Below are 57,671 nucleotides of genomic sequence, written 5' to 3'. Positions count from 1 at the left end.
GGTCCGAAGTATCGAGCTCTTGTCCTGAGGGATCAAGAGACGCTGTCGAGATGGCGGCCGCCCCTGTCATACCTCGACGTCCCCGAGCGCTCCCCCATGACGACCCAGCCCGGAGCAACAACCGTTCCTGTTGTTGACCCCGAATCGACCGGCGGCCCTGTCGCCGAGCCCGGGGTGTCGACGCCTGGCGATGACCTTGCAATCACGGGGAGCTCTGTCGCATGGGGCGCGACTCTGGCAGCACTGCTCGCCGTCGCCACCGGCGTGATTCTGTACCAGGCCGGCAAGCGGAGAAGAACGAGCTGACGCACAACACCAAGGCGGGGCGTACTCACGTTGTGAGCCCGCCCCGCCTTTTGGTTCGTGCGATCAGATGAGGACCTGCTGAGGTCGATGAGCAGCGGCGAGTGCTGCGGCCCCCGTCACTCCAGCTTGGTTGTGCAGAGTCGCTGCAACGATGGGCGTGCGGATGCTGAGGAGCGGAAGGAACTGCTCTGAGGCCGCCGATATGCCGCCTCCGACGATGAAGAGATCAGGGTTGATCAACGACTCCAAGGTCGAGTAGTACTTCTGGAGATTCCCAGCCCACTCCTGCCAGGTCAACCCCTCGCGTTCCTTGGCGGAGACGGAGGCTCGCGTCTCCCAATCGATTCCATCGATCTGGATGTGGCCGAGTTCCGAGTTAGGCACCAGGACCCCGTCGTTGATCATCGCGACGCCGATACCCGTGCCGAGGGTGGTCATGAGCACAAGTCCCGGCGCGTTCTTGGCAGCGCCGTACCGCGCCTCGGCGTAGCCCGCCGCATCCGCGTCGTTCATAACGCTGACGTGCTGGCCGAGAAAGTCAGCGAAGAGGGCCCGCGCGTCAAGTCCGATCCAGTCGCGCGAGATGTTGGCCGCGGAGAAGGTCCTCCCTGCTCGGACGACCGCCGGAACGCAGACTCCAACAGGAGTTTCACGCCCATCCGCCGGCCTCAGCTGCTCCACGAGTCGCGCAACGGCGGAGGCGATGCCCTCGGGATAAGCGCCTTCCGGCGTCGGCGTCACGCACGCTTCACCGACGTCGAGACCAGTCTCGAGGTCAACGAGTCCAGCCTTGATCCCGGTCCCGCCGACGTCGACGCCCAGGGCGAGTGACGTCACCGACCCCTCCCTGCAGGCACCGCTTCTGCAGGCTCGGCGCTGCGCGGAGCGGAACTACCCGCCAGTTCGATCTGGGCCAGGAACGCGTTCTTCTCGGATTGCGCCGCGTATCCGGCAACGTCCCGAATGCACTCAGGGCACCAGTGCCCGGCCGTCAGGATCAGACGCGGGCTACCCGTGAACCCGTGTCCGACCGCGCAGACCCACTCGAGCGGCGTTGCGACGTCGCCCACGGTGGGTCGCTCCGAGAGGAGGCTGCCACCGCGGAACTCCGCGACGCCCTGCAGAAGCGCCGCATCCCACTCGTCAACGGGGACGCTCTCGTCGTAGCCGTGATCGAGCTGCGATGGCGCCCGGTCCGGGCGTGGTGGCCAGAACGACTCCCACGTGCCAATGGCATTCCATTCAGCACGAGAGCCGAAGTAGGCGTTGATTGCTTCGGTGTTGCCATCCCGGAGGTACCCCATGGTCCCTCGCGGCTTCCGCGTGAGCGGCTTCATGACCAGGTTCTTCACGATCCAGGACGGGATCTTCCCTGCTGCGCGAAGCCCGGGGTTTGCCGCGATCGCACGTGCGAGAGCAGCGTCCACCGTGTCTTCGCGGAACGGAACAAGCTCCTGCAGGCGGTCGGAGTCGGTGTACCAGTGGCCATGGAAGTTGCGCGTCGCGAACCAGTTGCGGTCGTACCAGGTGCGCACGTCCTTGACGCCGAGTGCACCCGTCATCCGGGTCTGAAGCTGCCAGTTCGTGAGGCGCCACTCCTCACCGCCGCCGATGTTGTAGATGCCGCCCCAAAGCTCTTCAGAAACATCCGCTTCCGAGACGTTTGCCATGAGTCTGGCGGCGTCCTCGACCGACACCCACTCCATGACACCGCCGAGGGTGGAGTGCGTCATGATCGGGTCGCGGATCTCGAGCATGCCCGGGTGGAAGATGCCCGTCTGGCGAAGCCACACCCAGCGGGGCAGGCCCGAATCGACGAGTTCCTTCTCGGCGATGACCTTGCTCTGCCCGTACTCGTCGTACTGGGAGACGCGCAACGGGTCGCCTACCCGACCCCAGTGGTGAGGAGGGTTCCGGTCGCCGGTTTCGGCGACCGTGCCCACCCCAACGACCGCAATCCGTGAAGGATCAGGCTGCGCCTTGACCGCACGAACGATGTTGCGAATGCTGCCAGTGTTCACCTGGTGGGCGAGCTCGGGATGCTCGTCTGCGAAGGGCGACACGACCGCACCGATGTGCAGCACGATGTCGGCTCCGCGGACGCAGCGTTCGACAGCCTCGTAGTCGGTGAGGTCGCCAAACACGACCTCGAGGTTCTCCATGTCCTCGTACCGGCGGATGACGGCGAGGTCCTTGGGTGAAGACAAGACGAGTGCAACGACATCGAAGCGGTCCGCACGGCCCCGGAATTCGTCGAGGACCTTGTGTCCCCAGTTCCCGGCAGCTCCAGTCAGGAAGACCCGCCGTTTCGAGGGACGTTGCGAGGGGGTGGTTGTGATGGTCATGTGTTCTCCGAGTTTGAGTCGTCGGGCCGTCGGGCCAAGTACGTGAGCGCATCCGAGATCACCCCGGTTGCCATGCGCGAGTTCGAGCGAGTGTGGCCGGTCGAGGAAGCCCTGTCGTTGCTACGGATGACGAGGTAGTCGACATCAACAGCGGAACCTCGAAGCTCCTGCCCACCGCGATCAGGCGCCGCGCGTGGCAAGCTCCAGATCAGGCGATCGCTCCGACGCTGGATCCAGTCGGCTCAGCGCCATGAGCTGCACGAGGGTCTCCTGGGGGAACGCTCCCCCAGTGAAGGCGAGGAACTGCTGCATCGGCATGGACTCGACCATCTTGAGGTCGTTGGGGTTCTCCTCGGCGTGCTTCAGCTGCTCCTCGGTCATGCCAGCGCTCAACCCCTCTTGGAGGGCTGGCCCAACGATCGGGTGGCCGAACCAGTCGCCGACCGTCGAATCGAGCGTGAGCGGCCGCACAATGACATCGCCGGCCAAGGCGATCGCCTCCTCCGCCACGATCGTGGAAACATCCACTCCCACCTGTATCGAGTAGTCACCGGCAGCGACCACCCACTGGTGGAGCTCGATGTCCCAGTAGGTGAACGACCGACGATCAAGCGTCAGCTCCACCGTGCGCTCCTCTCCTGGCTCCAACGAGACCTTCGCGAATGCTCGGAGCTCCCGGAGTGGTCGACGCACTGGTCCGGCGTCGGTCGCCACGTAGACCTGCACGACGTGCTTGCCGGCGCTGTCTCCGGTGTTGCCCACAGTCACCTTCACGAGCGCCGTGTCCTTGCCCGTCATCTCAACGCGAAGATCCTTCGTTACGAACGTGGTGTAGCTGAGACCGTGTCCGAAGGGGTAGCGAACCGGTGCCTCTGCGCTCACGTAGTGGCGGTAGCCGACCATGACTCCCTCGCCGTAGCGCACGTGTCCTTGCTCGCCGGGGAAGTTGTTCCAGCTGGGGGTGTCCTGCAGTCGGAGTGGGATGGTCTCGGCCAGGTGTCCAGATGGGTTCACGACGCCGAAGAGCACGTCCGCCAAGGCCGATCCACCCGCCTGTCCGAGCAGCCACCCTTCGAGGATGGCGTCGACGTCGTCGTGCCATCCCTCGAGAGAGACGACACCCCCGTTCGAGAGCACGACAACCGTTCGGCGCGCTGCCGCGGCTACCTCCCGGATGACGGCGATCTGGGCGGCAGGCAGGTCGAGGCTGTCGCGGTCGAAGCCCTCGGATTCCTCCTGGTCTCCGAGCCCGGCGAAGATGATCGCGACATCGGACCTGCCAGCTACGGCGACCGCCTGCGCCCGGAGCGCGTTCGCGTCGTCGTCCCGGAGAGCGAAGCCGTCCGCGTGCTCGACCGTGGCGCCTCGCTCGAGTGCGAGGTCGCGAATGGTCTCGAGCGCCGCATCCGTCCGCGTCGGGTTGATGTGGGAGCTGCCGCCGCCCTGGAACCTGGGTTCAGCGGCGAACGTGCCGATGACGGCAAGACGCGAGACCCGCGCGAGCGGCAGCACAGCGTTGTCGTTCTTGAGCAGGACCACGGAGTCGGCGGCCAGCGTGCGAGCGAGCGCGTGGTGCGCGTCGGCATCGAAGTCGTTGGTCGCTATGTGCGGGAGGTCAGTGAGCGCGAGAACGCGACGCACCGCGGCGTCAACCACGATTTCGGGGAGCGCGCCACTGCGAACCGCGTCGACGATCTGCTGATCAGTCGTGCCTCCGCTCCCCGGCATCTCGAGATCCATGCCCGCGGCTACCCCTGCGACTCGGTCGCTGACGGCGCCCCAATCGGAGACCACAGCCCCCTCGAAGCCCCAGTCCGTGCGGAGCACGTCGGTGAGCAACCACGGGTTGTGGGAGGCATAGACGCCGTTGACTTTGTTGTACGAGCACATGACCGTAGCCGGAGCAGATTCCTTGACGACTCGCTCGAAGGCTGGCAGGTAGATCTCTCGCAGGGTGCGCTCGTCGATGTCTGCGCTGATGCGCATCCGTTCATGCTCCTGATTGTTCGCGGCAAAATGCTTGACCGATGCGCCTGGACCGACCTCCTGCATTGCCGTGACGTGTGCCGCCCCGAGCACCCCCGAGAGCAGCGGGTCCTCTGAGTAGTACTCGAAGTTCCGGCCGCAGAGCGGTGACCGTTTGATGTTGATGCCAGGCCCCAGCACAACCGAGACCCCGAACGCGAGGGCTTCTCTGCCGACCGCGGCACCCAGCTGTGCCGCCACTTCGGGATCCCAGCTGGAACCCACGGCTACGGCGGGCGGGAAGCACGTGGACGGCTCCGCGTCATTGATGCCGAGGTGGTCCGCATCGCCAGCCTGACGACGGATGCCGTGCGGGCCGTCGGTCAGGACTATCGACGGGATGCCGACTTCAGCGATGCTCTTCGTGGTCCAGAAGTCGTGCCCTGACAGCAGCGAAGCTTTCTGCTCGAGGGTCAGGGTCGTGATGTCGATGCTCATGCGGATGCTCCTGTTGATGCTGCCGAGAGAGATTCGGCGATGTCCGCCCGGAATTCTGGGGAGGCGCCTGGGACGAAATCGAGCATGGTTCGGATGCTCATGGCTGCTGCTTCTGGCGCCGTGCCGTCGAGTGGGACTCCGGGGTAGTGCTTCGCGAACGCGTCAGTGAACAGACGCCACGCTTGGGCGTTGTTCGCCACGTCCCGCATATTCGAGTCCAGGTCGAAGGATGTCGGCTTGCTCCCGAAAGCGACCTCGTAGCTCCAACGGTGCTTCCCCGCCTCGACGTGGACGGCGAGCGCGTCCGGATGCAAAGGCAGCACCACTTCTGCGCTGGTGCCTTCCGGCAGCGTCAGCTCGACTTCGGCCTGTCCGCCTTCGGCGCTCCATTTCACGTGCACATCCCCGAACTTCGTCGTGTGCCTGAGTGCTGCGGAAGTGAGACCCCCGCCGGGTAGGGGTGCGATACGCATGGTCCGGTAGCCGGGTTCGATGGCCGTGAGTCCGCCGATCGTGCGGTGCATCCAGTCCACGACCGCTCCGAGGGCGTAGTGGTTCAGCGAGGTCATGCCGGAAGGATTGATGGTGCCGTCTGGGCGGACCGAGTCCCACCGCTCCCAGATGGTGGTGGCTCCCATCGTGACCGGGTAGAGGAACGAAGGACACCCGGTCTCGAGCAGCAGCAGATAGGCCTCGTCCAGGTGGCCGGTCGAGGAGAGGGCATCCGTGACAAGCGGTGTGCCCGCGAACCCCGTCGAGATACGGAAGCCAGCTTGCGCGACGATCGTGGCGAGGCGGTCGCCAGCGTGCTGCTTCTGCTGATCGTCGAGGATGTCAAACGTGATCGCGAGTGCATAGGCGGTCGCGGATTCGCCCACGACGCGCCCGTTCTTGGACACGTACTCGTCAAGAAACGCCGTGCGGACTCGCGCGGCGAGCGCGGAGAACTCGGCTGCGTCCTCCGCACGGTCGAGGACGCGGGCCGTGTCCGCCATCTCACGAGTCGTCCGGCAGAGGTAGGCGGCAGCGACGAGGTGGCGGTCGGTCTTGCCACCCGCCGGGTTGTCGTCGGGGGCGTCCGGGTCGAGCCAATCGCCGTACTGGAAGCCGCTGCTCCACAGACCGTTCTCGTCGAGGAGGCCGGCGACCTGGCGGATGAATGTGGTCATCGAGACGTAGGCGTCTTCGAGGATCTGCGTCTCGCCGTATTCACGGTAGAGGGCCCACGGGAGACTGACGGCGACATCGCTCCAGAGGGCGGTCGGCGAGGAGGGAGTCGACAGCACGTCGGGGACGACCCACGGCACGAAGCCCTTTTCCTGCTGCTCCACAGCGAGGTCGCGCAGCCAGGAGCCGAGCACACCCCGGACGTCGTAGAGGAACGCCGCCGTCGGAGCGAAGGCGTTGATGTCTCCCGTCCAGCCGAGCCGTTCGTCGCGCTGCGGGCAGTCCGTCGGAACGCCGACGAAGTTGTCGCGCATCGACCAGACGGCGTTGGAGTGCAGCTGGTTGAGCAACGGGTTCGAAGTCTCGAGCCAGCCTGTGCGGGTCATGTCGGAGTGCACGACGACCGCTGTGATCGCATCCGCGGTCAGTTCCCCCGGCCATCCCTCGACCTCGACGTAGCGGAAGCCATGGAAGGTGAAGCGGGGCTCCCAGGTCTCCGGTTCGCCCCCGCGCAGGACGTAGCGGTCGGTGCCGGCGGCGGTGCGAAGCGTTTCGAGGTCGATCTCACCGCAGGTCATGACTTCCGCATGGCGAAGCGTGACCGCTGTGCCCGGCGCCCCCTGAACCGTGAGACGGACCCACCCCGAGATGTTCTGGCCGAAGTCCACGACGGTCTTTCCTGCGGGGGTTGTCAGGATCTCGACGGGCGTGAGCTCCTGCGTGCGGCGGATGGGCTCGGCGATTGGCGCGGTCAGCGAGTCGAGGGGCCAATCGAACCGCTCAACCGGCTCCCACCCCTCGGTGTCGAAGCCCGGGCGGTCCCATCCGGTGGGCTCGAGTCTCGCGTCGAAGTGCTCGCCGTCGTAAATGCTGTTCTCGCGCACGCCGCCGGTGCTTGTCAGGAAGCGCTCGTCGCTGCGGATCACCTCGGTCGACCCGTCGGCGTACTCGAGCTCGAGCTGCAGCCAGGCGGCTGGCCGGTCGGCATAGTGGTTGCGCTTGTCCTCCCAGCCCAGGCGACCGAGCGCCCACCCCTCGCCAAGGACTGCCCCCAGCACATTCATGCCGACCGCGATTCGCTCGGTCACGTCGTTGCTGCTGACCACGAGACGGTGCCGGTACGACGTCCAGCCCGGCGCGAGCACCTCATCTCCGACGACGCTCCCGTTGAGGTGCGGTTCGATGAGCCCGACAGCGGTCGTGTGCAGCGTCGCTCTCACGGGTCGACTCGGCGCATCGAACTCACGGCGGAGATAGGCGGCGTGCTCGCCGGTTCCTCCCGTCGACGACTTGGGAGTGATGAAGGCAGCGGACCAGTCGGTGCTCATTGAGAGTGTCTCCTGTATCGGTGAACGTGGATGAAGGAAGTCAGCGGACAGATTTCACGCGGAGCGCAGCGAAGCCGCCGAGCATCGTGAATCCCGCCGCGATCAGGTAGAGAAGCGTGTAGTTCTTGTCGCCGCTGGCGGCCGCGCCAATCGCGAGGAAGGCGGGGGCAATGAGGGGGGCCACGGCCTGCGGGATCGATATGGCGAACCCGAAGATGCCCATGAAGCGGCCCGCGCTCGTGTCGCGTTCCGGCAGAACGTCGAGGAGGAGTGCCTGGTCGACGGCCGAGAACATCCCGATGCCAACGGAGGTGATGAGCGAGCCCGTGTAGAGCATCGGGATATCGCTCGCGAGTGCCATGAGGACGGCGCCGATCGCGAAGAGCGTGGCACCGCCGAGAACGAAGACCCGGCGTCGGCGCAGCCTGTCGGAGAGGAAGCCGCCGCCGATCGCGCCGAGGGTGGTCGCCATGATGCCGAACAGACCCAGCGTCGCGATGATCGGTGCCACTTCGGCGACCTCAACCCCGAGGCGCGAGGCGAAGAAGAACGCGGTGAAGGTCGTGTTGAGCGTCAGGCCGAAGTAGAAGAGGGAGCGCCCGAGCCAGACCCAGGAGAAGTCGGGGTACTTCCGGGGGTTGTAGATGTACTTGCTGAAGAGGACTGGGACAGAGAGGCGCTCATCGAAGACGCGCCCACGGGTGTCCTCTTCCTTGATGAACACGACGAAGAGCGTGACGAAGAACACGCCGACGGCGCCCGGGATGAGGAAGAGCAGAAGAGGGTCACCGGAGACGAACCCGGCGATGACGACGCCGAAGACCGGCGCGATCTGCGTGACGAAGCCGGTGAGACCCGCGACCTTGCCGCGCTGGCTCTCGGGGAGCTTGTCAGCCATCGAGATCTGCAGGTTGCCGAGCACCTGCCCCCAGCCCAGCTGCGCCAGTATCCAGCCGAAACCGAGGACAAAGGGGTTTGGAGCGAGGGCCATGACGACAAGCGAGACGACGCCGAGCAGGGTGCCAGCGATCATGAACGGCCGGCGGCGCCCGAGGCGCGTCCGTGTCCGGTCGCTCAGCACGCCGAGCAGTGGTCCGGTCAGCATCACGACGAGCGCGCCGGAACCGGTGATGAAGCCCAGGTACTCCTCATGCCCCGGAGCCAGCTCTGCGAGGCGAATGGAGAGCGAGATGGCGATCGGAGTGATGAAAGCGATGAAGACGCCGAACTGACCAAGGACCTGCAGCCAGATGTAGAGCGAGCCCACCTCGGCCTGCTGAGGTGGTGTTCGCTCGACGACAAGCTCCTCTGCAAGCGGGTCTAACGAAGCTGGAATTGGTTGTGGCGCGATCGAACCCGGGGCAGGCAGGTCACTGGGGTGTTTCAGCATGGGGACTCCGTTGTCAGGCCACTGGTGAGCGCTAGCGCGAGCTAGTGGCATCAGAATATCTAGTGTAGCTAGCGCGCGCAAGTTCGAGACGAGAAGAGCTCGGCGACATGCAGCTGGGCTCGCCAACTTAGGATTGCTCCGGAGGCGCCATGACCCAGACAGCAGCAAGAAAACGCGTGACTCGAGCGGATATTGCTCGTGAGGTAGGGGTCTCGAGAGCGACGGTCGGTTTCGTGCTCAATGCAACGCCCGGACAGACAATCTCAGAAGCAACCCAGCAGCGGGTCCTTGCTGCCGCGGAACGGATGGGGTACCGACCGCACCTCGCCGCGCAGGCCCTCGCGAGTGGACGCAACCGGATCGTTCTTCTGGTCCTGCCCGACTGGCCGCTCGAATACAGCATGCGTCGCCACATTGATGAGGCCTCGATCGCCCTTGATGAGGCTGGATACTCTCTTGTTACGACAACGCCGCATCAGAATGGCAAGGCCCGCCCACTTTGGGAGACTCTCCAGCCTGACGTCGTCATGGGGATGACGCCGTTCTCGGAAGAGCAGTTCCACCAGATCACCGCAGCGGGCGTGACGGCAGTGATTCCCCATCCAGACACGCAGGCGCAGACTCCCGAGTTCTCCTCAAACTTCAACCATGGGCCACGACTTCAGGTCGAGCATCTGCTTGAGCGAGGTCACCGCCGTCTTGCTTACGCGGCTTCAACTGACCCTCGCCTCGCCGAGCTGGTCGCATCCCGCCACGCACTCGCAGAGTCGACCACTAGAGCCCACGGACATGCCCCGCTCGAAGTGGTCGGGGTTGGCCCAGAAAGTTCCCTCTCCGCAGTCGGCACTTGGCACAGGTCAGGCATCACTGGGATTGTCGCCTACAACGACGACATAGCCGCCCTGATCGTTGGCGCTGCCCTGCGATTAGGGCTGACCATTCCGGATCAGTTCGCAGTGATAGGCCACGACGATTCCCCGATCTCCAAGGTTTTCGTGCCGTCCATCACCACAGTTCACGTTGACGACGAAGGCCTTGGTCGGTACTTCGCCGAACTCGCTCTCAGCGCGGCGGAGCAGACACCGCCGCCAAGCATGGGGGCTACACCACGGGTCTCACTTCGCGTGCGTGAAACGACATGAAGCGAGGATTCTGAGGATCTTGATAGCGCCAACTCGAGCGCCGGGAGCAAAGGACCCAATAGGCGCGCTATCCCGTAGTGAACATAAGCCCTGATCGGTAGGCAAAGGCCACCAGCTGACCGCGATCCCTCGCCTCAACCTTCGCCATGGCTCGATTGAGATGCGTTTTCACGGTCAAAGGTGAGAGTTGCATTTCGGCAGCGATTTCTTGGTTGTCGAGGCCACGAGCAGCGGCCGCGACGACTTCGCGCTCTTTAGGCGTCAGTGCGTCGAGCAAGGCACCAAGACCCGCTTCGATCTGCACGGAGGGTCGTACTCGGAGATTCTCAAGGACTGCCCGAGCTGCACGCTCAGAGAGAAACGTCGCACCGCCTGCAACTTGATGGAGCGCTGAGAGAAGCTCACCTGCGTCGGCCGCTTTACCGAGGAAGCCGTCCGCGCCCGCTCGGAGTGCATCAAGTACCTCTACGTCGCCGTCGAACGTAGTCAGAACGAGAATCCGCAGGCCAGCCAGGTTGGTGTCAGCGCGCATCCGCTCGATCGCAGTTACGCCACTCATCACAGGCATGTGGAGGTCGATCAGTACAACATCTGGCCGCAATGCACGAGCGTGCTGCAACGCCGCCTGCCCGTTGCTTGCTTCTCCTGCGACATCAACGCCGTGATCCAACAGCAGACTCCTCAAACCTGCTCGGATCATGGACTGATCATCAACGATGAGCACTCTCATAGTTCCTGCTCCCCGGCGGTTCCTGTCGGAAAGTCTGCGACAACGCGAAAGACCCCGCCCGAGTCGGACACATCGAGCGTGCCTCCCGCGTTGAGGACGCGTTCACGCATGCCCACCAATCCGAAGCCTCCGCTGCTCGCTGACATCGACGATCGAGTGGCGTTAAGCATCATGACAGTTATTCCATGCGTCGAACCAGGCTTCACTGAAAGCTCAACGCTGCCGAGACCGTGCTTTCGTGCGTTGGTGAGTCCCTCCTGCACAGTTCTGAATACTGCCGCGTCAACTGCGGGGTCCAGGTACCTCGGTAGCTCTACTTCCGCTGAAACCTTCATACCTGTCTCTCGCAGCGACAAGATGAGGACCTCAATGCTCTGTACTGAGGGAAGCAGGCGATCAATCTCCCTGCCGACTTCGCGTCGACGGAGCACGGTGAGAATGCCGCCGAGCTCCGATAGCACTCTCACGCTTGTCGATCGGACGCTCTTGAGCTCAACGCGCGCACGCTCAGGGTCTGCATCGAGGTGTCGATCGGCCGCGTCCGCGTGCATCTTGATGACTGCTAACGCGTTGCCCACCGAATCGTGCAAGTCCCGCGCGATGTCAAGCCGCTCCTCGTCGGCACGCAGCAGCATGCGCGCAGATCGTGCTTCCGCAGCCTCCTCTGCTCGCTGCGCCAGGGCCGCGAGGTACTCCCGATGACGGCGAACCGCGAACCCGAGGGCGAGGACAGCAACCGTCCAGAGAGGAAGAATGAGAGCGATCGCGTCGAACGGCTGTAGCTGGAGCGCAGCTAGGGCGCCGAGGTACAGAATGCCCGCATGAACAGCGCCCACTGCTATCGCCGCACGTGGCGTGCTCCGTAAGGGTAGCGAGAAGAGACAGACCTCAGCCAACGCCCAGATCGGGACCGCATCGGCGGGGGTCAGTAACGCAATCGCGCTGGTGAGTACCGAGAGGCTCGCCGCGGTGATCGGGATACGGCGCCGCAAGGACACCATGGCAGCGCCGAGGGCGAGGGCGGGCAACGATGACAGATCACCGCTGGACACATACCGAACAACCTCGCTCACGACGACGGCAACCGCGAAAGCGTCAAGGAGCATCTCCCAAGGCCATCGCGGTTGCGTCATCATGAGGTTCGTTCTCAGTTCTTCAGCCGATGTGGGTCGGCGTCGGCAGTGTTGGGGGCGTTGTCGGGACCTTCCCGTCGTCGAGCTGTCTTCCCTCGACGTCAAGGTCCGGCAGGGCACGATCCAACCAGGCTGGCATCCACCAAGCTGAGCGGCCGAGCAATGACAGTGCAGCAGGCACGATAACCATACGCACGATGAATGCGTCGGCAATGACACCTACCGTGAGCGCGAGCGCGATCGAACCGACAAGTGAGGACGGGCTCAGCGCGAAGCCACCGAAGACTGCGGCCATGATGGCTGCCGCTGCGACGACAACCACGGCAGATCGCTTGAAGCCTTCGCGGATCGCATCTCGCGGTGACGCTCCACGCACATGCGCTTCGTGCATTCGGGAGACGAGGAACACCTGGTAGTCCATTGCAAGACCGAACAAGATACCGGTGACGACAAGCGGCAGGAGCGAGATCAAGGGGTTGCCCTGAGGTGCCTGAACGAGCGCGTCGAGCCATCCCCACTGGAAGATCGCTGTCGTCGCACCCAGACCTGCCCCCAGGGAGAGCAGGAAGCCGAGTGTCGCGAGCAACGGAACGAGTACTGATCGAAAAAGCACGATAAGGAGCAAGAGCGAGAGTCCGACGATGATGACAATGTAGGTGACGAGGGCTTGCTGCAGCTGATCGTCGGAGTCCAGTCCAATAGCCGTACCGCCCGTTACCGCGAGCTCGATGCCATCCATGTGGACGTCTCGTAAATCTCTGACGAGTTGCTTGGTCGATTCATCCAGCGGGCCGCTCTCTGCGATGACGGATACGAGTGCGACGTTCCCATTACTGCTCAGGCCGGCCGGGACCGCGACACTCACGTTGTTGAGGTCTGAGATTCTCGAGACGACCTCCCCGACATGATTCTGCACACCATCGCCCTGTACGAGGACGACGAGGGGGTCCTGGGCACCGGCGCCGAACTCTTGAGCAACCAGCTCGTACGCGGCACGCTGTGAACTCGCAGGGTCCTCACCTCCCGGGTTGTTCAGTGTCGTTTGCATATCCAGAACCGGAAGCGCCATGACTGCCAGGGCCAGCACTGCCGTTCCGCCCGCCACGAGAGGTCGCCGGATAACCCAGTCTCCCCATGAGACGAGAAAGCCAGCTCTCACCGGAGCGCCGCTCGACGCCTTGCGCACTGGGTAGCGATCACCTCGCGCAAGTGCGCGGCGACCCATCCAGGACATGAGCGCCGGCAACATCGTCAACGACATGAGCACTGCCACGAAGACGGCGAAGGCAGCGGCCAGACCCATCTCACCGAGGAAGGGAATGCCGACGACAGTCAATCCCACCAATGCGATGATGACCGTCGCACCGGCGAAGACAACGGACGAGCCCGCCGTTCCGACTGATCGAGAGATGGCGTCCTCGACGTTGCGCCCGTCGCGCAGTTCCGAGCGGAAGCGAGAGAGGATGAACAGACAGTAGTCGATTCCGACCGCAAGCCCCAGCATGACCGCAAGAATCGGGGTGACTGATCCGATCGGCGCGAGCGCGGAGAACGCGAGAACGCCGAGGATCCCAACACCGACGCCGACGAGCGCGCCGAGCATGTTGGCGCCGGCTGCCACCAGCGATCCGAATGTCAGCAAGAGCACCAGGAAAGCAAGAGCCGCGCCAACGATTTCAGTGGGCCCAAAGATCTCCGGCGCACCGTCCTCGAGACTGCCACCAATCTCCGCGACAAGTCCTTCTGCCTCGAGCCGTTCCCCGACTGAGGCGACTGCCGAGTGCAGCTCCTCATCAGAAGCGTCCGTCTCGACTGCGATCGTCACGTTGATTCGTGCCGTGGATCCATCGGCCGAGATCGCTGGAAACTGAGGGTCGAGGGGGTTCGCGACTGCCGTGACGCCTGGAATCGATTGCAAGTCGACAACCGCTTCCTGCAGCATCTGCACACCATGGGAGTCCGTCAGAGGTGCGTTAGGGTCCTGAACCACAAGTTCGAGGGCCCGCGTGGCGGCCTCGTCGGAAGGGAACTCCTGGTCGAGCACCTCCATAGCGCGTGCCGAATCCGTGCCCGGGACATCGAAAGACCCGTCCGAGAATTTCATTCCACCGAGGGCGATTGCAGCGACCAGGACGAGGAGAACGGCCCAGGCGGAGACCACCCAGGCCCGTCGTCTAGCAGAAAAGCGACCAAGTCGCGCGAGAAGCAGAGCCACAGAGAGAATCCTTGTCAGTCAGTCAGCATGAACCTTTTAATGCTCGGACCTGCCACCCATAGCCCCGTCCTCCCTACGCAGGCGAAGCACTACTGCATCCGCAGTACAACCATCTCGCCTCCCACCACCGAAAGCTCACACCCCACCTCCGTCTGAACCAGAGTGCGTTTGCCCATTCACACAAGCTGGCACCACACGCAGAACAGAACATGACGTCCTGCTTATGCCTGGTAGCGCTATGGTTTCCTGGCGTACTTCCGGGTGCTCGGTACTTTCCTGCTGAAGTCTGCAGGCTAGGGTCGACTCGTGAATGCGATGGACAGCACACCCCAGCACCCCTCTGCCTCGCGTCCGAAGGGCAACCGGCGAAGCCTGCAACGCGCGGCAACTCGCCAGGCGTTGATAGACGCCGCCTGCCAACGTTTTATTCGATACGGCTACAACGCCACACGCATCGAGGACATCGCGCGCGACGCGGGCGCGTCAGCCGCCACGTTCTATCTGCACTTCCCAACGAAACGCGATCTTGCGAGCGAATTGGTCACGATCGTGCGCGACGACGGCATCGCGCGCTATGAACTCCTTTCCGACATGGCGAGTCACGCGAACGCGCGCACCGTGGATGACTGGCTACGCGGCACACTCGAGCGGTGGGCGGACATGGCCCCACTCGTCCAAGTAATCGAGCAGGTCGCCGCGATCGATCCTGTCATCAACGACCAGTACCAAGACATCTTTGACGACGGGAAGTCACGCGTCGCGAAGGGTCTCGAGCTCAGTGGCGTCCCTCGACCAGACGCCGAACGTCGAGCACTCCTGGTCATCTCATTGCACCACGGCCTCTTTCGTCACTTCCAACGAGATAGTTCGATGAATCTAGATGCGGTTCGCCCGGTTGTTCGCGACATGTGGCTGGTGGCGCTCGCTGGCGGCGCGCACTAGGGCTCGTTGTTAGAGGGATTTGCGAGGGTCATGGGTGCGTCTTGAGTCGTGTCGCGTGCTGTGATCTCCGCTGAACCATGTGCTTGATCGGGCCGTTGTTCCTTAGGGTGAAGGCGACCGTGGAACGTCGAGGAGCAGTACTTCACCAATCTCACGCGATGGCGTGAGATCCGATGCACGCCGACATTCCGCCCGCAGTTACCGTGCTGGAGCATGCCTCGCCGCGACCGCAGATCTCGCATCCTCGACGAGCCTAGGAACCCGCAACCGAGATGTTTGTTTCGTAAACATCGACTCTGGTGACGCTGCATTCCCTGATCGCATGGGTGAGAAGTGTCGTGCCGGCTCCACCGTTGCGCTGCGTCGTATCGACGAGCAACGCGACTGCCGGGAAGTAGTCGGACTCCAGCTGGGCCTCGACCTCATCCCGCTCCTCATCCGCGAGGAAGTCATACGTCGCTTCCACGGCTCCTCGCCAGATCGCGGCGAGCGCGGGATACTCCGCAGCCCGGTTGACAGGCGAACTCTCAGAGCGGGCATGGTGGGTTCGTCTCGCCGACACTTCAGCTCATCATCCGAATTCATCCGCGGTGACAAGCGCGTACGCGGCCGTTAGTCATTTGGTCCCACACCCTGGGAACACTCCTCGACTCCGAAATCTCTACTACCCGCCCCTTAGCTTCGCATCTAGACTAGAGTTCGACTCTAGTCACTGGACGCACACCGTAGTGCGTAAGGAGAAGCGATGAACACGAACATGAGCGACCCCAGGCTTGATCGAGAGATCGAGCGTTCCCTGGAACTCGGCGAGACCGGGATCTCAGTCACCGCCTACCAGAACGGCCGGCACCTCGTATCCGCCTGGGGAGGAGCGACCGCGGAAGGGTCCGACCGGCCCATTCATCAGGACGACCTCTTCGGAGTGTTCTCTGTCACGAAGGGCGCCACGGCAACGCTAGCCGCCATCATGGCCGACCGGGGATGGCTCGATACGGGGGCACTGGTCATTGACTATTGGCCCGAGTACGGCGCAAACGGAAAGGAAAGCACGCGAGTGCGGGACCTGTTGAGCCACAGAGCAGGTATTCCGCAAATGCCCGAAGGGGTAACGCCGGAGCTCCTCGCCAACTGGGACTGGATGGTGGAGAAGATCGCGGACCACTCACCGCAGTTTCCGCCGGGCGAGCAGAACGCGTACCACGTACTCGTGTGGGGCTGGCTCGTGGGAGAGGTAATCCGCCGGGCGGACCCTCAGGGACGAGATTTCGCCACCATCATGAAGGACGAGCTCCTCACACCAGTCGGGGCGACGGACTTCTATCTCGGCGTCCCCGACAGCGAGCTGGACCGAGTCGTGCCGCTGTCAGGCGGCGATGCCGCCTTCGCCGTGGATGAGTTCAACGTCATGCCGGAGGCCGTGTTCCCCGGATCTACCGTGCACAACCTCCGCAGCATGCAGCAAGCCGTGGACCCCGGTGCAGGAGCTCGCACCACAGCCGACTCTGCCGCGCGGATCTTCGCCATGCTCGCGAATGGCGGCGAGATCGATGGAACGCGAGTTCTGTCGAGGGAACGCACCGCGGCCCTCAGCGCGCCTCGAGACGGGGCACATGATCCCGAGCAGATCCTCCCGATCCCCGTCTGGTTCGGAGCGCACGGCTTCTGGCTCGGTGGTGAACCCGACATCTCCGACCCCATTGTCGGAGAGGGAACGAACACGATCTACAGCCCTGGAGCTGGTGGGTCGATTGCCTGGGCTGAGCTCGACTCAGGTCTAGCCGTTGCGATCTGCCACAACAATATGGACGCCGCATCAGCCGCGGCCCCGGGCCCGGGCCACCCCTTCACCGCGATCGTAGACAAGATCCGGTCGCTCGCCACCGAAAAGGAGCACATCAATGACTAAAGCAACACCAAGGAATGCCGGCGGGGTGCTCGCCATCACCGGAGGCGGCTCCGGCGTCGGCGAAGGGCTTGCCCGTTACGCAGCGAGCATCGGCATGGCCGTCGCGATCGCGGACATCGATCTCGTCGCTGCCGAGTCCGTCGCGAGTGACATCCGCGCCGAAGGCGGCAACGCTCTCGCAGTGCAGGTAGATGTTCGGGACCTCAGCCAACTGGAGGGCTTTGCAGATCGCGTCTACACGGAACTGGGCCCGGTTTCGCTCTTGATCAATAACGCTGGCGTTGAGCAGTTCGGCCTGCTCTGGGACACCCCGGAGGACAACTGGCAAAGGCTCATCGACATCAACATCACCGGCGTCTTCAACGGCATCAAGGCCTTCGTTCCTCGAATGTCCGCGAGCCACGAGAAGACGGCGATTTGGAACCTCTCCTCGATGGGAGGCGTGAGCGCTGCAGCTCGCCAAGCGCCGTACATCATGAGCAAGCACGCCGTGCTCGCCCTCACAGAATGTCTCAAACTCGATGTCGAGACGGCTGGTCTCGACATAACCGTTGCGGCTGTTCTCCCCGGAGCCGTCGCGAGCAACATCTTCGCCAACGCCGGTGGCGTCAAAGATGGTGATGTCGCTGCCGGAGAAGCAGAACGAGCCGCGATGTTGCGCGTGCGAGAGCAGGCGATGAGCCCCATCGAGGCGGCAAGACGCGTGTTCGAGCAGGCCGCGAACGGCGATTTCTACCTCCTCACGCAACCGCAGCTTATTGGCGCTGCAATGAATGGCAGAGCAGAGCAGCTCCGCACACGCTCAGCACCTCAGCTCTTCAGCGGTGAGTTCCATGTCCCAGCCGAGTAAGCGAGCAGAGCAACACTCTGGCCCACCTCAAACAACTGAAAACATCCGGGCGCTACTCGTCAAGTTCGCCTGGATGGCTGACGAAGCCGAGCATCCGAATACGGAGGACTTCTTCACCACCGATGCTTCATGGCACCTCGGTGACCAGAGTTGGTGCGGGAGAGGTGAAATAAGCGAATTCCTGACGGAGATGCGCACGGCGGGGTACGCCGGTCCAGCAACAGGGACAAGACACATCATCACCAACGTCGACATCACACTTTCGCCAGAAGAACCTGATCACGCACAGGCCCGGTCACTGTTCATGCTCTGCGCACCTGGTGCCACCTGGGCGATTCAGGCAGTCGGATGCTACGACGACGAGCTGGTGAGAGTCGACGATCACTGGCGCATCCATAAGCGTCACGTGCGACAGCTACCGAGAACGTCGAACCCCGCCAGCACTTCATAGCCCTGAATAGATAGATGATGGCCACACCTTCCGCCTCTGCGCTCGGATCCCCGACTCCCCCACGCCTGCGGGCTTCTCATCAGCTGACAAGAACGCGGCATACGGACGGCAGCTGACGTGCTGTTAGGCATCGATCGGGAACTCTGTAACCCCGCACAAGCGCCCAAGTGTTGGTCCAGATCGATCCACGCAGTGAACCCAAAGGAGACCTTCCTTGATATCACTACGATAGTGTTAGGGCTTTGATCTCGCTTCGTCCAACAGAACCTCGAGCCCTCGGCGCAACGCCCGGACAGCAGTCGCGTTGTTGCTTCGTTCTTCAAGTGCAGCGACTTCGGCGAGGAGCGCCGGGAGCTCAGGATCGGGGTATCGAACCAGCAGGGAGCGAGCGACGTTGTCCGGCCACCCGGAGGATGGAACCCTCCCCCGCCGAGCGGGTTGCGGGTGGAGCGATGGATTGCCCGCACCCGTGCTGTCGCTTTCGGCGGCCGACGCGAAGGCTTCAATGGCAGCTTCGTCGACCTTGCGCCCACTTGGTCTCTTACGGATTGCCATCAGTGCATCAGCTCCTCAGCCAGTACTTGAATCTCCGCCTTTGCCTTACCATTCGACCACTCGACAACCCCGAGGCCTTCGCCGATGACGTCGCGATAGGCCTTGCGCTCATGAATAACAGTGCGAAGTGGTTTGATGACGGGGTAGTCGCTGAGGTACTCCCCCGCGTCGGCTCGTTCGCTCGCGTTGGAGTTCGTAGGCGCCTGTGTGATCAGGCCTCGCACGTCGAGACTGGAATTCAGGTCCAATGCTTGCTCGATGACCTCACTCATGTGCGGCAAAGTATCGAGATCGAACTGGCTCGGGCGCACGACGACGACCAGCTTGTCAGCAGCAGTCATTCCGGTGCGCATCTCTTTGCTGTCGTGACCAGCGACGTCCACGAGGACCACGTCGTACCGTCCGTCAAGGTCGAGCAAAGTCTGGTGGATGCTGCCGAGTTTTTCCACGCAAGCAAGCGTCGGTGTTCGCCCAAGCTCTTCTCGGTCTTCGTGCCACCTGGCGCTAGAACGCTGACGATCGGCGTCCACCAGAACCACGTCCTTACCTTGGCGCGCATACTCAACGGCCAGATTCGTGGCGATCGTCGACTTCCCGGGGCCACCCTTTTGACTTCCCAACAAGATGATCATGCGTCAAACCTACGGCCACATTCAAGCGTATTGCTAGCGACACGCCGTCACTACGGTTTTGATATCACTATGATTCTGCTTGTCACTTGAGTTCCGGTCGATACCAAAGGGTCGCGAACCCAGCGCACTGGCAGCGATCGTGCGACCTCTGGGCAAAATATGACCTCCGCACCGACGCGGTTCGACGGGCCTACGTATCACTTTGGTAGTGCTATCAATACGCTTGTGCAAGTTCGGTCCTCACGTACGCCGGCTCTTGCGGCAAGGTTGTCTACTCGGATGAACACCAGACATATGAAGCAGCTAGCGACCGGCTGTAGAGACGATTATAGCTTAGTGATATCAATACGATATCTATCGCTGCGTGAGCCACCGACCCAGCCCTCGACTCGACGACGAACGAGTGCTTTAGCTATCACTACGATAGTGGAAGCCTATTTCTCCGCCCGTGTGACCAGGGGAACTGTATGTGGCGCCGCGCTCAAGTCTTGATGTGAGGCTACGGTTGGAAGCGACGTCTAACGCATCCAGAACCTGGGCAAGCAGGGTGGGGGAGTGCCCTGTCGACACAGCAGGCACTACATTGCTGCTTCAATCCTGCTGGCGGTCTGCATTCCTTTTCTGGTGACTGTATAGAGTCGCGCAGCTCCACCCTATAAGTCGATCAGCTACTTCCGCCGTTCGGCCACGTTTGCGTGCGTCCGCCACCAGCTGCTGCTTCTCCGCAATCTGCAGGGGTCGGAGAGCGGTCGTCTAAACCGTGTCGCGTTCTGGCGGGCTGCGGCGATGCCGGCGTCCACGCGCTCGACGTGGAGCTCACGCTCGTACTCGGCAAGGGAGGCAAACATGCATGAAACGACCCGTTGAAGTATCTTCGTGCCGCCCAGGAAGCCCTCACAAATGCACACAAGCACGGGAACGACTCAGCCGTGCTGAGCATGCAGAAGGAGTTAGATGCGACCGAGCTTCGGGTCGTGAACGCGCAAAACATGCCGGTGGGGAGATCAGAATCACTCGGGACGATCGGATGTTCACAATCGCCGTCTGACTACCACTGGTCTCGGAATAACGTGCACGACCTTGCTCAGCGCATTGCTCGTGTACGACCAGGCCGCAAGCAGAGCAGGCATGCGGGGTTCACTCGAGGACCTCGGGTTCGAAGTCGTCGGCGAAGCCAAGAACCGGCGCGCTGGCTTGGAGCTAGTGCGGCAGCTACGCCCCGATCTTGTGCTGCTTGATCTGCTCATGCCAGTCATGAGCGGCTTGACGTCGGTTCGAGGCGCTCCTGCAGACTCGATCCGCGCGGTGATGAAAGTACTCTTGCCGACGCACCTCTGATCCCACACAGTGAAGACGCATCTCAACCGCGCGATTACCAAGGTTGATGCCAGAAACCGAAGCTAGCTCGTGGTGTTTGCCTACCGCGCGGGCCTCATGGATCCGTGCGGTTGACGACCATAAGGCCAAGGCGCTCTAGGACCGGACGCCAGGACACGCGCAGAAGGTACCGGGCCGCGTCTATGCAAGATGCCTACTCACCCTCACACGAGCTGAAGGTTCCACCCAAACGCCAACGCACACGCTGATCGCTGTTCTTTGACCATGAGTTCCATGCGCACCTCCACCGCACATCGCGGTGAGCTCACCAATTGCACTCGCTGATAATCAACTCGACGACAACCGTAAGGTCGAAAATGACTGCCGGCACCACGAGCCGCTCCGTACTATGTGCAGGAGAACCACGGTCGGGGGGGGGAGTCGGTAGTCGAGCACCCTGGCGACGACAGCGACTAGGGCGTTCTGGGCGCGCGTGCTGGAGTAAACTCAGACTCTTGCACAGCAGTCGGGCGACCTGGACTGGGTGGCGTTGATCGAGTCCACGATCGTGCGCGTGCATCAGCACGGCGCAACGTTACCGCGGGGCACAGGGGGCTCTATCGATCAACAAGAAGTTCGCTGACGAGCCACCCGACCACGAGATTGGTCGTTCCCGCAGCGGATTGACGGCGAAGAATCATCTGGCGCGCGCTCGCGTTCATCCTCACACCTGGACAGGCCGCAGACACCAGGATGATGGTCGCAGCACTCGAGCAAAACCGGGTACCCGTCGGTCCGGGCCGGCCACGGACCCGAACGGATCGGGTGATTGCCGACAAGAGGTCCCCGTCGAAAGCGAACTGGGCCTGGCTCCGGCAGCACGGCATCGCCGTGACAATTCCCGAACCGGACGATCTGATCGCGCACCGACGCAAGAAATCCGGCCGCCCAATCAATTTCGGCGAGGATCAACGCACACGGTACCGTGGCCGCAACGTCGTCGATCGGTGCTTTAACAAGCTCAAGCAGTGGCGCGGCATCGCGATGGGCTCAGACAAAACGGCCCTCAGGCGGGAGTGTGCCTCGCTGCGACGCTCCAATGGCTGTAGTTCGGCCAGGAGAGCCTCTTGCAGGGGTGGCGGATACGGGGGTCAGGACGGCTCGTTGAGCTTCATATGGAGCAACGGGTATGGCCGACCCGCCTCATCCGTCTCGCTGCGACCAACGACCTCGAATCCTCGGTGGGCGTAGAAGGCTGCAGCCGACACGTTCTGTTCGTTGACATCCACCTTGGTGACGCCGTGCTCCGTGATTGCATGGCTGAGAAGCGCCGTGCCGATTCCAACTCCGCGTCGCGTCGCAGCAACGAACAACATCTCCAGATTACTGTCGAGAACACCGGAGAATCCCACCGGTTCACCATCAATCTCTGCGACCGAAAGAGTCACAGCCGGGAAGTAGTCAGACTGCAAACGGCTTTCGATCTCGTCGCGATGAGCATCCGCGAGGAAGTCGTGCGTCGCATCAACCGCGCTGCGCCAGATCTCAACGAGCGCTGGATACTCTGCAGCCCCGGCTGACGGCCGAAGACACAGAGCAGGCACGGTGGATTCCCCTCGTGAAGACATCATCATCCCATCATCCCAGAGCGATGACAGACGCATACGCAGCGGTCGGCTGTTTAGCAACGCGCCCTGGGCAGATCCGATTTTTCTCAGTGCGATCGTCCGTACCGACGATTGCGGGGCAGACTGCGTTTGACAGTCTGCCCCGCAACGTCAGGAAATTACTCCGCGGTTCGGTTCACGTTTCTCCTCCGACGCAGCAGCAAGCCCGCAGCCAGGGCGATGATCGCGGCCAGGATTAAGACCGCGCTCACTGATGCGCCCGTGGTCGCAAGCGGCCCGCCTTGCACGCCGTCATCACCGGAGCTTCCACCAGTGTCATGGTCACCACTCGGAATGTTCGGAGGTGTTGATGATGTCGACTCCTCCGTGAACCCGAAGTCGAGCGTTAGGTCGTGCGCGCTATCGCTACTCAGGTCACCCGTTTCTGCGGTGCCGGTAGAGGAGTCACCATCAGGATCTCCAACCCCTTCGATGGTCGGCACCAAGCCTCGTAGCGCCTCTGCCGACGCAGTCTGGTCAATGCTCACGTTGTACTGCGCATCGGCACGCAGTAGTGGGACGTTGAACTGGTACTTTCCATGCTCGTCTGTTGTGGCAGGCTCGATGACTCGACCATCGGCGTCCGCGACAGGGTTACCGTCGTTGCCGGTGATGGAGAGTACAACTCCGGGGATTCCTGGCTCTCCTGCATCTTGGCGACCGTCGCCGTTCTGGTCATGCCAAACCCAGTCGCCAATCTGTGCAGTGCCCAGGGTCGTCCCCGCGAGCTGGGTCCACCGGTACGGCGTCAGGGTGACGGGGCCGAGGAGTCCGTAGTCGGATGGCTTCTTGTCGAGCTGGTATTCGGCAATCCAGGCGTTGAAGAGTGTTGACGCGACTTCCACGCTGAGCTGATTCCGGCCCTCGACGAGGTAGGGGCCGATGTCGAGCGTCGTGTCGTTCTGATTCGTGGTCAGTGTCGTTCCGTTGACGGTGAGGCGGTAGGTGTCGGTGACTTCGCCTAAGTCGAGCATCGCGCCGACGCCATCCGCCCATCCGCTGTCGAGGTCGAACTCGGTCGAGTAGGTGCCGATTCCTGAAGCAGTTTCCAGCCCTGGGATCTCCCGCCACGGCAGCAGCTCATCGAGCGCGCCAACCTCGACCTGTTCTCGGGCGGACTCACCCGGTGTCGAACCTGGGGTCCAGCTCTCGACGTTCAGCTTCCAGGGCTCAAGGACAGATGCAGCCGGAACCGCGTCGAATACGGCCGAGACGGATGTGCCATCGTCGAGGGTGACTGGTACCGATCCGGCTTCGATGGCCTTCGCGATCAGATTCCCTGCGTCGTCGTACTCGACGCGGAGGTCGGTCTCCGGTACGGAGGCGCTGGCCGCTGCCGCTGCGTTTGCCCAGCCATTTTCAGCGAGCGCGACGATGACGGAGTCGTTCCCGCCGACGGTCAGCTCCATCGTGACGGATTCCCCATCGCTTCGGAACTCGGCGATGGGCTTGATCTCGCCAGTCCACGCGTCCAGGAGGTAGGGGCGGCCTGCTCCCTGGAGGGTCACGGTGGTTCTGACGTCTTCCACGGTCTTGGCGTCAGGGTAGGTGTCTGCGTCACCGTAGTTATAGAGCTGGTACAGCTCGGCGTCCGGAGTCTGCCGGTGAGAGCTCAATAACGTCGACCGGTTGGCGTAGGTGGCATCCGCGAAGATCTCCGCCGATGCGAGTGCCGCCGGCACGCTCGCGTTGTCCGGAACCTGCTGGACGCTCGAGAAACTGAGCAGCTTCGACATCCGATCGGTGATATCGCCGTCTGCGGTGTGGGCACCCTGTGTGGGAATGGAACCGACGAAGATAATCGGCAAACCGCTTTCGGCGTATTCGACGAATCGATCAAGGGTCTCAGCGGCGATGGTCGTCTCGTTGTCAACGACGACGGCCTTGTATGCGGGGCCATTCGCGTCCAGGCGCCCGTCCTCGACGGTGGCGTTGTCCAGCGCGAAGCCCGACGGGGCGACGAAGTCGTAGGTGTAGCCGCTCTGCTCGAGGAGACCTCCGTCGTCATAGTCCTTGGTTCGGTTCGCGATGTCGATGTTCTCCCAGTATCTGAGCGCGTAGACGGCGACGTCGATCTTGGCCTCGCCCTGGCGGAGGACGTGCTGGTTGCGGGCGATCCAGGTGGCGGAGTCGGCGGCGTGCTGCCAGTTCGGGGAGCGTTCGCCCCAGTTGTTGGAGTAATTCATGGCCTCCCACCCTGGCCAGGCAACCTCGGTGGCGAACCCATTGATGGCGCTGTCTCCGTCGTACTGTCCGTTGTAGGAGTAACCGTGAAAGACGATCTGGTTGACGCCGCCGGAGAAGGCTCGCTGCACGTGCCAGCGCATGTCGTCCCAGGTCTGCTGGTTCTTGCCAGAGTCTTCTTCACCGTTGCCTCGACGGATGTCGATGTTCACGTCGCCGTACGTCAGCTTGAGGTGCTCTTCCGGGGCGGTCTCGATCGAGTAGATGTTCTTGCCGCCAAGGTGCACCGCCCCGGCTTGAATCCGGTAGAAATCGATGATGTCATCGCCATACAGGGATTCGGTCTCAGGGATGTCGACGTGGAGGGCGCTCTCGAGCGTGTCGAGATTCTTGCCGTAGGCCGGCTGCACGCGCAACTGCACCCCGTTCCGGGCGGTGAACTCGTTGAGCGGTTTGAGGTGGTTCTCGACGTACAGGTGCGTCAGGTACCCGTAGTAGTCATTCTTGATCTGCTCGCTGTTCTGATCGAACTGGAAGTCCGGGTTCGGCTGTGCCGAGTAGTTGCCGACGGATGCGGCTTCGTATAGGCCAGGGAGGTAGGGAGTGAGGTCGTATCCGTGCTCAGCCTCGAATCCCGTGAGGAGATCCTGGGTCCAGTCGAGATGCGTCTCGAATTCGAGGGAGTCGCTGAAAAGGTCACCGACGTTCTGCCAATCGTCTCCGTAGTAGGGGATGAGTTCGTCTTCCCAGAAGTCAATGAGGGCTTGCGAGCCCGCTTTCCCGTAGTGGTCGATCTCATAGTTCCCGTGCGCCTGGTTCCCGGACGGGTACTCCCACCAGCCGAAGAGCACGTATTCCCCATCGCCCTGTGGGGTGAACGCAACCGTTGCTTCAGTCGGGTTGGTAGATGGATCTGCGAAGGTGACCTCGTCGAGGTCGAGGGAGATCGCTGTGGAGTAGTCGAGGGTCTTGCTCTCCGCATCCGCGTATTTTGCGGCGGTGACCGCGATGAGAGTCGGGGTCCCCGCTTCCTCGCTGAACGCGGGCGCAGGTACGAGCCCGGCGTAGGGAGCCGATTGGGTGATGCCTTCGACCCTGGCGCTATCGACTTCGAGCTGAGCGCCTTGACTGGGGTCGTTCACGTCAGTGATCGATGGAAGGTTGAGTGGCCAGCCGGCCGTAAGAGTGAAGTCGATCGAGAAGTCGTGCTCCCCGGCGACGTGGAGCATGTGCTTGGTGAGCTCCTTCCAACGCTGCGATCCCCAGGAGACTTCGGCCCCGTTCGGATCCGTCTTCGCGAAGGAGACGATCTCGGCGCCCCCGAACCCGCCGGCGACCATGGATTCAATCTCGCGTGAGATCTCTGCCTCGGTCATGAGCGCATTCGGCACCCACCACCGCATCTTGGGCTTGTCCTCCATGGCAGGAGACGCGAACTGCTGAGCGAAACTTATGCCCTCGCCGGGGGAAGCAGGCGCATATGGCGCCGACTGAGCAACCGGAGGAAGCATGCCAGTCAGCAAAGCTGCTCCTAGACAGGCGGTGGTGAATCCCGCTAACGATTTCTTCGACACGTTCGTGTTCCTTTCGTGGTGCCACCAAGGACGGCGGCAGCTGTGTCGTGAGTTGAGGCGAGAATCAGGACGTCGGTGTGTCCCTGATACCACCTATGGAGATTCGGATGCGGCGACGAACGCAGCCTCTCCAGGCGGTACCCGCTGGGAGCCAGCAGATGCTGGTTCCCAGCGGGTCGTGATTGAACCGAGCTGCTATTCGGCGGCGTGGGTCCGTCGACGCAGAACCCGCATCACGAGGCCAGCGATCACAAGGAACGCCGCCGCTGCGACGAGGCGCCAGGTGATCGTCGCGCCAGTCGTCGCGAGGTCACCACCCGATGCGTCTCCACCTTGCGAACCGTTTCCACCCGGAGAGGGCTGTGAACTATCAGTGGGAACCGGTGTTGGTTCGGCACCGTCAGTTGGCTGCGGGGTTGTCCCTGGGGCACCGGTTGGTTCAGGCGTCGGCTCCGGTGTCACAGTCGGCGCAGCGAGTTCCACAGCAACATATGGGGCCAGAGAGACAGGACCGGTGACTCCATAGTTCTGCTTCTCGGTTCCGGTACCGCCGGCCTGACTGGGGGACTGGTCGAGAATCGCGTTGCGCAGAGTTGTCGTGACCCGAATCTCGATCGAGTTCTCACCCGGCCGCAGCGCCTCGCGCACGTCGACTTGCGTCGTAGACTGGTTCAGCTGAACTGGAGTTCCATTGATAGTCAGGGTCCGCGTGTGGAAGTTCGGCCCGAGTTCGATCATGGCCCCATCCTCAGCACCCCAATCGGCAGCAAGCGTGACCGTTGTGCGATAAACGCCGACCCCCGAGACGTTCTCAAGTCCGGGGAGCTGCTGCCAATCTGGCAGATGACCTTCACCATCCGCGATGACAGGGATCGTCTCAAGCATCGTCTTCTCAGTCGTTAGACCATCCGCCCCCTTGCCCCAGGCCTCCACCGACAGCTCCCAGCTATCCATGCGGACAGGAGGTTGAGCGGCTACGCCTGGCTCGACAGTGTCGAGTCCCCCTGCAGTGACGGCAACAATGTCGTCGACACCAGTGGATTTCGCATACACGGTGCCACCCTCCACAAAGAGCGGTGCGTTGGCTGAGACGAACGGATCAGTTGGAGCATCTGGGAAACCGAGTGACGCTGGGTCCTCCGCGACGACGACGATGGACGTCTCACCCGGCGCGAGCTCGACGGGAACTGCCACACGACCATCCCCACCCTGCTGCAGCGGTGCGACAGCTACTTCTCCGCTCCACGGGTCGAGCTCGTAGGCGCTTCCGGTTCCAGTGAAGTCGACGCTCGTCGTGACCGGCTCCTCAGCGGCGTTGAACAGGAAGTAGTAGTCCTGCCCGTTGTCGGTACGGTGCAGAATCTGGAGCTTAGAGGATCCTTCAACGCTGGCAGCGGCTGGGACCCCAGCGTCGATGAGCGCTCCGGACAGCGTGGAAGTGCCAGCGGTGGAGGTCACATTCGGCAGGGCCAGGAGCTCGCTCATCTTTTCCGCGAGTTCAGCATCCTGGGCGACAGCGCCTGATGTGGAGACCGCCCGGGATGGTGCGTCGCCGATCACGATGACCGGCAGGCCCGCGTTCGCGTACTCGATGAGCGTGTCGGCCGAAGCCAGCGAAAGCGTGTCCTGGTTGTTGAGGACAAGCGACCGGTACGCAGGTCCGTCGCTTGCGAGTACCCCCTCACGGACGGACAGCTCGGCAAGGTCCGCGTCTCCGAGGTACCCCCAGCTGTATCCGGCGCCGGCCGGTTCGTCACCGAGCGGCCCCTCACCCATGGGGTTGACGTCGGTCGAATAGACCGCGAAGTCGCTGTTCAGCGTCCCCTGGCGCAGAACGAACTGCGAGCGGCCCAGGTATTCGTTGATGGACTTCTGGTCGGTCCAGGAGGGCTGGCGAGTGTCCCAAGCCTCGGCGATGCCAGTCGTGGGGGAGAAGGGGGTCCAGCCCGGCCAAGCGTTGGGTGCGATGAAGAAGCTGAGCTCGCTGCCGTCGTTCTGCTCAGGAAAGCCGTGGAATTCGACGAGCGTCGACCCAGTCGAGAGTGTTTGGTTGAGGCGGTAGAGCATGTCGGGCCACTTCTGGCGCCATGAGCTTTCGCCGAAGTCGATAAAAGCACAGCATTCGGTCGGCAGCACGTTGACTCCGTTGAGCGCTGCAGCTGAAGCAACTGCTCTCGAATCATGGGACTCCGACTCGGGAATATCGACGGCTTGCCATGCATCGGTCGGGTAGAAGGCCGCCGGTCCGCTGGAGCTGTAGGTCTGGTACCGGAGCGTCATGCCTAACCCGTTTGCCCAGGTCTTGAGCGGAGCGAGGTGATTCGACTGGAAATTTTCACTCATCGTTGTCATCCAGTCAGAACGGAACCGCTCTCCAGAGCCATCTGAGTATTCGAATTTTGATTCCTCGAGGGAAATCGTGGGGAGTCCTTCAACCAAGGAGTAGCCTCGGCGAGCTTGAAAGTCCTCGAGCAGGGTCGGCGTCCAGTTCGATGCCTCGGTCAATTCGACCGAGTCGAGCCACATCGAACCCGCATTCTGCGCAAGAAGGCCGCGCAGCTCGTCATCCAGTACTTCCTGATCCCAGGTGTCGATCAGTGACTGCGCACCGGCCGCACCGTAGTGATCAACAAGCACAGTTCCGCGGAAAGCCGCATCGAGGCCGGCCGTTGGCTTCAACCCGCTGCCCTGGCTGTAGTAGGCAAGAAGCAGCCAGTTCCCATCGGCGGGTTCGGCAGGTGCCGTCCACTTGACAGTGAGACCGCTACCTGAGCCATCGTCCCCAACGTCCTCAACCGTGCCGGTCAGATCTACGACTGAGCTTCGGTCGAGCATGACCGTCTCGGCGTCGCAGGGGCCGTCGCAACGGACGGCGAGGAGACCCTGGAGGTCACGCTTCGTCGCGGCTGGATCGAGCTCCGACAGGGGCAGACCACCCGAGAATGTCCCACCTGCGGGAATCGGCACGCTCTGTCCGAGCCCCAAAGTCTTGGCGGAACCATCGGTGTCGGGAGTAACCCGGTTAGACCCGGCCGACCATCCTGGCGCGATGAGCGCGTCGACCTGCACGTGGTTGTCGAGTCCAGCGCGGAGCGCCTCGCGGAACTTTGCCGACCACGCATCCGAGCCGAATGCCTTCCCCGGGTCGAACCCTTGCGCAAGCACGAGGTCGTTGTAGGTGATGCGTCCGATACCGTTCGCGGCTTGCGCCTCGATATCCGCGCGAATCTGAGCGGGGGACCCAGTCCCGGAGGCAACCCAATACCGATTGGAGGGGAGGAACTCGGCGCCCGGTGCGGCGAACTGTGCCGCAAACGAGTCCGCTACGGGGGCAGGAGTCGTTGGTGTTGCGGATGCGGAAGCGACCCCGAGCGGGGCACAGAGGGCGAGACCGAGCACTGCGCTAGTGGCGACAGTTAGGGCGGGCGCCCTGAGTTTCGTCCGGCGTGAGCCGGAAGGGGAGGGTGAGAGTGGCACGCTGACCTTTCGGGGCGAGACAACCGATCTCAGCGATGACTTCATCGACCTGCGAGACCAGGGGTCCGACGGGATGGTGCTTACGAGGCAACGAGGTCCCAACTCAGCATCGAGCAAGGATTGTTATGGCACCAGGTGACAAAAGTGAAATTACCGGGCAGTTTGAATCGTGTCAACGGGCAACTTTCGAACCCCTAGCAGTCAGAGCTCGAACTAAGCCGGTTCGGGTCGAGCCACGACAATGCCACCTCGACCGATGCTCGCTGGGCCCCTTCCGATACCTTTAGCTCGCTCTCGGCGAGCGCGGTGAGCGTGGCGGTTTGGTACGCCGAAGCGATTGCCTGGTGCACAGCCCCGGGCGCATCTGGCATGCAGGCGCTCGCTCTGGACACGATGAGCTCCCGCCACGGCACATAGGCTCGATGCGCTGCCGCGGACAGCTCGGGCACTGAATCCACGAGTCGACTACTCCTGGCCGCGAGCGACATATGCAGGGGGTCATGAGGCAAGGAGTCCATCACTCCAACACGAAGCGCGCCGTGCAGTGGTGCCGATTCGGGTATCGCGGCAAGGGCATTGCGAAAACGGGCCGTCGATTCGGGGACACCGTGCATGAGCACGTCAGCCCGAGTGTGAAAATGGCGAATCAGCGTGCGGATACTGAGGCCAGTCGCGTCTGAGATTTCCCGCCACCCAGTTTGGTGGTAACCCTCCGTTGTCCAGATCGCGAGAGCGGCCTCGAGAACGTCAGCAGCACGGACTGCCGAGGGGCGACCGGTGCGCGGTGGCACTGAAATGTGCTCGAGACTCGTCACGCTTCCCGACCGTAGCACCGGCAGCCGCCCTACGTCCGAAGCCCATCGGTACCATGTTGTCTCGCTGGCATGGACGATCTTTACCAGTTAAGGACAGGCAGTCTCAGCTTGTTTCGCGAATGCGCAATATGACCTGCAGGGACGTGGCCTACTCGGTAGCGCTCGTTCCGCTTGCAACACTCAATGCCAAAGGAGCGAAATAGCGGCCGAGCCTCTCGTCATCGACGTGGACGGTTGTGATGGGCGAGATGAAGACGCTCGCAATAGGTGAATTGTCCCTCCCCAGGACCGCCCGTTCTTCTGGAGCCTTGAGCCCTAACCGCCCCGCAGCTCCGACCACAAGAGCTCGAGGGCCCCAAGCGACCCTGAGTGCTCCTCGATCCGCGCTGTTGGAACACCTACCTCACGCAGCTCTCCCGGCGAACAGACTGCACTGCCTCGTCCACGACGGTGCCGCGCAGCCGCCTCCACGGGGACCGGCTCGGTGAACGTGGCATCGGTGGTGGTGACATGGATCATGCGGCATTCGAGCACTACAAGGACTCGAACTCTGCTACCTATCCGACTTCGCAGGCAGTAGGCACTGCGCGCTGCCAAGCTCATCGGCTAGGCACGCGTCTCGACCCGACACCAGGACACCGACCGGCAAGAAATCGATCTGCGCGCCGCCGGCGTCCGAGCCGATGACCTCTACGTCGATCGGGGAGCGTCGGGCGCGAACGATTCCCGCACCGCACTCGACGAGGCACTGCGGGCGCTCGAGCGTGACGACACCTTCGTGGTGACAACGCTTGACCGCCTCGGGCGCTCGACGGGCAACATGCTCACGCTCGCCGAAGAGCTCCGCAACGAAGGAGTCGCACTTCGGGTCCTGAACTTGGGCGGGGGAGACGTGGGCACGTCGACGCCGATGGGGTCCATGGTCTTCACCGTCATGGCGGCTCTCGCGCAGATGGAGCTCGAAATCAAACGCGAACGTGTTCTGGACTCAGTCAGCAAGCGCAGAGCAGCCGGAGCTGACCTTGGCGGTCGGCCTCGCAAGATCACCGTGAGCCAACTTCAGAGCGCTGCCCATTTGATTGCGGCCGACGTGCCGGTTGTTGAGGTGGCCCGCAACCTTGGTGTCTCGCGTGCAACCCTTTACCGCCGCCTGCAAGCGGTGACGCCTGTCGTTGTCACTGTCGATGCCCCGGAGGTAGCCGAGGGGACGCATCCGCCGGCACTACCTGGTCTCACGATGCCCATCGAACGGCTCTAGCCCCAGGGGCAAACCTCGGAATTGTTGCTCCGCGCGATGACTCCGAAGGCGCCTCGTCGAGCTTTGATGTGAGTACGCGTGGCCGAAGCCGACAATAACGTTGACTGAACGCTGGTAGCGGCTTCGCTACCAGCTTTTACGGGGGTCCTCCTTCTGCAGGCGTCGAAGTGAGCTGCGTGCAGCCGCGATCGCGGGGTAGCTCCTATCAATTTTGGCGAGCAGAGACAGCATGTCGTTGAAGCGGCGTGCTGGCTGGATGTGGAGCAGATTGTCGTGATGGGCGACACGGTTCCGCAACCGCCGCAGAGTCTCAAGCTGCTGCCCAACGGCAACGCGACTGGCGTCGTCAGCTCCTGTGTTCGGGAACGCGCGATGGACCGCGGCACTCCAAAGTTGAATCTGTTTGGTCGAGGATTCGGTGCGGCTGATGGGGGTGATGATTTTCACCCAGGTACCGAACATGAGCTGGGCGAGAACGTCGTCGTGCGTCACACCGTGGGCAGCTCGAGTGTGGTGAGGTCCACGACTATTGGCTTCTTTGCTCGCGAAGTCTCGAGCTTGACTGAGTGGTTTCCCCACAACGTCATAGAGCAGCTGCGCAGCTTGCCCGGGTGCAGTCCAGTCGGAGCCCTTGTTCTGTGTCACGTTCCAGCTTGCGAGCTGCGGGTCAATAGCGTTTCTGACTGCGACCTCGACGAACGACAATTGCGCGTGCAGGGCTCCAGAGAGCTCCGTTGCCCACAGATACAGGTCGAGCGCCCGCTGCGCGTCGCCGGTAGCCGCGTTCATATACGTCGCGAGCCGCGCAGCGCCAAGCAGATCCCCGAGCGGTTGACTTGTCACGCTACGAAGGATAGCTTTTAAGCAGCGAGCGTCGGGCTTGGACCGACGTTACTACCCCGGAAACCCTCACCAGGAATGGTGGGGGTTTCTTGTTTGTCGAGGAGGTGTTGTTCCCGTTGCGCACCAGCAACTCGCTCCAGTTGCGGCCGGGGAGGGATCTTCTGACCGATCTCTCCACCCCGTGCGACGAGTCGCGGAGGAGGCTCAAGTGCTCTGGATTTCATCAAGGAGGTTCTGGGCAGTGAAGGCAATTTGCTGAAAGTGGTCGCGCTCCGCGGTGGTGTTGACCGAGTCTTGAGCACTGTTGAGGGCATCGTTGGCGTAGTCCTGGAGCGCGTTGACCAGAATTGCGTACCGGTCATCGTCCGACAGGTCGAGGGTCACGATGTACTTCAGAGAATCTGCCACGAGCACAGTTTCGCACCCGCCCCCGACAATCCGAAACGCAAGCTCACCTGGAGCTCACGAGCCTGAGACGGTTCGCGCAACACGCTGTTGCGCGAACCTCGTTCTTGGCGAGCCAGGTCAACAGCCCTCTCATCTCGATGAAGCTCGCGCACGCTCACGCAACTCGCTGGACAGACGCTTCAGTAATCCCGGCGCGAACAAGTGCCAAGGCGGCCCGGTGATCGCCGCGACCCGCACTCCTCGGGTATCTCGGGTAATCCGGTCTGTCGCTCACCGTCAGCAGCTGCACTGCAGTGGGGGAGCGGCGCCGACGTCGACGTTTCCCTCGCCTCGACATCCACTGCACTTCCGCCTGCCACCATGCCCAGCAGTGCCGTTCGTCCGTGTACCTGGTTCGACGGAGCTCGAGATGCCCAAAGACTTGGAGAACCTGGGCAGCAGCATCCATGGTGACATGATCCCCTCGAATCCAGCCGTAGGCGGTTCGCTCCACCAGTCCAATGCCGTGCAGGCGCTGCAAGGCTTTACGAACCCGAGCAGCGTCGAGGCCAGTCGCGATGATGAGCTCGTCGAAGGTAAGGACTGAGCCTGCACCAATGTGTTTGAAAACCAAACCCGCGATTCTCCCCAAGCTGTGAGGTGCGGCGAACACGTCGTGTGCCAGTGCAGTGAGACGTGCCGCGAGGTGAGCGATGTGCTGTGTGCGGGCTTGGAGGGGGAGGGGTGCGCCGGGGCGTGCAAGCACTTGTGTCCGGTTACGGTGGTCTTCTTCTGTGGAGAACCTCCGGGAGAGTCGGTACCGCTGGGCGTGCGCACCCTCGGGGGCGCCGTCTCGAACGATCCAGGCCGTCTCCGGCGCAGCCGGATCGGCCGGGGCGGCAAGCCGGCGGAGTGCATCGTGCACGGTGGTGCGGCCATAGCCCGTGTCCGCCGAGATGCGACGCACGTCAGCCTCGACAGTGAGCTGCGCGGCCTGGGCCATATACAGGCAGAGTGCATCAAGCACGGCACGCGTGCTGTGCGTTCCCGTCCTGGAGCGTTGCGCGGATGAGGCACGGTCGGCGCCCCAGAGCCCTGGCATCGCGTCCGCGCGCGCCTGAGCAGCGTCGATGGCAGCGACAGTGGTCGCGCAACGGGCGAGGAATCCTTCGTCGGTGCCGTCGTTGGTGGAGGGGTTCGCCGCAACGTACGTGACCGCGTGTCGCCACGCGGACACGAGCGTGCGTTCCCGACCCTGCTGAGTGCGAAGGATACGGTGGCCGTGCTTGTGGCGTTGGGTACGTACGTGCTCGAACGCTGGTGTCTCGTCGACGAGCTCTCGCACGTCCGTGAGCGTCCAGCGGGCGTTCGCGCAGCCCGCGAGGACCGTCACGAGTGCGTAGGAGGCGTCATCGGTTGGGGGAGTATCGAGCACCTGGCGCACGCGCGCGCTCAGTGCGCGCTTGGTGCCGGCGATGTGCGGGTGCCCGTCAGCGTCGACGGCCATGCCCTTCGTGAGCGCCGTCACCGGGGCGAGGATCTCAGCGCCGGCATCGATGAAGAACGCCCGCAGTTCACGCACCTGGTCGACCGTGACAGACGGATCGAGGAGCACATCGAGCGGGCCGTTCGGCAGCGAAGAGCCACCCCTACGGTGTGGCGATCCGGGTGGACGCACGCACCCAGTTCGTGGGTTTGTCAGAGGTGTGGGATCCAGCGAGGGCAGCAACTGTGCGGCGAGCTGCGCGAGCTCACGCACGGTGCTCGCGTCAGTTTCAGTCTCGAGAGCGAGCCAAACGTGGCGCCCGTCGTTCGGCCCGGACTTCGTGACCACGTGATCGATACCCAGCTCAGTCAGCCAGAACGCAAGCCGACTCGCGTCGTACGGCGAATTCCCACGTGACGCATCCAGATCGAAACAGAGGAACCGGTATGTGCCGGCCTCATTTGCCAGATACATCGCCCACGGGGTCTGCGGCTGCTCTGCGAACACCGAAATATCGCGGCTGTAGCCGTTCAAAACATCACCATCGGCGAGGCGATCGGCGACGCGGATCCGCGGCCGCGGGCTCAACGCCCGAGCCAGCTCCCACCCGCTCGGAGCGGCCGGAACACCCTCATGGGCACGCCGAAGCGCGAGCACAGGGACAAACGAGACAGTTTTAGGTACTATGAGGGCACCTCCTCCTCGGAGTGGGTACTACGAAGGCCCGGCTGGTAACCGGAACTGCGTGGGAACTAGCTCGAACCTCTTGGTCGGCAAACTGTGAGGGTTTGAGCTACGAATCTTTCAGAGGCTCGTCGCGAAAGCGGCGGGCCTCTTTTCGTTAGGCCGCTGCTGAATGGGCCTCCGTCTCGAGGGGGAGTTGTGTCGCTCCGTGGTCTGCCTTATCCGGCTTAGGGGCATACTCAGGCATACCGAGCGCCTCGGCCACGAGCTTTGTGATGTAGTCACCGTTGGTGTAGCCGGAGGCCTCCGCATTCGCACGGATAACCTTCGCTAGTGGCATGGCTGGTTTGGCCATGATGGCGTCTCGTTCACCCTTGCTTGGTCTCCCCATGCCAAGAATCATGCCGCGAATCGTTTCCTGAAACGCAACGTCGGTCGCGTGTCGCGTTAATCCCTCACGGTTCTGATCACCATCAGCCTGGCCAGCCGATCGGTTCTGAAGCCCGAGCACTTTCAGAGCCCTCTCGCAACAGCGGCGCCGGCCGAGAGCCAGGAACGCCGCGTGGACGCTCGGAGCGAGCCGTAGCGGAGTATGCCGTCGACCATGGCTGGGTCGAAGGGGATGGTCGCGACGGCGCGGACGAGGCTGCGGTACCCGCTTGCGACCAGCTCGAGATCAGCCCGTGAGCTCTTGGCATTGGCTTGATTGACGACGACGACAGCCCTGCGGGCGAGCTGTGCGGATTTCTCGTCCCGTTGGGCGAGTGCTTCGAGGAGGAGGGCTCCGGCTTCGGCGTGGTCGTCGCGGGTGGTGGTGGCGAGCACGAGTTGGTCGGTGTGGTCGATCATGCGCAGCCACATGGGGTCGGATTCGTCGTTGCCGGAGTCGATGAACACGAGCCGGTAGTACTTGGACGCGACGGCGTGGATCGCGTCGACGTCTTCGGGTGCCATGCGTTGTTCGTGGGCGAGGTTCGTGGGTTGGGAGCGGAGCACGTCGAAGCGGTCGCGGGTTTGGTGGTGGACGTAGTGCGCGAGGTCCGCGGATTGCGCTCCGGTCGAGAGGAGTCGGTCGACTTGGGGGAGGAGCTCGAGGAGGGTGGAGTCGTGGGGTCCTTGTTCGGTGCGCCAGCCGAGGGTGCCTCGGGTTTGGTTGTTGTCCCAGGTGAGGACGCCGGCGCCGCCGAAGCGGGCGAAGACGGCCGCGAGGAGGATCGTGGTGGGGGTTTTCGAGCTGCCGCCTTTGGCGTTGACGACGGCGATGGTGCGCGGTCCTGGCCAGTGCTGGCTCACGGCGTGCGCGTCGGCGCGTTCGGCCCGCTCTTGCTCAGAGGGGGTGAGGCGGATCCCGACCTTGGAGAGCGCGCCGCGCCATCCATTGGTTGCGGGTTCTTCGGTCTGTTCCTGTGTTAGGAACGATCGGCGCCCGTCTCGCAGCGGCGGCGCCTCATCCTGCGGCGCTGCCGGCGCGGTCTGCTGTTCCGCAGCTGGGGCCACCTGCGGCGCCGCGGCTGCCACAGTCGCCTCGGCGGCAGGAGGTGCGGCGTGGTGGGGTTCGGCGTGGACGTGGCCGGTGGGGTCGACGGTGAGGTGCCAGGTGCCGTCGGGGTCGGTGGTGGTCGCGGTGACGGGTGCCTGGTGGGTGCGGGCGAGCGTGGTGAGGGTGGTGATGATGTGGTCGCGGGCCGCGTCGAGGCTGCTGGCGGTGAGGGGCTGGGTGGCGCCGTCGATGGTGATGTGTCCGGTGCCGTGCTGGTCGGCGTGGGCGGTGATGACGGGGGTGGTGTGCTGCTGCAGGGTCATTGGTGGGTGTTCCGTTCAGCCGAGGGTGATGCCCACTTGGGCGAGGAATGGTTCGGGGTCGACGGTTTCGTCGTTGATGAGGACCATGAAGTGCAGGTGGCAGCCGGTGGATTGGCCGCTGGTGCCGGTCATCGCGATCTGCTGGCCGGCTTGGACGGTGTCGCCGACGTTGACGAGCAGCCCGCTCTCGAAGGAGTGCAGGTATTTGGTGGTGATGCCTTCGCCGTGGTCGAGGGTGATGGTGCCGTTGCCGCCGGAGTCGAAGCCGCGGAAGGTGACGGTGCCGGCTTGTGCTGCCCAGATGGGGCCGTCGCAGCCGCCCGCGGCGAGGTCCGTGCCGGAGTGGAGGCGTTGGTCGCCGTAGATGGGGTGGGTGCGCATCCCGTACGGGTCCGTGATCGGCCCCTCGCCCGGGACCGCCCACCCGGTGGAGGACACCTGACCTTGGGTGCCGGCGACGGTGGAGCAGACTTGCGCGCCGGCCCCGGTGCTGAGGCCGGTGGTGGTGCCGGAGAGTTCTTCGACGATCTGCACGGCGCCGTCCCAGAACTGGGCGTAGTAGTAGGGGTCGAGGTTCACCTGGGTGCGGTTCGCGACCAGCGTCGGCTCCACGCTGTCGCGTTCGGGGAGGGGCACGGAGATTTCCATGGCGGAGTAGAAGATCTGCGCGGCCCGGTACGGGTTGAGGCGCTCTTCGCGGCTGCCCCAGTGGTCCTGTTGCTGGAAGAGGCCGATGCTGGTGGTGGGGGAGCCGTCCGGGTTGGTCACACCCGAGGTTTCCCAGTCGCCGTAGTCGATGTTGTTGAGCGTGGATTCGCCCATCGCGGTCATCACGCCGATCGTCTGGTCCCGCACACTGAGGCCCATGTCATTACCGGCGAGGATCACGTTCGCGGCGTTTACGAGCTGCTCTCCCTGGTAGCCGGCGATCTCCACGTCCGGGATGCTGTTCGGATCGACCGAGACAGCGGTCGCTGCGTCGCCTTCGAGGTTGCAGGCGTTCGCGTTCGTGCCGAGCATCAGCACGAGGCTGAGCACGAGCACGATGATCGCCACGGGGGCGGCGACGATCGCGATAACGCCGCCGGCGCCTTGCTGCTTGCCCACAGTCAGTGCATCCCTGCCGGGGGTGCGAACCGTTCGACCAGCCAGGGCGAGTCACCGTATTCGCGGACGATCATCACCGTCCACGTGCCCGCGTCCGTCGGCACCTCGACGTGCGCGAGGTACACGCTGTCGTCGTTCACGATCACCCCGGGACCGGTGACCTGGGTCGCGGGGATCGTGCTGTTGCGGAGGTAGTTGTAGTCCTTCGCCGCTTTCGGCGTGAGCAGCGGCGTGAGCTCCTCGATCCACGTGTTTGCATCGACCGTGGGCCTGGCGTACGCAGTCATCGCCGTCTCGGCCGCCGCGACAGCTGCAGCGCGGGAGGTGTCGTCCCACACGGCGGGAGCTTTCGGACCCGTGGTCTGTCCCGTCTTGTCGTCGATAACGCCCGCTGGGGGCGGGGTGAACTGGTCGAGATCGGGGACAAACATCGTCGAGGACGGCGCGGTCGACTCGGCGGGCGGTGGGGTGTTCCGTGGCTCGGCCGCGCAGGCACTCAGACTGAGCGCTGCGACGATCGCGAGGCTGGCACCTACTCGTTCGCGTCGAGCCATACGGGGAGAACTACCCTTCGTGAATTTCCGTTTCTCTGCTGGGCTTGGTGTTCGCGCCGGCCTGGAACGTCGCCCGAAGGTCATGCTTCGTGACGAACCAGGTCCGCCCGACCTTGTACCCCGGGATGACGCCCTCCTTCAACCACTTCTGTACCCCTGGCACAGACATGTTGAGGAGCTTCGCCACCTCCGGCGTCGACAAGACCTCGGGCAGGTCAGCGAACAGAGAATCCAGGCCCTGGTGATCGCTCATCGCGATCCCATCCCAGAAGCTCCACACCATGCCGACAGAGTACACAAAACAGCGTTACAGCGTGTTTCATACATGTTTGATACGCTCCGTTTAGTTCCGTATGGTTCAAACCGTTGAGCACCGGCCAAGTGGTGCTCTGGCGACCTGCGCCAATTATCAGGGGAGGGGTACTCGGTGAGCGTCGAAACCAACCCGTGGACAGCGAAATCCGCCGGAAGTTCCCTTGACCGCCACGAGACCCCAGCTCTGAACCCTTGGATTCGGGATCGCCCAACGCGGCCGCAGCTTGGTGTTCCTGCCCCTGATCGCGTCGATCAGCTCCCGGTACGCGAACAGACGCGGTCCGCGCGGCTCTGGATCCTCGGCGCGCACGGCGGCGCCGGCGAGTCGACGCTCGCCGCTCTCGACCCTGACTGGGCGAGCAGTGAGCACGCCTGGCCGCAACCGGCCGCATCGAATACTCGACTCCGAGTGGTCCTCACCGCCCGCTCCAACATGCACGGCCTGAAAGCCGCGCAACGAGCAGCCACCCAGTGGGGGTCTGGGCTCGTGCCTTTCGCCGACCTCGCGGGCTTGGTCGTCATCGCGGACGCGCCCGGCCGTCTCCCGCGCCCGCTGCGGGACTTCGCGGGCATCGTCGCCGGCGGCGTCCCCCGCACCTGGCATCTGCCCTGGCAGGACAGCTGGCGCCTCGGCGAGACACCCGATCCCGAAGCCGCGCATCGCGATGTGCGCGCCCTCATCTCCGACCTCACCGCCATCACGTCCGGTGCATCAGACACCACCAACCGAAAGGGACCGGCATGACCCCCGAACTGCTCTCCACCATCGCCCTCGCCGGAGACCTCGCCGCAACCGTCAGCCTCTCCATCCCCGACTCCCCACCGATCCAGCCGCCCGGCACCGAAGGCGTCTCCACCCTCCTCGGATGGGTGAAATGGATCGCCCTCGCCATCTGCGTCCTCGGACTCATCGCCGCCGGCGCCCTCATGGCCATCCAGTCCCGTCGCGGCGAGGGCGGCGAGCACGCCGGCAAAATCGGAATGGCCCTCGGCGGCGTCATCATCATCTCCGCCGCCACCTCCCTCGTCGGGTTCTTCGCCTAAGCAGCCACCATGACCAACACCAACGACGAAACCCCCAACCCCTACACGCGCCCCTGGTTCATCATCGCCGCCATCATCGTCGCGATCGTTGTTGTCCTCGGCGTCGTGCTCGGCATCTCAGGCATCGTCAACAGCCAGAACCAGTCCGACGATTCATCACAAGAAACAGCCCCCACGGCAACCGGGACGCCCAGCTCAGCTGGAACACCTCCCGCGGAATCTTCAGCCCAGAGCGGCGGCAGCATCTGCGGACTTCCCGGGCAAGTCCTCGAAGGCTCGCTCAACAGCGCGCCAGAAGCTGAGTGGTCTTACGCGGGAACGGTCGGCTTCCCGACTTCCGATACTTACGGCCCAGCCGCAACAACACCGGACGGCGTTCGCAACTGCTTCCAGCAGTCACCCGAAGGAGCAGTCTTTGCAGCCGCAAACGCTGCTGCACAGGGCTCCAACCAGGAAACCGTGGGCAGCTTCCTCGAGTACTTCCTCGCAGAAGGCCCAGGCCGAGATGAAGTACTCGCCGCAGGCCCTACCGGTGGCGTTGACTCTTCCGGCATCCGAGTCGACATCGCCGGTTTCCGGGTCCTTTCCTACGAAGGTGAATCAGCTCGAGTGGACATCGCCCTCCGAGGCTCCACCCAGGGTCAGACGGTGAATCTGTCGATGGTCTACGACCTTGTCTGGGAAGACGGGGACTGGAAGCTCCAAGTCGTCGACCCGGCGGTGCCCATCGACGTAGCAACCATCCCTGACCTGGCCGGATACATCGCCTGGGGTGCCTAGGCATTGACTGCAACTACTTCGCCTGGCTGCACAGGTTGGCAGGCCGTCGACCCGAAATGCCTCGCTCTCGAAGGCGCGAAAGCGATAACCAGTGGCGCCCTCGATGACATGGCGAACGCCGTCGCAGAGGCCGTCGGCAAGACCGTCGCCTCGCTCGGCACGGTCTGGGTTTACATCGGCACCCCGAACATCACGGATACCGGCGACCAAACGGCCGTCGGGGCGCCACCGATCAGCGCCGAGATCGGGGTGCTCCTCGGGTACGTGACCTGGATCGGAATGGTCTTCGCGATCATCTCGATCCTCATCCTGGGCATGCTCATCGCCACGCGCATGCGCGCCGGCGAAGGGATCGCGGCCGTCGGGAAGCTCGGCTACATCATGGGTGGAGTCGTGCTCATCAGCGCGGCGAGCGCGATCGTCGCGCAGGTCGTCAGGTCCGGGGGACCGCAGGGCGCTGGGGGAGCGACGTACTTCATCCAATCGTCCCTCTGGTGGCTGATTGGTGCGGTCGCGGTCTTGTCTGTGATCGTGGGCGGGATCCGCATGGTGTGGGAGCAGCGGGGCGAGCCCGGCCGCGACACCGTGAAGAGCCTGCTCACGCTCATCGTCGTCGCGGGAGCGGGCACCACGATCGTCGGGATCCTCATCAGCGCCGCGGACACGTTCGCAGTGTGGGTCCTGAACGCGTCCACGGACTGCGCGGTCGACGACCCCGGCGGCACCTGCTTCGGGGAGAACATCCTCGTACTGCTCGCCCTGACCACGAACCCGGCTGCCGGATCGCTCGGCCCACTGCTCATCATCGTCCTGGGCCTCATCGCGGTGCTGGCGTCTGCGTTCCAGATCGTGCTCATGGTCGCTCGTGGCGGCATGCTCGTGGTTCTTGCTGGGATCTTCCCGCTGGCCGCGTCCGCGACGAACACGGAGATGGGCAAGAACTGGTTCCGTAAATGCGTCGCCTGGATTGTCGCTCTCGTGCTCTACAAGCCGGCAGCGGCGATCGTCTACGCGGCCGCGTTCCGGCTCGCGGGCACCGACGTGTTCCAGGACGACGGCACGGGCTTGCTCGCGGTCCTCACTGGGCTGATGCTCATGATCATCGCCCTGTTCGCGATGCCCGCGCTCATGCGCTTCGTGACCCCCATGGTCGGCTCCATGGCCGCCGGCGCCGGAGGAGCAGCCCTCGCCGCCGGAGCCCTTGCTGCGCTCCCGTCGGGCGCTGCAGCGCTCGGACGCCTCAGCACCGGAGGAGGAGGCGGGAGCAAGGGCAACAGCGGCCAGTCGGGACAGAACGGCAGCACCACGACCTCCCCACCGACCGGTGGCAAGAACGCAACGCCGTCCGCGTCCACCTCCGCGCAGAACGCCGGCGCCCAAAACGCGGCAGCCGGCGGAAAGACCGGAGCCGCCGCGTCTTCCGGAGCGGCGTCGACCGGGGTCGCGACCAGCGGAGCTGGAGCCGCTACTGCAGGGGCTGGTGCCGGTGCGGGAGCTGCTGCAGGTGGAGGCGCCGCAGCTGGCGCGACCGCGGGTGCCGCCGGCGGTCCCGTGGGTATGGCGGCTGGTGCGGCAGCCGGAGTCGCGCTCGGCAAAGCCAAGGAAGCGGGTCAAGCCGCGGCGGGCGCGGTGAAGAGTGTTGGCGAACAATCGACTGGAGAAGGAGGCGGGCCAGATGGCAGCCGTTGAACCACTGCACCGCGGACCCCGCACCTACGGGAACTGGCGCCGCCCCACCTCGCCCGGCCTCATGGGCCTCGGCTCGGTCGGCACCGCCATCATGCTCGGCGGTCTCGTGTTCATTGTGCTGATCGTCATGATCGTCGGACTCCTCGAGGCTGCGATCACCTTTGTGGTCCTCGCCACGGTCATGCTCGCCGTCGTCACTAAGGACTCCCACGGGCAGTCCATCGTGAGCCGGCTCGCCACTCGGGTCGGGTTCGCGACCGCCCGCAGCCGCGGGGCGAACATCTACCGCTCCGGCCCGATCGGTCGCACCGACTGGGGCACCTTCCAGCTCCCCGGTCTCGCCGCTCCAACCCGGCTCAGCGAGCACCACGACTCCTACGGGCGACCGTTCGCGTTGCTCTACACGCCCGCGACGCTGTCCTACTCGATCGTGCTCGGCACCGAACCCGACGGTGCAGCTCTCGTCGACCCAGAGCAGATCGACTCCTGGGTCGCGGACTGGGGGCATTGGCTCTCCAACCTCGGCGACGAGCCCGGTGTGGAAGCCGCCGCCGTGACCATCGAGACTGCCCCTGACTCCGGCACACGACTCAAGCGTGAAGTGTCCACGAATGTGGACGCGAACGCGCCCGCGTTTGCGCGCGAGATGCTCGAGGAGATCGTCGACTCGTACCCGTCCGGGTCGTCGACGGTGAAGGCGTTCGTCGCGATCACCTTCGCCGCGTCCATGCGTGCTGGTGGGAAGAAGCGCAGCCCGGAGGACATGGCGCGCGAGCTCGCCGCCCGCATCCCCGGCCTCACCGCAGGTCTCGAGGCCACCGGCGCGGGTGCTGCGCATCCGGTGTCGGCGCAGGAGCTATGCGAGACGGTGCGCATCGCTTACGACCCGGCCGCGGCCTTGCTCATCGACGAGGCCCGCGCGAATGGGGAGACCCCGGAGCTGTCGTGGCCGGATGTGGGGCCGACGGCGGCGCAGGCGGACTGGGACGGGTATCGGCATGACTCCGCGTACTCCGTCACCTGGTCCATGACGTCTGCGCCCCGAGGCAACGTCCAATCCGGTGTGCTTGCGCGTCTCCTCGCCCCGCACCGCGACATCGCGCGCAAGCGCATCACACTGCTGTACCGGCCGATCGACTCCGCACGAGCAGCCGCGATCGTGGAAGCCGATCTCGCCGCCGCGCAGTTCCGCGCCACCTCCACCGCGAAGCCGTCCGCGAGAGACACGCTCGGCATCGGATCCGCGCAAGCCACCGCACGAGAGGAAGCCTCCGGCGCAGGGCTGGTGGAGTTCGGAGTGCTCGTGACCGCGACCGTGAAGGACCTCGAGAAGGTCGCGGACGCGAAAGCCGCCGTCGACAATCTCTCCGCGACCGCCCGTCTCAAAGTACGGCCCGTGTATGGGTCGCAGGACTCCGCGTTTGCCGCAGCTCTCCCGCTCGGGCTGGTGTTGCAGAAGCACGTGAAGGTGCCCGCCGAACTGAGGGAGAAACTATGACCCTGCTCCGCCGCGCCATCACGCCGTCTAGCTCGATCTCGGCGTCGAAGCCGGAGGAACGAGTCAAGGCGCCGCGACTGAAGCGGCCCGGGATGCGCGGCTGGCTCGGCAAGGGCCGGGGCGAAGCGTTCTATGTGCAGGCGCCGCAGGAGTGGCGGGGCACGACGGTGCAGGTGTGTGGGCTGTGGCCGTTCGCGATCGGCACCGGAACTCCCATGGTCGGTGTCCCCCTCGGGCGGCACATCCACACCGGTGCCACCCTCTGCTGCGACCCCATCTCCTGGTTCCAGCGCGCGAAACTCATCTCCAACCCCTCCATGTTCGTGCTCGGCAAACCGGGCCTCGGCAAATCCTCCGTCGTGCGCCGCATGGCCACCGGCCTTGCCGGCTACGGGGTCATGCCACTCGTTCTCGGCGACCTGAAACCCGACTACGTCGACCTCATCGAAGCGCTCGAAGGGCAAGTCATCACGCTCGGCCGCGGACGCGGCTACCTCAACGTCCTCGACCCCGGCGAAGCCACGAGCGCTGCGCAGCGACTTCGCGACGCCGGCTACGAGAAGGAAGCATCGCAGGTGCTGGCGGATGCGCACGGGCGCCGGCACACGATGGTCGCGGCCCTGCTCACGATCATGCGCGGCGCCCCACCGACCGACCGCGAAGAGACCATCCTCGATCGCGCTCTCAAGGTGCTCGACGATACCCATGACGGGATTCCCGTCCTGGGGGACCTCCTCAGGGTCATCCAGGATGCGCCGCTTGAGGTGCGGGCCGTGGCGCTCGATCGCGGCAACGACGATCGGTACAAGGAGATCACCGAGAACCTCGAAGCCTCCCTCATCGGTCTCACCGGCGGAGGACGACTCGGGGAGATGTTCTCCAAACCCACCACCAACCCCATGCACCGGGACCGGCCCGTGGTCTACGACGTGTCCGCAGTCGACGACTCCGACATGGATCTCCAAGCCGCCGCCCTCCTCGCCTGCTGGTCCGCCGGCTTCGGCACCGTGAACGTCGCCAACGCCCTCGCCGACGCCGGCCTGGAGCCGCGCCGGCACTACTTCGTCGTCCTCGACGAGCTCTGGCGCGCCCTCCGCGCAGGCCGCGGCATGGTCGACCGCGTCGACGCCCTCACCCGTCTCAACCGAACTAGGGGAGTCGGCATGGCCATGGTCTCCCACACCATGAGCGACCTCCTCGCCCTCGCCAGCGAGGAAGACCGCATGAAAGCGAAAGGCTTCGTCGAACGAAGCGGCATGGTCATCTGCGGCGGCCTCCCCTCCGCGGAAATGCCGCAGCTCACCTCCGCGATCCCACTCTCGCGAGCCGAGCAAGACCTGCTCATCGGTTGGCAGGACCCGCCCGCGTGGGACCCGACCACGAACCAGGAAGCAACCCCGCCCGGACGGGGCAAGTTCCTCGTCAAGGTCGGCGGACGCCCAGGGATTCCGGTCGACGTGCAGTTCACCAGCGTCGAAGCCTCCATCAGCGACACCAACAAGCGCTGGCACACCCAATCCCGCGTCGGCACCCGCGACCAGGACGGAGCAGGGGAGTGAGCCAGCAGCCTCACAACCGGCGCCGGCAACCCGGCGGGCTCGGCGCCGAAGCAGCCCTCGTCTGGGTCGGCATTGGTGCCGCGGCCGCGATCGTGCTCCCCATCTACCTCGGGATGCGCATCGGTCACCGGCTCGCCGGCACCGGGCAGCAGATCCCGCTGAATCCGTTCGAGGTGCTCTTCGGGATGCTCGAGGGCGAGCTCACCTGGCCCGGCACGCCCGGCACGCTCGTCGTCATCGCGATCGCCATCATCGTTCTCGGCCTGGTGGTCGCGTGGTTCCTGTGGCGGCGGAAGTGGGCAAAGCGCCGCACCCGCGTCGACCGCGTCTCCACCTACATGGGCCGCGGCCACGACGTCGAAGCCCTCTCACGAAAGAGCGCAGAAGCATCCGCAGCCCGCCTCGGCGTCGAAGGATCGGCCGGTGTGCCGATCGGAGTCGGCGTGTTCGACGGACGTGAGCTGTTCGGGTCGTGGGAAGACATGCACATCGACATCTGGGGACCCCGCACCGGCAAGACCACCAGCCGCGCCGTGCCCGCCATCCTCGACGCGCCCGGGGGAGTGCTCGTCACCTCCAACAAGCGCGACGTCGTCGACGCCACCCGCGACGTCCGAGCCAAGACCGGACCAGTGTGGGTGTTCGACCCGCAAGCGATCGCACTCGAAGAACCCACCTGGTGGTGGAACCCCCTCAGCTACGTCACCGACGAGGTCAAAGCCGCGAAGCTCGCCGAGCACTTTTCCGCCGGCTCCCGCGACCCCGGCGCCAAAACCGACGCCTACTTCGACCCCGCCGGCCAAGACCTCCTCGCCGGCCTCCTCCTCGCCGGCGCCCTCGACGGCAGGCCCATCACCGTCGTCTACACATGGCTGACCAGGCCCACCGACGACACCCCAGTCGGGATCCTCCGCCAGCACGGCTACACGCTCACCGCCGACCAAGTCGCCGGCGTCATTACCGCCCCCGAGAAACAACGCGGCGGCGTCTACGGCACGGCGCAACAGATGGCCTCCTGCCTCACCAACCGCCAAGTCAGCCAATGGGTCACCCGCACGGAGGACCACGACCATCGCCGCCACTTCGACCCGCACGCCTTCGTCCGCGACGGCGGCACCCTCTACAGCCTCTCCAAAGAAGGACGAGGCAACGCCGGCCCACTCGTCACCGCACTCACCGTCGCCGTCGTCGAAGCCGCCGAACAACTCGCCGCCAAATCCACCGGCGGCAGGCTCAAGACGCCCCTCATCGGGGTCTTGGATGAGGCGGCGAACGTGTGCCGGTGGCGTGAGCTTCCCAATCTGTACTCGCACTACGGATCCCGCGGCATCATCCTCATGACCATCCTTCAATCCTGGTCCCAAGGCACCGAAGTGTGGGGCGAAACAGGGATGAAGAAGCTCTGGTCCGCCTCCAACGTGAAGGTCTACGGCGGGGGAGTGTCCGAGGCCACCTTCCTCGAAGACCTCTCCCGCATCATCGGCGACTACGACCGCATCTCCTCAAGCACCTCGAGCGGACGCGGACAGCGCACCGTTTCTCAGCAGCTCCAGCGCGAACGCATCCTTGATGTCGCCGATCTCGCAGCAATGCCCAAAGGACGAGCCGTAGTGCTGGCGTCAGGATCGCGACCAACGCTCATCCGGACACGACCATGGATGAGCGGACGGCACGCGGATGCAGTGCGCGCGTCGCTCGCCGCACACGACCCGCAGGCAACCCGCACGATCAGCAAAGCGGAGCGTGACCTTGTCGACGCTCAGAGCAAGACATCCGGGGGAGGTGCTGCGTGACCGACTGGGGAGAGGACGAGCCAGAGCTCGACGCGGCGTTCGCACCCGATCCGGACGACGAGACAAGCGCAGAACCTGAGCCGCGCAAGACCTACTACGCGAACCTCGATGAGTTCGTCCGTCTCTACCTCCGCGAGGCCTATGCGCGTCCCATCAACGGACGAACCCGCGTCTGGGCCGCCGAATGGTGGAAGTATCCCGAAGCAGTCATCCGCCTCGACGCACTCTGGCGCGCTTGGGAGCACCTACGCCTTGAACCCCGCACCGGAATGAGCGTCTGGTTCCGAGACCACGCCGACCATCACATGCAGGTCCTAATGGACCCTGATGGCCCTTTCTCCGCAGCCGATCCAACATCGGCAACCAACCTGGCGACGCGGGGACAGCGGCTCCCGTATGACCCACCGCCCACAAAGCTGTACTAGTCCTGTCTCGCAAACCTGCCTCAGGCACGGACGGCATCGTGATGATCGACCTCAGCGATCTAGACTTCTGTCACTCGAGAAGGAGCCCTGGTGCCAAACAGCGAACACAGATACCTGTACGAACGCCTCGGTGATCACGATTTCCAGCAATTAGTAAGCGCGCTTCTAATGCTACAGTTCCCCGATTACGTTCCTCTACCGCTACGACAAGCTGATGCCGGAAGGGATGGCATCGACCTAAAGAAAGCGCTGGTTTTCCAAGTCAAGTGGTCCTCAAAGGGAACCGAGAAAAACCCAGTCACGTGGTTGAAAAATGCCATCGAAGGTGAGCGCGATAAGATTACGGAGCTCGCCGCAGGTGGGGCTCGGAAGTATGTGATAGTTACCAACGTAGCGAGCACTGGCAAACCCGGAACGGGAACTTTCGACAAGCTCAACTCCGAGCTGGATAATTACGCCAAGCAATTCGGCATTGAGATGACGGCACTTTGGCGTGAGGCACTAAACCCCATCGTCGACTCTGCCCCCTCAGAAACGAAGTGGTCTTACGCCGACATGCTCGCTGGCTGGGACCTAATCCGGTATCTCGTCGCAGATACCTCTGAGGCAAGACATGACTCCACGCTACGATTTCTACTGCGGCGGATTGCAGCCTCTCAGTGGAACGAAGACGAGGGGATAAAGTTCAGCCAGGTTGAACTGGACAGAGAACCACTCTTTGAGCTCTTCGTCGATGTCCCGTCCCGCCTCGTGCGCGAAAGCAACTTTGCAGCCTCGCGCCCGACAGATAGTCGGGAACTTGGCGGCACAGCTGCCTACATCACCGACAAAACGACGGCAACGTTCACCCTAGTTCGCGGCGCGCCAGGGCAAGGAAAATCGACACTCAGTCAGTATCTGTGCCAATCACACAGAATTGCATGGGTCCCAGATAACCAAGAATTCTCAACCGGAATTGCTGCACCGGCGGAAGCGAGATTTCCCATACGCTTCGATTTGAGTAAATACGCCGACTGGATAGGTGGCAACGACGTTTTCGACGTGAACGATGATGAGCGCACCACAAAGAGAAGACGTCGACCAGCAGCTGAATCAACGATTGAAGCATTCCTAGCCGAGCTGATGACGCATGCAGGTGGAATTGAATCAGTATCCGCAACGCAGGTTCACGATATCTTGTCACGTGTACCAAGCCTCATTGTTCTAGATGGCCTAGACGAAATCGGTAAGACATCCGAACGACGGCGAATCGTGAACGAAATAGACGCTTTCTGTGCAAGGTGCTCGTCGTACACGGTGACACCCAAGATCGTCGTTACGACACGACCGAATTCTGCAGGACTACCCGAGCCCACCTCGAAGAACTTCGAGGTGATTGCACTGTCATCCTTGGGGCCAGCGCTACGCGATTCGTATCTACGGAAGTGGTGTCTGGTCCACAACGTGATTGGGAACGATAGTCGCACGCTTCGTAGAAACTTTACGGAAAAGACGAAAGAGCCCTACATCGGAGAACTGGCGGGGAATCCGATGCAACTCACAATTCTCCTCTATCTCCTTAGACAGCACGGAGACGCAACGCCCAGCCAGCGCACCGAGCTCTATGACGCCTACATGGGTCTCCTCCTCGCTCGGGAAGCTAACAAGCACCCCAGATCCGTCCGGAAGCATAGGGCGGATCTAATCGAGATCATGGCGTTCCTTGGCTGGTACCTTCAAGCCCACTCGGAAGCTGACGGGCACAATGGTCCAATGCCGGGGTCTGAGATCGTAGCGGCAATGAAGCACTTTCAGGACACATATGGCAAGCCCTCGAATGTCGTGGATGAACTCTTTGAGGCAGCCTCCGTTCGACTTTGGGCACTGACCGCTAAAGAAGAGGGCCTGTTCGAGTTCGAGGTGCAGTCGTTGAGAGAGTACTTCACAGCTCGATACCTATACAATTACGCTGGCGAAGGCGACCAAAATTTTGACAGAACGCTCGTATTTAGGGAACTCCTACGGCGACCATACTGGCTTAACACAGTGCGATTTTATAGCGGGAATGCCACCGGATCCGACATCTACGCACTTAAGGCCGGCATAGAACACGAAGTGACGTTCGGTGCCACACCCCACGTCAATGTGGCAATCTGGACGATACTCTGCGACGGAGTGTTCCATAGCAGGCCACTCGAAGCCGCATCGATTCTAGACACGCTACTTTCGGATGAAGCCCTCACAAGCATCATTGGCGCGATCGACAGTAGAAATATTGCGCCTATCCCAGATCCAAAACAAGGAATGACTGCCTTCAATCGGATAACCAGACTTATAGCCGACAACCCGGCACTACCAGTCAACTACGTGCGTGTACGCGTCCTGCGCGAGGCCCTCGGACTTCGAAACGAATTCTTCGACTGGTGGCTCAACCAGCTACGAGGGGCGGTCGGCTCCCCATCAGAGGCAGCATGGCTACGCCTTGGTGCCGACTGCGAAGTTGCTGCGGGTTCCACAGCCTCCGTTCCTGGACTCACGGTCAGAACCGCAGCCGTAGCGCAGAATGTTTTGAACACAGGTTTGATTCCCGCGCGCGGTAGCGAACTTGAGAAAGAGCTCATGGAGTTCGTTCTGGCGGGGCACTGCACCGCAACAACTTCGGTACGATCAACGCCCGCCCAAATCGCAGTATGCCTTAATCCGGACGACTACTACATGTTGAGCGCAGATCCGCCAAGCCGTCGCGCGTCCTCCAAGCGATCAGGACGCAGGTCCAGGGCGCTTCAGGGCCTCAGACGTAGCGGCTCCGTCTACGCCGAGATAGCCGATCACCGAAGGTTCAAGCGAGGCGAAAAGGGGAGCACCTTCCCATTGGCAAACACGGCCGCTTCACTTTTCAATGAGCATGGCCGGTGCTGGCTGGTTACAGAGATCGCGGTTGCCGGGGCAGCTTCACACTTGGGAAATGGCTACGTGAGGGTGTCACAAGAGCGCCCTTTCGGAGACGACGGACATCCGTCAGTCCTGCTGCAAGAAACTCGTGCACATCGAGACGACGCAGCCTGGTGGTCCAACCAGCTCCAGCACTGTCACGACACTTTGTCGCTCAGCGAGTGGTCCTTGGCTCTCTGGGCCATAGCTGGTGGCTCCGTGATAGAACAGCACCTCGAGACCCTCTCGACGATTGCTTCATCCCTACCTGCGGATGCTCGCCAGAGACTTACACAGTCAATGTGGCGCGTACTGAACTCAGGTTCAGTAACAGACAGGACGATCTCGGTCGAACCACCAGCCGGTCTGCTCGAGGAGATTGTGCAAGCGCGAGTCTCTGGAGTCAAGAAAACACCCCAGACCTGGCACTACGTAGAATCTACTACGCCAAGCCTGACACCATTACTGCGAGTCGCGCGCCAGCATAAGTGGTTCAAGGTAGACCAGGCGGCAGTTTATCGATGAGCAGCATGAGTATTGAGCACTTCGACCGGCGAGCTAGAAAACAGAATGAAGTCCCCGACACAGAAGTTTCCTCAAAACCATGAGAGGCCTTCGCGACTCGTAGGGCAATACCGAGTACTCTAAAATGTCATAATAAAGGTTATCGGCTGTTTTGTACGTAGTCGCGCAGTCTGTACATTTTCACCGCCCGCGCGTACCCTGGCGGCATGAGTCACATCGCAATCACCGACGCACGAGGCCGGCTGGCCTCGATCATCGACGACGCCCGCCGGGAACCGGTCTACCTCACGCGACGGAACCGTCCCGTCGCTGCAGTAATCGATGCCGAGCAGCTGGACCAACTGCTGGAAGACGCCGAGGAACTCGCTGATATTCGGGCTGTGGATGCGGCTTGGGAAGAGACCGAGCAGTTGGGTGAGACGCCTGTCCCGTGGGACGACGTCAAGCGCGACCTCGGCCTCGCTCTGTGACCTACCAGGTCCTGGTCCTGCCAGCTGCGGCGCGCGCGATCAAGAAACTACCGCCCGAGGCGAAGCGACGCATCCAAGCGGTGGTGGAGCTCCTGGCTGAGGATCCGCGACCGCCCGCGACGAAGAAGCTCACCGGGCGCCCTGAATGGCGCGTACGGACGGGCGACTACCGAGTGTTGTACCGAATCCAGGACGATGTCCTCACGGTCGTGATTGTCCACGCCGGCCACCGCCGCGAGGTGTACGACAAATGAATGGTGCCGCGCTGCGGCACCAACAATCACGTGGACGCCGACCTCTAGAGCAGGATCACTTTCAACGCCGAGGAGCAGCAGTCATGACGGACAATATTGAGCAGTGCAAGGTCGCGTTTTCGTGGGAGCTGCCGGACGGGTTGCCGAATGTCCACACGCTCGAGAACGGGAGTCGACGCCTCGTTGTTGCACCGAGAGAGCTTCGCGTGGAGCACTGGCCGGCATCCGACTCGCCTGGAGCCCTGCATGTGTTCATCAGCGGCACACGGGTGCGCATTGACGGGACGCTCGGTGGCAACAAGGGACTGGGGTACAGCGATGAACCCGAACGGTGGGCCGGCGGGCCCCACCACACTGATGATCTCCCAGACTGGGCCCGGCCCTACGTCGAGGCGGCGCGCGCCTGGGAGACGGAGCGCGGGAATCCCCGACAGCCTCGTCTCCGACTCCTCTGAGAACTCTGGCTCTGAGTTCGCCGTCCGCGGCTCTTCAGAGCAAGGTCAATTCGCACCGGACGCCCGTTGTTCAGGCTGTCTAGCGTTTTCTGCGCTTTTCTACGATTTTCCGCAGAAAGTCGCCAGACGCACCTTTCGAAGCCCTCTTGTCCGCGCACACGCAGCAACACCATGAGCCGCGTACCTCGACGCAGGCGCTTGGGTGCCGATCTCGGACTTCCGCGGTCGGCTGTCCTGCAGCGCTAGATGAGAGCGACGACCAGGCGCCAGACTGCTACCAGCATGACCACGACGAGTCCGGCGAGGGTGACGAGGACCGCGGTGCCGTTGAGTCCTGCGGCGCACTGCACACGACCCGTTAGGCTCTCTGCCCCACTGCGGCGCAAGGCACGCACGCGGACCAGGGTAAACACCCACACGCTCGCTACCCCTGCTGTGATCGTGGCGATGAGCGCCAGAGCGATCGTCGTGTGGGCGTCGAACACGATCGCGAGATGGCCGAGCAGGTCCGTGTGGCCCGGCGTGCCGGTGCCGGTCCTCGGGCTTTCAGAGATCGTCGCGAGCAGTGAGGTCAAGCCAGGTGCGCGCGAGTGGAGATCGGCTCCGGGCACAGCCGCATCCCGGCCGGGCTGCTCGCCGACGCGATCAGAAGCTTGACCCATTCTTCGCTGATACTGATCGAGCGTCCCCCGATGAATTTGAACCGCAGGTCAGTGTGCGGGGTGATCCAGAACGTCTCACGGCCACCACCAGCCGATACTGGGTGCTGGATGGAGAACGCCACGCTGTGACCGGCGCGAAGCATGCTGAGCAACGCGATCTTCAGGTGTGTGAGGGGGCGGTCGTCGATCTCGAGTTCGTGACTCTGGTTGCCGAAATACATGTAGCCCATGAGTTATCACCTCTGGGGTCTGAGAAACCAAGCCGACAGATTCGACTCGGCCACTCGGTGGTGCCCCGAACAAGCGAAGGAAGGGGCTTGGTATCGATCACCACCAGTCTCCCCGCACCCACATACGAGCGCCAGAACACTTCCATGTCACGCCACCGAGCATTACCCTGCTGCACCGCTTCCGCACGCGCAGCTGCTCGCAACAGTGCTCCCGCGGTTGGGATCCGCAGGGGGGGGGTAGTTGATCGCCCCCTCGACTGTCAATGCGGTTGCTGCCCTCAGACGCCTTCGGTTGAGTAGGAGCTCCAGTTCAGAACGACCCCCGCAGCAACCAGGACGGCCATGAGCTACACAGTGCACATCAATGGGAACGACTACCCCGTCGCCGCCGCGCACATCAACGACCTCCGCGCCAACCTCTTGAGCGCAGCTCGAGCGGGCGGCGGGTTCGTGAACTTACCGCTCCCGACCCGTCCCGGAACGGCGGCGCTCGTGTTCCCGGAATCGTCCGTCTGGATCGAGCCCGCGCCGCGGGAGATCACCGCGGAACGTGCTGATGAGCTCCCGCAACCGGTGTTCATCGACCTCGATGACGATCCGTTCCCGACCTGAGTCAGCACTCCTCCGAGAATAAATTAGCGGGTTGCTGCCTCGTAAGCGTCGAGGAGCTCACCGGACACGCGGCCTCGGTCAGACACGTCATGGCCGTTCGAGCGAGCCCAGCCGCGGACGGCTGCGAGATCCTGCTTCCGTCCCGACTGCTTCTTGCCACTAGTGGCTTTCCCGGTCTTGCGGCCGGCTTCGACATAGCGGTTGAAGAGGCTGCGCAGCTTGATTGCGTGCGCGTCGGTGAGGTCAATTTCGTAGGCCGTGCCATCGAGGCCGAACTGCACCGTCTCACCTTCACCGTCGGGGATCTCGGTCTGATCGAGGTCGTCGGTCAGCTGGTAGATGACTTTCTTCGCCATGCACGACTCCGTTTCTGCAGTGGTTGCTTGTTGGGGTGGATCTGGTCGAGGTTAGCGATTGAGGCCTGAGCGCTGCACCTGAGGTGAGCCAGCTTTCCGGGCGTGCGGCGCCTTCTTGCCGGTCGCGGTGACCGCTGCGCTGGCGGGTTTCGCGTTGCTGACGTCGGCGTGCATGCGCGCATTGATGGCGTCCGAATCGATGCCACGCGCTTCAAGCTCGCTCGCTGTCGCGTTTCGGCGTTCAGCGCTGTCGTAGATCGTCTTGCCACGCTCCTGCGCGTGCTGCGCGGTCGTCTCCCGTTCGCGCGCTTCCGCCTCCGCCGCGGCTTGGTCGGCGGGGTTTGGCTCGTACTCGGCGGCCGCTCGAACCTGATCGGCGGCCGTGTCATCGCGGTTGGCCTCCTCGCCCAGGCGTGCTGCTTCCGCGCGCTCACGCTGAGCTCGTTCACGTTCGATGTCGGCCTGGTCGACGTCGACGCTCTGCTGGACCGCGTTGGCGACCTCGCTGCCGGTGATGGATCGTCCGTCGGTGGGGATCTGGATCTTGTACCGGGTGGCGATCTCGTTGCGCATGCGCTGCTCTGCACGCGCCGCTTCCGGGTCCTCGCTGGCCCACGCTCGAGCGGTCTGGAAGCGGTGGCCGATCTCGTCGGGCTTCGCGGTGTCCCACCATGCGTCGCGGTGCACGTCAGACAGCTGAGTGCGGGCGAGCTGACGCTCCGCGTCCAGGCGCGACTGCAGCTCGTGCGCTTCTCGCTCCCCCAGTTGCTGGGCGCGGCGTTTGGCGTCCTCGCGGGCCCGGGCGAACATCTCGCCGGCGCGCGCCGCGGTCGTGACGATCACGCGCATCTGTCCTTCGAAGGCTTCCTCGATGCCGTCGGATTCTTCAGCCATTCCCTCTCCTCTGGTGATGTGCGGCCACTGGTTCGGTCAGTCAATTCGTGTGCGCTCAGCGGTCGATGCCGCGGTCCGGGTCCGGGCCCGCACGAGTCGGCGTCACCCGGTGTTCTGGCTCGAGCGTCTTCGGGATCGTCGACGCGGCTTCTGCCGCCGGCTTCGCCCGGCTTGCGCGCACGATGTCCTCCACCGTCGCGGTGGCACGCTGCTGCGCTACTGGCTCCAGCGTTGGAGTCTCTGGCGCGGGGAGTGCGTTGCGGACACGAACGAGCCGGGCCCTGGTGTCGGTCGCGAGCAGCTGCGCGTGCCGCGCCTGTTCGCTGGCCTTCGCGGCATCGTGCACGGCTTGCGTGAGGCGCAGCAGTTGCCGCATCATCGCGAGCTGCGCAACCGGTCCATTCCCGGCCCGTGTGGCACTCGCGAAGAGCATCGCGGCGCCAGCGATCGACTGCCCCACCGCCGGGCTCTCCCGGAGCGGCCGTCGGTAGGTCTGCGCAGACCGGGAAAGCGCCTCCGACGCAGCGGCAAGATCGCCCGGGACGGGCTCGGTCGCGACCGACCATGCCGCGAACACACCCGACGTCTGTCGAGCGACCTGCGCCCACGTGTCCCGATCCTCGAGCGGCACCTCCCGCACCCGCCGAACCGTGTCTTCGAGTTCGCGTTCGCGTTGTGCCCACAGCTGCGGGTCGGGTTCGTGCATCTCTCGTCCGGGAGCGACGATGCGCTTGCCTCGGAACGCCGCGTTCCACTCGGCCGCCGCCTCGCTCGCACCAGTTGGTGAGTCCGGCCATGCTGCGCGCAGGCGAGGCAGGGTGAGGTCTCGTCCGAGTTGCCCTCCCCCGTACCAAATCGGGCGCTCACCATGCGTGGGTCGTTCCGCGACCGAGTACCCGGTGACGACGTCCGTGCGGCCCTCCGCGAACCGGGGACGCACCAACAACCCGGAGCGACGCATCCGACGCACGAACTCCCCCTCAGACTCCGCCGCCGTGAACGCCGCACGTACCCGCACCGCCAACACATGCCGGGGCTCGTCCAGGCGCAGCTCGACCGCGATACGCGCCTGCCGGTCACTGCCCGACAGCGCATCCCACGCCGGCATCGGAGTCGCGCTCGTCGCGCGCTCCCGTTCGTGCCGTGCTCGCGCACGGGCGCGTGCTTGCGCTTCCCGCTCGGCGGGGTTGTAACCGCGAGTCGCGCGCTGCTCCCGCACCGACTCGAGCTCCTCCAACCCGTACCGCACCTCGAGCGCTCGAGCTGCCTGCTGCGCCCGGTAGTAGTCGTGATGGAAAGACGTTTTCGTCCCGTCCTCGCGCACCAGATTCACGGCGAGGTGGATGTGGTCGTTGCCGTTCGTCGACACCCCGTGCCGCACCGCCACCCACCGACACGGCGCCTTCGTCCCCTCATGGTCATCGAACCCCATCGCGGACACAAAATCGGTCGCGATCCGGTTCCACTGCTCGTCCGTGAGCTGCCCCTCGTCCGCGCGCAACGACAGCGAACAATGCCACACATGCCCACCAGCCACCTCGACCCCGAACGCCGTCCTCGGCTGGTCCAGATGCTTCGCGATCCCTAACGCGTTCTCCCGCGACAGCTCAGCCTCGTCGTACCACGCCATCAACGCACCGTCACCGGCAACCAAGTGCGGTTCCTCATGCTCGTTCGCCCGACCCGGCCCCACCAGGTACGTCATCAGCCCGGCGAACCGATCACCGCGCACCACATTCGGCATCACCGCGGACTCAACTCGTCAATGACACCATCGATCCGCATCGCGACCTCCCGCACCTTCGCGAGCGTCACCGCAGTCTCCACCGGCACCACACCATCACTATTCGCGACCCGCGCCAACTGATTCACATTGTTCGAAATCGCCGCCAACAGACGGTGCATCGCGAACAGCTCAACCATCGCATTCCGACGCTCCGTCGGCGTCTCCCCCGACCCCGCCGACAACGCCGACTCAACCAGTAAACGCGGCACCGTCACCCGCTGCGCCAACGCCAACCGAACAAGCTCACCCTCTTCTTCCGCGGTGACCTTCACCTCGTGACGATGCTGCCGACCACCCGGCGCATTCGCCCGCCGACGACGCGCGAACCGCGCATCCCTCGGCGCCTGCTCATCCACGAAAACCACCCACTCCCCTGGCCCAGCGCAGCGATCCCGCACCAGCGGGAACCACACCACCAGTGTGCCAAGCCCACGACCGAAAGTCGAGGGCCAAGCAGGTTTAGCACAGCTAAACCTATAGCTTGCTCCGTCGCAGCGACCCCGCAAAAGACACACGTCGTCAGACGGGATTCGCCACGGCGCTCTTCTAAGCGACGTGGAACGTCGCGCTAGCCGATGCTCCGTCGCAGCGACCCCGCAAAAGACACACGTCGTCAGACGGGATTCGCCACGGCGCTCTTCTAAGCGACGTGGAACGTCGCGCTAGCCGATGCCACTTCGTACGATGGAAGGCATGGCTAGAG

The 57,671-nt window shown here is 63.6% G+C and carries 50 protein-coding genes and 2 pseudogenes (1 of these 52 running past the window's edge); 22 read left to right on the top strand and 30 right to left on the bottom strand.

The features are described from left to right. A protein-coding gene (locus F8O03_RS17715) for a hypothetical protein (protein WP_151425062.1) crosses the window boundary here: on the top strand, nucleotides 1-306 show its 3' portion. The gene continues 27 nt to the left of window position 1, outside the view; only the last 306 of its 333 coding nucleotides appear in the window; the start codon falls outside the window, past its left edge; the stop codon is at nucleotides 304-306. Nucleotides 307-369: 63 nt separating this feature from the next. Here F8O03_RS17715 and ppgK read toward each other — a convergent pair whose 3' ends face one another. Together ppgK and F8O03_RS17705 are read right to left on the bottom strand one after the other, a co-directional pair. After that, a complete protein-coding gene (gene ppgK, locus F8O03_RS17710) occupies nucleotides 370-1,143 on the bottom strand; it encodes a polyphosphate--glucose phosphotransferase (protein ID WP_151425061.1) in 774 nt (257 codons plus the stop codon). Beyond that, nucleotides 1,140-2,651 (bottom strand): NAD-dependent epimerase/dehydratase family protein, encoded by a 1,512-nt coding sequence (locus tag F8O03_RS17705; RefSeq protein ID WP_151425060.1) that lies wholly within the window; start codon nucleotides 2,649-2,651, stop codon nucleotides 1,140-1,142. Before F8O03_RS17705 ends, ppgK begins: the two co-directional genes overlap by 4 nt. Here F8O03_RS17705 and F8O03_RS18170 point away from each other — a divergent pair, their 5' ends adjacent. After that, entirely contained in the window at nucleotides 2,652-2,789 is a 138-nt protein-coding gene (locus F8O03_RS18170; protein ID WP_167516634.1) for a hypothetical protein, read from the top strand. A gap of 42 nt (nucleotides 2,790-2,831) precedes the next feature. Here the strand turns inward: F8O03_RS18170 and F8O03_RS17700 are convergent, their stop codons facing one another. From F8O03_RS17700 to F8O03_RS17690, 3 genes are read right to left on the bottom strand one after another with little or no spacing between them, the layout of a single operon-like run. Beyond that, on the bottom strand, nucleotides 2,832-5,114 hold the full coding sequence (locus tag F8O03_RS17700) for a glycoside hydrolase family 3 C-terminal domain-containing protein (protein ID WP_151425059.1): 2,283 nt from the start codon (nucleotides 5,112-5,114) through the stop codon (nucleotides 2,832-2,834). Further along, nucleotides 5,111-7,609 (bottom strand): alpha-L-rhamnosidase, encoded by a 2,499-nt coding sequence (locus F8O03_RS17695; RefSeq protein ID WP_151425058.1) that lies wholly within the window; start codon nucleotides 7,607-7,609, stop codon nucleotides 5,111-5,113. The genes F8O03_RS17700 and F8O03_RS17695 overlap by 4 nt, the downstream gene beginning before the upstream one ends. 40 nt (nucleotides 7,610-7,649) lie before the next feature. After that, on the bottom strand, nucleotides 7,650-8,999 hold the full coding sequence (locus tag F8O03_RS17690) for an MFS transporter (RefSeq protein WP_151425057.1): 1,350 nt from the start codon (nucleotides 8,997-8,999) through the stop codon (nucleotides 7,650-7,652). Nucleotides 9,000-9,148: 149 nt separating this feature from the next. On the opposite strand from F8O03_RS17690, the gene F8O03_RS17685 reads away from it, so the two are divergent. Further along, nucleotides 9,149-10,141: a LacI family DNA-binding transcriptional regulator gene (locus F8O03_RS17685; RefSeq protein ID WP_151425056.1), complete on the top strand. Its 993-nt coding sequence runs from the start codon at nucleotides 9,149-9,151 to the stop codon at nucleotides 10,139-10,141. Between the two features lie 67 nt (nucleotides 10,142-10,208). Here the strand turns inward: F8O03_RS17685 and F8O03_RS17680 are convergent, their stop codons facing one another. The 3 genes from F8O03_RS17680 to F8O03_RS17670 are packed head-to-tail and all read right to left on the bottom strand — an operon-like array spanning nucleotide 10,209 to nucleotide 14,219. Continuing rightward, nucleotides 10,209-10,871: a response regulator gene (locus F8O03_RS17680; protein ID WP_151425055.1), complete on the bottom strand. Its 663-nt coding sequence runs from the start codon at nucleotides 10,869-10,871 to the stop codon at nucleotides 10,209-10,211. Then, nucleotides 10,868-11,977, bottom strand: a complete 1,110-nt coding sequence (locus F8O03_RS17675) for a sensor histidine kinase (RefSeq protein ID WP_167516633.1) — start codon at nucleotides 11,975-11,977, stop codon at nucleotides 10,868-10,870. Before F8O03_RS17675 ends, F8O03_RS17680 begins: the two co-directional genes overlap by 4 nt. A gap of 49 nt (nucleotides 11,978-12,026) precedes the next feature. After that, a complete protein-coding gene (locus F8O03_RS17670) occupies nucleotides 12,027-14,219 on the bottom strand; it encodes an MMPL family transporter (RefSeq protein WP_151425053.1) in 2,193 nt (730 codons plus the stop codon). Nucleotides 14,220-14,534: 315 nt separating this feature from the next. Between F8O03_RS17670 and F8O03_RS17665 the strand changes: the two genes are divergently transcribed. Further along, nucleotides 14,535-15,161, top strand: a complete 627-nt coding sequence (locus tag F8O03_RS17665; protein WP_244296370.1) for a TetR/AcrR family transcriptional regulator — start codon at nucleotides 14,535-14,537, stop codon at nucleotides 15,159-15,161. Nucleotides 15,162-15,414: 253 nt separating this feature from the next. Here F8O03_RS17665 and F8O03_RS17660 read toward each other — a convergent pair whose 3' ends face one another. Continuing rightward, nucleotides 15,415-15,627 (bottom strand): GNAT family protein, encoded by a 213-nt coding sequence (locus F8O03_RS17660; protein WP_151425051.1) that lies wholly within the window; start codon nucleotides 15,625-15,627, stop codon nucleotides 15,415-15,417. A gap of 279 nt (nucleotides 15,628-15,906) precedes the next feature. Between F8O03_RS17660 and F8O03_RS17655 the strand changes: the two genes are divergently transcribed. The 3 genes from F8O03_RS17655 to F8O03_RS17645 are packed head-to-tail and all read left to right on the top strand — an operon-like array spanning nucleotide 15,907 to nucleotide 18,368. Further along, a complete protein-coding gene (locus tag F8O03_RS17655) occupies nucleotides 15,907-17,067 on the top strand; it encodes a serine hydrolase domain-containing protein (RefSeq protein ID WP_151425050.1) in 1,161 nt (386 codons plus the stop codon). A 25-nt stretch (nucleotides 17,068-17,092) separates the two neighbouring features. After that, complete coding sequence (locus F8O03_RS17650) at nucleotides 17,093-17,917, top strand: SDR family NAD(P)-dependent oxidoreductase (RefSeq protein WP_208851908.1); 825 nt, start codon at nucleotides 17,093-17,095, stop codon at nucleotides 17,915-17,917. Then, nucleotides 17,841-18,368, top strand: a complete 528-nt coding sequence (locus tag F8O03_RS17645; RefSeq protein ID WP_151425048.1) for a nuclear transport factor 2 family protein — start codon at nucleotides 17,841-17,843, stop codon at nucleotides 18,366-18,368. The genes F8O03_RS17650 and F8O03_RS17645 overlap by 77 nt, the downstream gene beginning before the upstream one ends. Nucleotides 18,369-18,922: 554 nt before the next feature. Here the strand turns inward: F8O03_RS17645 and F8O03_RS17640 are convergent. Both F8O03_RS17640 and F8O03_RS18555 read right to left on the bottom strand, forming a co-directional pair. After that, a complete protein-coding gene (locus F8O03_RS17640) occupies nucleotides 18,923-19,555 on the bottom strand; it encodes a division plane positioning ATPase MipZ (RefSeq protein WP_151425047.1) in 633 nt (210 codons plus the stop codon). Nucleotides 19,556-20,146: 591 nt separating this feature from the next. Continuing rightward, nucleotides 20,147-20,403 (bottom strand): annotated as a pseudogene (locus F8O03_RS18555) (recombinase family protein); the annotation flags it as partial. A 250-nt stretch (nucleotides 20,404-20,653) separates the two neighbouring features. Between F8O03_RS18555 and F8O03_RS18610 the strand changes: the two are divergent. After that, nucleotides 20,654-20,893, top strand: coding sequence for a response regulator transcription factor (locus F8O03_RS18610; protein WP_208851907.1), 240 nt, complete (start codon nucleotides 20,654-20,656; stop codon nucleotides 20,891-20,893). Between the two features lie 675 nt (nucleotides 20,894-21,568). Beyond that, the gene (locus tag F8O03_RS18605) at nucleotides 21,569-22,123 is read left to right on the top strand and encodes a transposase (protein WP_425280963.1); all 555 of its coding nucleotides are present in this window, start codon (nucleotides 21,569-21,571) and stop codon (nucleotides 22,121-22,123) included. Here the strand turns inward: F8O03_RS18605 and F8O03_RS17620 are convergent. The 5 genes from F8O03_RS17620 to F8O03_RS18595 form a co-directional block, all read right to left on the bottom strand. Continuing rightward, a complete protein-coding gene (locus F8O03_RS17620) occupies nucleotides 22,024-22,506 on the bottom strand; it encodes an acetyltransferase (RefSeq protein ID WP_244296365.1) in 483 nt (160 codons plus the stop codon). The genes F8O03_RS18605 and F8O03_RS17620 overlap by 100 nt on opposite strands. Before the next feature lie 152 nt (nucleotides 22,507-22,658). Further along, nucleotides 22,659-26,234 (bottom strand): glycosyl hydrolase, encoded by a 3,576-nt coding sequence (locus F8O03_RS17615; protein ID WP_151425045.1) that lies wholly within the window; start codon nucleotides 26,232-26,234, stop codon nucleotides 22,659-22,661. 258 nt (nucleotides 26,235-26,492) lie between these two features. Next, nucleotides 26,493-29,696: a glycosyl hydrolase gene (locus F8O03_RS17610; RefSeq protein ID WP_167516631.1), complete on the bottom strand. Its 3,204-nt coding sequence runs from the start codon at nucleotides 29,694-29,696 to the stop codon at nucleotides 26,493-26,495. Between the two features lie 272 nt (nucleotides 29,697-29,968). After that, nucleotides 29,969-30,565 carry a TetR/AcrR family transcriptional regulator gene (locus F8O03_RS18600; protein WP_425280962.1) on the bottom strand — a complete coding sequence of 199 codons (597 nt, stop codon included), beginning with the start codon at nucleotides 30,563-30,565 and terminating at the stop codon, nucleotides 29,969-29,971. Between the two features lie 172 nt (nucleotides 30,566-30,737). Next, nucleotides 30,738-30,929, bottom strand: coding sequence for a substrate-binding domain-containing protein (locus F8O03_RS18595; protein ID WP_151425043.1), 192 nt, complete (start codon nucleotides 30,927-30,929; stop codon nucleotides 30,738-30,740). Nucleotides 30,930-31,172: 243 nt separating this feature from the next. On the opposite strand from F8O03_RS18595, the pseudogene F8O03_RS17595 reads away from it, so the two are divergent. After that, nucleotides 31,173-31,754, top strand: a pseudogene (locus tag F8O03_RS17595) (recombinase family protein); the annotation flags it as partial. 219 nt (nucleotides 31,755-31,973) lie between these two features. On the opposite strand, the gene F8O03_RS17590 reads toward F8O03_RS17595, so the two are convergent. From F8O03_RS17590 to F8O03_RS17555, 8 genes are all read right to left on the bottom strand, one after another. After that, a complete protein-coding gene (locus F8O03_RS17590) occupies nucleotides 31,974-32,690 on the bottom strand; it encodes an Abi family protein (protein WP_151425042.1) in 717 nt (238 codons plus the stop codon). A 204-nt stretch (nucleotides 32,691-32,894) separates the two neighbouring features. Beyond that, nucleotides 32,895-33,098, bottom strand: a complete 204-nt coding sequence (locus F8O03_RS17585) for a hypothetical protein (protein ID WP_151425041.1) — start codon at nucleotides 33,096-33,098, stop codon at nucleotides 32,895-32,897. Between the two features lie 154 nt (nucleotides 33,099-33,252). Beyond that, nucleotides 33,253-35,097 carry a hypothetical protein gene (locus tag F8O03_RS17580; RefSeq protein WP_151425040.1) on the bottom strand — a complete coding sequence of 615 codons (1,845 nt, stop codon included), beginning with the start codon at nucleotides 35,095-35,097 and terminating at the stop codon, nucleotides 33,253-33,255. Between the two features lie 307 nt (nucleotides 35,098-35,404). Next, nucleotides 35,405-35,650: a hypothetical protein gene (locus tag F8O03_RS17575; RefSeq protein ID WP_151425039.1), complete on the bottom strand. Its 246-nt coding sequence runs from the start codon at nucleotides 35,648-35,650 to the stop codon at nucleotides 35,405-35,407. Between the two features lie 110 nt (nucleotides 35,651-35,760). Next, nucleotides 35,761-37,050 carry an AAA family ATPase gene (locus tag F8O03_RS17570; protein ID WP_151425038.1) on the bottom strand — a complete coding sequence of 430 codons (1,290 nt, stop codon included), beginning with the start codon at nucleotides 37,048-37,050 and terminating at the stop codon, nucleotides 35,761-35,763. A 15-nt stretch (nucleotides 37,051-37,065) separates the two neighbouring features. Further along, entirely contained in the window at nucleotides 37,066-38,157 is a 1,092-nt protein-coding gene (locus F8O03_RS17565; RefSeq protein WP_151425037.1) for a M23 family metallopeptidase, read from the bottom strand. 2 nt (nucleotides 38,158-38,159) lie between these two features. Beyond that, nucleotides 38,160-38,711, bottom strand: a complete 552-nt coding sequence (locus F8O03_RS17560; protein WP_151425036.1) for a hypothetical protein — start codon at nucleotides 38,709-38,711, stop codon at nucleotides 38,160-38,162. A 10-nt stretch (nucleotides 38,712-38,721) separates the two neighbouring features. Beyond that, entirely contained in the window at nucleotides 38,722-38,994 is a 273-nt protein-coding gene (locus tag F8O03_RS17555; protein WP_244296364.1) for a helix-turn-helix domain-containing protein, read from the bottom strand. A gap of 144 nt (nucleotides 38,995-39,138) precedes the next feature. Between F8O03_RS17555 and F8O03_RS18550 the strand changes: the two genes are divergently transcribed. From F8O03_RS18550 to F8O03_RS17500, 11 genes are all read left to right on the top strand, one after another. Further along, entirely contained in the window at nucleotides 39,139-39,771 is a 633-nt protein-coding gene (locus F8O03_RS18550; RefSeq protein WP_341872802.1) for a DUF6668 family protein, read from the top strand. Next, entirely contained in the window at nucleotides 39,768-40,070 is a 303-nt protein-coding gene (locus tag F8O03_RS17545) for a hypothetical protein (protein ID WP_151425034.1), read from the top strand. The genes F8O03_RS18550 and F8O03_RS17545 overlap by 4 nt, the downstream gene beginning before the upstream one ends. Nucleotides 40,071-40,079: 9 nt before the next feature. Next, nucleotides 40,080-40,850 (top strand): DUF8175 domain-containg protein, encoded by a 771-nt coding sequence (locus tag F8O03_RS17540; RefSeq protein ID WP_151425033.1) that lies wholly within the window; start codon nucleotides 40,080-40,082, stop codon nucleotides 40,848-40,850. A 108-nt stretch (nucleotides 40,851-40,958) separates the two neighbouring features. Next, nucleotides 40,959-42,539 carry a TrbL/VirB6 family protein gene (locus tag F8O03_RS17535; protein WP_151425032.1) on the top strand — a complete coding sequence of 527 codons (1,581 nt, stop codon included), beginning with the start codon at nucleotides 40,959-40,961 and terminating at the stop codon, nucleotides 42,537-42,539. After that, complete coding sequence (locus F8O03_RS17530; RefSeq protein ID WP_208851906.1) at nucleotides 42,526-44,037, top strand: SCO6880 family protein; 1,512 nt, start codon at nucleotides 42,526-42,528, stop codon at nucleotides 44,035-44,037. The genes F8O03_RS17535 and F8O03_RS17530 overlap by 14 nt, the downstream gene beginning before the upstream one ends. Further along, entirely contained in the window at nucleotides 44,034-45,596 is a 1,563-nt protein-coding gene (locus tag F8O03_RS17525) for an ATP/GTP-binding protein (protein WP_425280960.1), read from the top strand. Before F8O03_RS17530 ends, F8O03_RS17525 begins: the two co-directional genes overlap by 4 nt. Further along, complete coding sequence (locus F8O03_RS17520) at nucleotides 45,593-47,389, top strand: TraM recognition domain-containing protein (RefSeq protein WP_244296363.1); 1,797 nt, start codon at nucleotides 45,593-45,595, stop codon at nucleotides 47,387-47,389. The genes F8O03_RS17525 and F8O03_RS17520 overlap by 4 nt, the downstream gene beginning before the upstream one ends. Next, on the top strand, nucleotides 47,386-47,814 hold the full coding sequence (locus F8O03_RS17515; protein WP_244296362.1) for a DUF4913 domain-containing protein: 429 nt from the start codon (nucleotides 47,386-47,388) through the stop codon (nucleotides 47,812-47,814). Before F8O03_RS17520 ends, F8O03_RS17515 begins: the two co-directional genes overlap by 4 nt. A 90-nt stretch (nucleotides 47,815-47,904) precedes the next feature. Next, nucleotides 47,905-51,249 (top strand): NACHT domain-containing protein, encoded by a 3,345-nt coding sequence (locus F8O03_RS17510; protein WP_151425030.1) that lies wholly within the window; start codon nucleotides 47,905-47,907, stop codon nucleotides 51,247-51,249. A gap of 206 nt (nucleotides 51,250-51,455) precedes the next feature. Further along, nucleotides 51,456-51,719, top strand: a complete 264-nt coding sequence (locus tag F8O03_RS17505) for a type II toxin-antitoxin system Phd/YefM family antitoxin (protein WP_151425029.1) — start codon at nucleotides 51,456-51,458, stop codon at nucleotides 51,717-51,719. Further along, complete coding sequence (locus F8O03_RS17500) at nucleotides 51,716-51,973, top strand: type II toxin-antitoxin system RelE family toxin (RefSeq protein WP_151425028.1); 258 nt, start codon at nucleotides 51,716-51,718, stop codon at nucleotides 51,971-51,973. Before F8O03_RS17505 ends, F8O03_RS17500 begins: the two co-directional genes overlap by 4 nt. A 697-nt stretch (nucleotides 51,974-52,670) precedes the next feature. On the opposite strand, the gene F8O03_RS17495 is transcribed toward F8O03_RS17500, so the two are convergent. Together F8O03_RS17495 and F8O03_RS17490 are read right to left on the bottom strand one after the other, a co-directional pair. Next, complete coding sequence (locus F8O03_RS17495; protein ID WP_151425027.1) at nucleotides 52,671-53,003, bottom strand: hypothetical protein; 333 nt, start codon at nucleotides 53,001-53,003, stop codon at nucleotides 52,671-52,673. Continuing rightward, nucleotides 53,000-53,320: a DUF7882 family protein gene (locus F8O03_RS17490; RefSeq protein WP_151425026.1), complete on the bottom strand. Its 321-nt coding sequence runs from the start codon at nucleotides 53,318-53,320 to the stop codon at nucleotides 53,000-53,002. The genes F8O03_RS17495 and F8O03_RS17490 overlap by 4 nt, the downstream gene beginning before the upstream one ends. Before the next feature lie 342 nt (nucleotides 53,321-53,662). On the opposite strand from F8O03_RS17490, the gene F8O03_RS17485 reads away from it, so the two are divergent. Continuing rightward, complete coding sequence (locus tag F8O03_RS17485) at nucleotides 53,663-53,932, top strand: hypothetical protein (RefSeq protein WP_151425025.1); 270 nt, start codon at nucleotides 53,663-53,665, stop codon at nucleotides 53,930-53,932. 23 nt (nucleotides 53,933-53,955) lie between these two features. Here F8O03_RS17485 and F8O03_RS17480 read toward each other — a convergent pair whose 3' ends face one another. From F8O03_RS17480 to F8O03_RS17465, 4 genes are all read right to left on the bottom strand, one after another. Continuing rightward, nucleotides 53,956-54,288 (bottom strand): histone-like nucleoid-structuring protein Lsr2, encoded by a 333-nt coding sequence (locus F8O03_RS17480; protein ID WP_151425024.1) that lies wholly within the window; start codon nucleotides 54,286-54,288, stop codon nucleotides 53,956-53,958. Nucleotides 54,289-54,339: 51 nt separating this feature from the next. Continuing rightward, entirely contained in the window at nucleotides 54,340-55,182 is an 843-nt protein-coding gene (locus F8O03_RS17475; protein ID WP_151425023.1) for a hypothetical protein, read from the bottom strand. A gap of 55 nt (nucleotides 55,183-55,237) precedes the next feature. Then, a complete protein-coding gene (locus F8O03_RS17470; RefSeq protein WP_244296361.1) occupies nucleotides 55,238-56,812 on the bottom strand; it encodes a relaxase/mobilization nuclease domain-containing protein in 1,575 nt (524 codons plus the stop codon). A 113-nt stretch (nucleotides 56,813-56,925) separates the two neighbouring features. Further along, on the bottom strand, nucleotides 56,926-57,324 hold the full coding sequence (locus F8O03_RS17465) for a MobC family plasmid mobilization relaxosome protein (RefSeq protein ID WP_244296360.1): 399 nt from the start codon (nucleotides 57,322-57,324) through the stop codon (nucleotides 56,926-56,928). Nucleotides 57,325-57,671: the final 347 nt, after the last annotated feature.

Source organism: Pseudoclavibacter terrae (genome assembly GCF_008831075.1).
Taxonomy (GTDB): Bacteria; Actinomycetota; Actinomycetes; order Actinomycetales; family Microbacteriaceae; genus Pseudoclavibacter; species Pseudoclavibacter terrae.
This window is presented reverse-complemented; position numbering and strand designations above follow the sequence as displayed.

Bases quoted from the DNA above. Each gene is read 5' to 3' on its own strand.
- F8O03_RS17705 (WP_151425060.1), bottom strand. From the start codon at position 2,651: ATGACCATCACAACCACCCCCTCGCAACGTCCCTCGAAACGGCGGGTC.
- F8O03_RS17700 (WP_151425059.1), bottom strand. From the start codon at position 5,114: ATGAGCATCGACATCACGACCCTGACCCTCGAGCAGAAAGCTTCGCTG.
- F8O03_RS17695 (WP_151425058.1), bottom strand. From the start codon at position 7,609: ATGAGCACCGACTGGTCCGCTGCCTTCATCACTCCCAAGTCGTCGACG.
- F8O03_RS17690 (WP_151425057.1), bottom strand. From the start codon at position 8,999: ATGCTGAAACACCCCAGTGACCTGCCTGCCCCGGGTTCGATCGCGCCA.
- F8O03_RS17685 (WP_151425056.1), top strand. From the start codon at position 9,149: ATGACCCAGACAGCAGCAAGAAAACGCGTGACTCGAGCGGATATTGCT.
- F8O03_RS17680 (WP_151425055.1), bottom strand. From the start codon at position 10,871: ATGAGAGTGCTCATCGTTGATGATCAGTCCATGATCCGAGCAGGTTTG.
- F8O03_RS17675 (WP_167516633.1), bottom strand. From the start codon at position 11,977: ATGCTCCTTGACGCTTTCGCGGTTGCCGTCGTCGTGAGCGAGGTTGTT.
- F8O03_RS17665 (WP_244296370.1), top strand. From the start codon at position 14,535: ATGGACAGCACACCCCAGCACCCCTCTGCCTCGCGTCCGAAGGGCAAC.
- F8O03_RS17655 (WP_151425050.1), top strand. From the start codon at position 15,907: ATGAACACGAACATGAGCGACCCCAGGCTTGATCGAGAGATCGAGCGT.
- F8O03_RS17645 (WP_151425048.1), top strand. From the start codon at position 17,841: ATGGCAGAGCAGAGCAGCTCCGCACACGCTCAGCACCTCAGCTCTTCA.
- F8O03_RS17640 (WP_151425047.1), bottom strand. From the start codon at position 19,555: ATGATCATCTTGTTGGGAAGTCAAAAGGGTGGCCCCGGGAAGTCGACG.
- F8O03_RS17620 (WP_244296365.1), bottom strand. From the start codon at position 22,506: ATGATGATGTCTTCACGAGGGGAATCCACCGTGCCTGCTCTGTGTCTT.
- F8O03_RS17615 (WP_151425045.1), bottom strand. From the start codon at position 26,234: ATGCTTCCTCCGGTTGCTCAGTCGGCGCCATATGCGCCTGCTTCCCCC.
- F8O03_RS17575 (WP_151425039.1), bottom strand. From the start codon at position 35,650: ATGATTCTTGGCATGGGGAGACCAAGCAAGGGTGAACGAGACGCCATC.
- F8O03_RS17570 (WP_151425038.1), bottom strand. From the start codon at position 37,050: ATGACCCTGCAGCAGCACACCACCCCCGTCATCACCGCCCACGCCGAC.
- F8O03_RS17560 (WP_151425036.1), bottom strand. From the start codon at position 38,711: ATGGCTCGACGCGAACGAGTAGGTGCCAGCCTCGCGATCGTCGCAGCG.
- F8O03_RS17555 (WP_244296364.1), bottom strand. From the start codon at position 38,994: ATGGTGTGGAGCTTCTGGGATGGGATCGCGATGAGCGATCACCAGGGC.
- F8O03_RS17545 (WP_151425034.1), top strand. From the start codon at position 39,768: ATGACCCCCGAACTGCTCTCCACCATCGCCCTCGCCGGAGACCTCGCC.
- F8O03_RS17540 (WP_151425033.1), top strand. From the start codon at position 40,080: ATGACCAACACCAACGACGAAACCCCCAACCCCTACACGCGCCCCTGG.
- F8O03_RS17535 (WP_151425032.1), top strand. From the start codon at position 40,959: ATGGCGAACGCCGTCGCAGAGGCCGTCGGCAAGACCGTCGCCTCGCTC.
- F8O03_RS17530 (WP_208851906.1), top strand. From the start codon at position 42,526: ATGGCAGCCGTTGAACCACTGCACCGCGGACCCCGCACCTACGGGAAC.
- F8O03_RS17525 (WP_425280960.1), top strand. From the start codon at position 44,034: ATGACCCTGCTCCGCCGCGCCATCACGCCGTCTAGCTCGATCTCGGCG.
- F8O03_RS17505 (WP_151425029.1), top strand. From the start codon at position 51,456: ATGAGTCACATCGCAATCACCGACGCACGAGGCCGGCTGGCCTCGATC.
- F8O03_RS17490 (WP_151425026.1), bottom strand. From the start codon at position 53,320: ATGGGCTACATGTATTTCGGCAACCAGAGTCACGAACTCGAGATCGAC.
- F8O03_RS17485 (WP_151425025.1), top strand. From the start codon at position 53,663: ATGAGCTACACAGTGCACATCAATGGGAACGACTACCCCGTCGCCGCC.
- F8O03_RS17480 (WP_151425024.1), bottom strand. From the start codon at position 54,288: ATGGCGAAGAAAGTCATCTACCAGCTGACCGACGACCTCGATCAGACC.
- F8O03_RS17475 (WP_151425023.1), bottom strand. From the start codon at position 55,182: ATGGCTGAAGAATCCGACGGCATCGAGGAAGCCTTCGAAGGACAGATG.
- F8O03_RS17470 (WP_244296361.1), bottom strand. From the start codon at position 56,812: ATGGCGTGGTACGACGAGGCTGAGCTGTCGCGGGAGAACGCGTTAGGG.